60 protein-coding genes and 5 pseudogenes are annotated in these 54,388 nt (G+C 68.4%); 28 read left to right on the top strand and 37 right to left on the bottom strand.

Annotated features, from left to right (window positions below; all coding sequences use genetic code 11):
• Positions 1–97: 97 nt before the first annotated feature.
• The 5 genes from ITP53_RS17295 to ITP53_RS17315 all read right to left on the bottom strand — a co-directional run bounded on the left by ITP53_RS17295 (position 98) and on the right by ITP53_RS17315 (position 3,716).
• Entirely contained in the window at positions 98–544 is a 447-nt protein-coding gene (locus tag ITP53_RS17295) for a hypothetical protein (RefSeq protein ID WP_195896425.1), read from the bottom strand.
• Positions 545–581: 37 nt separating this feature from the next.
• Positions 582–2,057: a DUF3631 domain-containing protein gene (locus ITP53_RS17300; protein WP_207756058.1), complete on the bottom strand. Its 1,476-nt coding sequence runs from the start codon at positions 2,055–2,057 to the stop codon at positions 582–584.
• 170 nt (positions 2,058–2,227) lie between these two features.
• Positions 2,228–2,770 carry a hypothetical protein gene (locus tag ITP53_RS17305; RefSeq protein WP_195896426.1) on the bottom strand — a complete coding sequence of 181 codons (543 nt, stop codon included), beginning with the start codon at positions 2,768–2,770 and terminating at the stop codon, positions 2,228–2,230.
• Positions 2,767–3,336 carry a hypothetical protein gene (locus tag ITP53_RS17310; RefSeq protein ID WP_195896427.1) on the bottom strand — a complete coding sequence of 190 codons (570 nt, stop codon included), beginning with the start codon at positions 3,334–3,336 and terminating at the stop codon, positions 2,767–2,769. The genes ITP53_RS17305 and ITP53_RS17310 overlap by 4 nt, the downstream gene beginning before the upstream one ends.
• The gene (locus ITP53_RS17315; RefSeq protein WP_195896428.1) at positions 3,333–3,716 is read right to left on the bottom strand and encodes a hypothetical protein; all 384 of its coding nucleotides are present in this window, start codon (positions 3,714–3,716) and stop codon (positions 3,333–3,335) included. The genes ITP53_RS17310 and ITP53_RS17315 overlap by 4 nt, the downstream gene beginning before the upstream one ends.
• 705 nt (positions 3,717–4,421) lie before the next feature.
• On the opposite strand from ITP53_RS17315, the gene ITP53_RS17320 reads away from it, so the two are divergent.
• Positions 4,422–5,294 carry a hypothetical protein gene (locus ITP53_RS17320; RefSeq protein ID WP_195896429.1) on the top strand — a complete coding sequence of 291 codons (873 nt, stop codon included), beginning with the start codon at positions 4,422–4,424 and terminating at the stop codon, positions 5,292–5,294.
• Here ITP53_RS17320 and ITP53_RS59280 read toward each other — a convergent pair.
• The 3 genes from ITP53_RS59280 to ITP53_RS17335 form a co-directional block, all read right to left on the bottom strand.
• Positions 5,291–6,307: an NAD-dependent epimerase/dehydratase family protein gene (locus ITP53_RS59280; RefSeq protein WP_195896430.1), complete on the bottom strand. Its 1,017-nt coding sequence runs from the start codon at positions 6,305–6,307 to the stop codon at positions 5,291–5,293. The genes ITP53_RS17320 and ITP53_RS59280 overlap by 4 nt on opposite strands.
• Positions 6,304–6,537, bottom strand: a complete 234-nt coding sequence (locus ITP53_RS17330; RefSeq protein ID WP_195896431.1) for a winged helix-turn-helix domain-containing protein — start codon at positions 6,535–6,537, stop codon at positions 6,304–6,306. Before ITP53_RS17330 ends, ITP53_RS59280 begins: the two co-directional genes overlap by 4 nt.
• Before the next feature lie 169 nt (positions 6,538–6,706).
• Positions 6,707–6,871 (bottom strand): hypothetical protein, encoded by a 165-nt coding sequence (locus ITP53_RS17335; protein ID WP_195896432.1) that lies wholly within the window; start codon positions 6,869–6,871, stop codon positions 6,707–6,709.
• 920 nt (positions 6,872–7,791) lie between these two features.
• Here ITP53_RS17335 and ITP53_RS57550 point away from each other — a divergent pair.
• Both ITP53_RS57550 and ITP53_RS17340 read left to right on the top strand, forming a co-directional pair.
• A pseudogene (locus ITP53_RS57550) lies at positions 7,792–8,283 on the top strand (DUF4158 domain-containing protein); the annotation flags it as partial.
• A 43-nt stretch (positions 8,284–8,326) separates the two neighbouring features.
• Positions 8,327–10,818, top strand: a pseudogene (locus ITP53_RS17340) (Tn3 family transposase).
• A gap of 494 nt (positions 10,819–11,312) precedes the next feature.
• Here ITP53_RS17340 and ITP53_RS17345 read toward each other — a convergent pair.
• From ITP53_RS17345 to ITP53_RS17355, 3 genes are all read right to left on the bottom strand, one after another.
• Positions 11,313–12,050 carry an NAD(P)-dependent oxidoreductase gene (locus ITP53_RS17345; RefSeq protein WP_195896433.1) on the bottom strand — a complete coding sequence of 246 codons (738 nt, stop codon included), beginning with the start codon at positions 12,048–12,050 and terminating at the stop codon, positions 11,313–11,315.
• Between the two features lie 461 nt (positions 12,051–12,511).
• On the bottom strand, positions 12,512–13,213 hold the full coding sequence (locus tag ITP53_RS17350) for a hypothetical protein (RefSeq protein ID WP_195896434.1): 702 nt from the start codon (positions 13,211–13,213) through the stop codon (positions 12,512–12,514).
• Positions 13,214–13,434: 221 nt separating this feature from the next.
• On the bottom strand, positions 13,435–13,860 hold the full coding sequence (locus tag ITP53_RS17355; RefSeq protein ID WP_195896435.1) for a hypothetical protein: 426 nt from the start codon (positions 13,858–13,860) through the stop codon (positions 13,435–13,437).
• Positions 13,861–14,330: 470 nt separating this feature from the next.
• On the opposite strand from ITP53_RS17355, the gene ITP53_RS17360 reads away from it, so the two are divergent.
• The gene (locus tag ITP53_RS17360; RefSeq protein ID WP_328814813.1) at positions 14,331–15,299 is read left to right on the top strand and encodes a tyrosine-type recombinase/integrase; all 969 of its coding nucleotides are present in this window, start codon (positions 14,331–14,333) and stop codon (positions 15,297–15,299) included.
• Between the two features lie 267 nt (positions 15,300–15,566).
• On the opposite strand, the gene ITP53_RS17365 is transcribed toward ITP53_RS17360, so the two are convergent.
• From ITP53_RS17365 to ITP53_RS17375, 3 genes are all read right to left on the bottom strand, one after another.
• Positions 15,567–16,574 (bottom strand): WD40 repeat domain-containing protein, encoded by a 1,008-nt coding sequence (locus ITP53_RS17365; RefSeq protein WP_195896436.1) that lies wholly within the window; start codon positions 16,572–16,574, stop codon positions 15,567–15,569.
• A 424-nt stretch (positions 16,575–16,998) separates the two neighbouring features.
• Positions 16,999–17,208 (bottom strand): helix-turn-helix domain-containing protein, encoded by a 210-nt coding sequence (locus tag ITP53_RS17370; RefSeq protein WP_236050901.1) that lies wholly within the window; start codon positions 17,206–17,208, stop codon positions 16,999–17,001.
• A 5-nt stretch (positions 17,209–17,213) separates the two neighbouring features.
• Positions 17,214–17,354: a hypothetical protein gene (locus ITP53_RS17375; RefSeq protein ID WP_195896438.1), complete on the bottom strand. Its 141-nt coding sequence runs from the start codon at positions 17,352–17,354 to the stop codon at positions 17,214–17,216.
• Positions 17,355–17,423: 69 nt separating this feature from the next.
• Here ITP53_RS17375 and ITP53_RS17380 point away from each other — a divergent pair, with 69 nt between their 5' ends.
• Entirely contained in the window at positions 17,424–17,879 is a 456-nt protein-coding gene (locus tag ITP53_RS17380) for a hypothetical protein (protein WP_195896439.1), read from the top strand.
• 630 nt (positions 17,880–18,509) lie between these two features.
• A complete protein-coding gene (locus ITP53_RS17385) occupies positions 18,510–18,797 on the top strand; it encodes a hypothetical protein (protein WP_195896440.1) in 288 nt (95 codons plus the stop codon).
• 21 nt (positions 18,798–18,818) lie between these two features.
• Here ITP53_RS17385 and ITP53_RS17390 read toward each other — a convergent pair whose 3' ends face one another.
• The 3 genes and pseudogenes from ITP53_RS17390 to ITP53_RS17400 all read right to left on the bottom strand — a co-directional run.
• Positions 18,819–19,853 carry a cation diffusion facilitator family transporter gene (locus ITP53_RS17390; RefSeq protein ID WP_195896441.1) on the bottom strand — a complete coding sequence of 345 codons (1,035 nt, stop codon included), beginning with the start codon at positions 19,851–19,853 and terminating at the stop codon, positions 18,819–18,821.
• 144 nt (positions 19,854–19,997) lie between these two features.
• Positions 19,998–20,288 (bottom strand): hypothetical protein, encoded by a 291-nt coding sequence (locus tag ITP53_RS57555; RefSeq protein WP_236050902.1) that lies wholly within the window; start codon positions 20,286–20,288, stop codon positions 19,998–20,000.
• A 73-nt stretch (positions 20,289–20,361) separates the two neighbouring features.
• Positions 20,362–20,565 (bottom strand): annotated as a pseudogene (locus ITP53_RS17400) (GNAT family N-acetyltransferase); the annotation flags it as partial.
• A 125-nt stretch (positions 20,566–20,690) separates the two neighbouring features.
• On the opposite strand from ITP53_RS17400, the gene ITP53_RS17405 reads away from it, so the two are divergent.
• The 3 genes from ITP53_RS17405 (at position 20,691) to ITP53_RS17415 (ending at position 22,559) form a co-directional block, all read left to right on the top strand.
• Entirely contained in the window at positions 20,691–21,074 is a 384-nt protein-coding gene (locus ITP53_RS17405; RefSeq protein ID WP_195896443.1) for a hypothetical protein, read from the top strand.
• 110 nt (positions 21,075–21,184) lie between these two features.
• Positions 21,185–21,757 (top strand): MFS transporter, encoded by a 573-nt coding sequence (locus ITP53_RS17410; protein ID WP_195896444.1) that lies wholly within the window; start codon positions 21,185–21,187, stop codon positions 21,755–21,757.
• Positions 21,758–21,938: 181 nt separating this feature from the next.
• Complete coding sequence (locus tag ITP53_RS17415; RefSeq protein ID WP_195896445.1) at positions 21,939–22,559, top strand: copper resistance CopC family protein; 621 nt, start codon at positions 21,939–21,941, stop codon at positions 22,557–22,559.
• A gap of 373 nt (positions 22,560–22,932) precedes the next feature.
• Here the strand turns inward: ITP53_RS17415 and ITP53_RS17420 are convergent, their stop codons facing one another.
• The 3 genes from ITP53_RS17420 to ITP53_RS17430 are packed head-to-tail and all read right to left on the bottom strand — an operon-like array spanning position 22,933 to position 26,224.
• Positions 22,933–25,368 carry an ABC transporter permease gene (locus ITP53_RS17420; RefSeq protein WP_195896446.1) on the bottom strand — a complete coding sequence of 812 codons (2,436 nt, stop codon included), beginning with the start codon at positions 25,366–25,368 and terminating at the stop codon, positions 22,933–22,935.
• A complete protein-coding gene (locus ITP53_RS17425) occupies positions 25,365–26,051 on the bottom strand; it encodes an ABC transporter ATP-binding protein (protein ID WP_195896447.1) in 687 nt (228 codons plus the stop codon). The genes ITP53_RS17420 and ITP53_RS17425 overlap by 4 nt, the downstream gene beginning before the upstream one ends.
• Positions 26,048–26,224: a hypothetical protein gene (locus ITP53_RS17430; RefSeq protein ID WP_195896448.1), complete on the bottom strand. Its 177-nt coding sequence runs from the start codon at positions 26,222–26,224 to the stop codon at positions 26,048–26,050. Before ITP53_RS17430 ends, ITP53_RS17425 begins: the two co-directional genes overlap by 4 nt.
• Positions 26,225–26,391: 167 nt before the next feature.
• Between ITP53_RS17430 and ITP53_RS17435 the strand changes: the two genes are divergently transcribed.
• The 4 genes from ITP53_RS17435 (at position 26,392) to ITP53_RS17445 (ending at position 28,738) form a co-directional block, all read left to right on the top strand.
• Positions 26,392–27,570 carry a sensor histidine kinase gene (locus tag ITP53_RS17435; protein WP_195896449.1) on the top strand — a complete coding sequence of 393 codons (1,179 nt, stop codon included), beginning with the start codon at positions 26,392–26,394 and terminating at the stop codon, positions 27,568–27,570.
• A complete protein-coding gene (locus ITP53_RS17440; RefSeq protein ID WP_195896450.1) occupies positions 27,567–28,220 on the top strand; it encodes a response regulator in 654 nt (217 codons plus the stop codon). The genes ITP53_RS17435 and ITP53_RS17440 overlap by 4 nt, the downstream gene beginning before the upstream one ends.
• 65 nt (positions 28,221–28,285) lie before the next feature.
• Positions 28,286–28,417 carry a hypothetical protein gene (locus tag ITP53_RS59285; protein ID WP_268961060.1) on the top strand — a complete coding sequence of 44 codons (132 nt, stop codon included), beginning with the start codon at positions 28,286–28,288 and terminating at the stop codon, positions 28,415–28,417.
• Between the two features lie 171 nt (positions 28,418–28,588).
• Positions 28,589–28,738, top strand: coding sequence for a hypothetical protein (locus tag ITP53_RS17445; protein WP_195896451.1), 150 nt, complete (start codon positions 28,589–28,591; stop codon positions 28,736–28,738).
• Between the two features lie 124 nt (positions 28,739–28,862).
• Here the strand turns inward: ITP53_RS17445 and ITP53_RS59290 are convergent, their stop codons facing one another.
• On the bottom strand, positions 28,863–28,997 hold the full coding sequence (locus tag ITP53_RS59290; protein WP_268961061.1) for a hypothetical protein: 135 nt from the start codon (positions 28,995–28,997) through the stop codon (positions 28,863–28,865).
• Between the two features lie 192 nt (positions 28,998–29,189).
• Between ITP53_RS59290 and ITP53_RS17450 the strand changes: the two genes are divergently transcribed.
• From ITP53_RS17450 to ITP53_RS17465, 4 genes are all read left to right on the top strand, one after another.
• Positions 29,190–29,429, top strand: coding sequence for a hypothetical protein (locus ITP53_RS17450; RefSeq protein ID WP_195896452.1), 240 nt, complete (start codon positions 29,190–29,192; stop codon positions 29,427–29,429).
• A gap of 71 nt (positions 29,430–29,500) precedes the next feature.
• Entirely contained in the window at positions 29,501–30,538 is a 1,038-nt protein-coding gene (locus ITP53_RS17455; protein WP_195896453.1) for a PLP-dependent cysteine synthase family protein, read from the top strand.
• Positions 30,514–31,770, top strand: a complete 1,257-nt coding sequence (locus ITP53_RS17460; protein ID WP_328814824.1) for an MDR family MFS transporter — start codon at positions 30,514–30,516, stop codon at positions 31,768–31,770. Before ITP53_RS17455 ends, ITP53_RS17460 begins: the two co-directional genes overlap by 25 nt.
• 221 nt (positions 31,771–31,991) lie before the next feature.
• Positions 31,992–32,270: a hypothetical protein gene (locus tag ITP53_RS17465; RefSeq protein ID WP_195896454.1), complete on the top strand. Its 279-nt coding sequence runs from the start codon at positions 31,992–31,994 to the stop codon at positions 32,268–32,270.
• Positions 32,271–32,273: 3 nt separating this feature from the next.
• On the opposite strand, the gene chrA is transcribed toward ITP53_RS17465, so the two are convergent.
• From chrA to ITP53_RS17505, 8 genes are all read right to left on the bottom strand, one after another.
• Entirely contained in the window at positions 32,274–33,626 is a 1,353-nt protein-coding gene (chrA, locus tag ITP53_RS17470) for a chromate efflux transporter (protein WP_195896455.1), read from the bottom strand.
• Positions 33,623–33,823, bottom strand: coding sequence for a hypothetical protein (locus tag ITP53_RS17475; protein ID WP_195896456.1), 201 nt, complete (start codon positions 33,821–33,823; stop codon positions 33,623–33,625). Before ITP53_RS17475 ends, chrA begins: the two co-directional genes overlap by 4 nt.
• Before the next feature lie 8 nt (positions 33,824–33,831).
• Positions 33,832–34,263: a chromate resistance protein ChrB domain-containing protein gene (locus ITP53_RS17480; RefSeq protein WP_195896457.1), complete on the bottom strand. Its 432-nt coding sequence runs from the start codon at positions 34,261–34,263 to the stop codon at positions 33,832–33,834.
• Complete coding sequence (locus ITP53_RS17485) at positions 34,260–34,748, bottom strand: Chromate resistance protein ChrB (protein WP_195896458.1); 489 nt, start codon at positions 34,746–34,748, stop codon at positions 34,260–34,262. The genes ITP53_RS17480 and ITP53_RS17485 overlap by 4 nt, the downstream gene beginning before the upstream one ends.
• 300 nt (positions 34,749–35,048) lie before the next feature.
• A complete protein-coding gene (locus ITP53_RS17490) occupies positions 35,049–35,579 on the bottom strand; it encodes a hypothetical protein (RefSeq protein ID WP_195896459.1) in 531 nt (176 codons plus the stop codon).
• A 31-nt stretch (positions 35,580–35,610) separates the two neighbouring features.
• On the bottom strand, positions 35,611–35,883 hold the full coding sequence (locus ITP53_RS17495; protein ID WP_195896460.1) for an MFS transporter: 273 nt from the start codon (positions 35,881–35,883) through the stop codon (positions 35,611–35,613).
• Positions 35,864–36,241 carry a hypothetical protein gene (locus ITP53_RS17500; protein WP_195896461.1) on the bottom strand — a complete coding sequence of 126 codons (378 nt, stop codon included), beginning with the start codon at positions 36,239–36,241 and terminating at the stop codon, positions 35,864–35,866. Before ITP53_RS17500 ends, ITP53_RS17495 begins: the two co-directional genes overlap by 20 nt.
• A gap of 127 nt (positions 36,242–36,368) precedes the next feature.
• Positions 36,369–38,342 carry a heavy metal translocating P-type ATPase gene (locus ITP53_RS17505; RefSeq protein ID WP_328814829.1) on the bottom strand — a complete coding sequence of 658 codons (1,974 nt, stop codon included), beginning with the start codon at positions 38,340–38,342 and terminating at the stop codon, positions 36,369–36,371.
• A gap of 65 nt (positions 38,343–38,407) precedes the next feature.
• Between ITP53_RS17505 and ITP53_RS17510 the strand changes: the two genes are divergently transcribed.
• Together ITP53_RS17510 and hisG are read left to right on the top strand one after the other, a co-directional pair.
• Positions 38,408–38,782, top strand: coding sequence for an ArsR/SmtB family transcription factor (locus ITP53_RS17510; protein WP_195896462.1), 375 nt, complete (start codon positions 38,408–38,410; stop codon positions 38,780–38,782).
• A 262-nt stretch (positions 38,783–39,044) separates the two neighbouring features.
• Positions 39,045–39,890, top strand: a complete 846-nt coding sequence (gene hisG, locus ITP53_RS17515) for an ATP phosphoribosyltransferase (RefSeq protein WP_195896463.1) — start codon at positions 39,045–39,047, stop codon at positions 39,888–39,890.
• 14 nt (positions 39,891–39,904) lie between these two features.
• On the opposite strand, the gene ITP53_RS17520 is transcribed toward hisG, so the two are convergent.
• From ITP53_RS17520 to ITP53_RS17535, 4 genes are all read right to left on the bottom strand, one after another.
• Positions 39,905–40,615: an energy-coupling factor ABC transporter ATP-binding protein gene (locus ITP53_RS17520; protein WP_195896481.1), complete on the bottom strand. Its 711-nt coding sequence runs from the start codon at positions 40,613–40,615 to the stop codon at positions 39,905–39,907.
• Between the two features lie 23 nt (positions 40,616–40,638).
• On the bottom strand, positions 40,639–41,397 hold the full coding sequence (cbiQ, locus tag ITP53_RS17525) for a cobalt ECF transporter T component CbiQ (RefSeq protein WP_195896464.1): 759 nt from the start codon (positions 41,395–41,397) through the stop codon (positions 40,639–40,641).
• Positions 41,398–41,401: 4 nt separating this feature from the next.
• On the bottom strand, positions 41,402–42,466 hold the full coding sequence (locus ITP53_RS17530) for an energy-coupling factor ABC transporter permease (protein WP_195896465.1): 1,065 nt from the start codon (positions 42,464–42,466) through the stop codon (positions 41,402–41,404).
• Positions 42,467–42,775: 309 nt separating this feature from the next.
• Positions 42,776–43,123, bottom strand: coding sequence for an ArsR/SmtB family transcription factor (locus tag ITP53_RS17535; protein WP_195896466.1), 348 nt, complete (start codon positions 43,121–43,123; stop codon positions 42,776–42,778).
• 223 nt (positions 43,124–43,346) lie between these two features.
• Between ITP53_RS17535 and ITP53_RS57560 the strand changes: the two genes are divergently transcribed.
• The 5 genes and pseudogenes from ITP53_RS57560 to ITP53_RS17550 all read left to right on the top strand — a co-directional run bounded on the left by ITP53_RS57560 (position 43,347) and on the right by ITP53_RS17550 (position 45,166).
• On the top strand, positions 43,347–43,523 hold the full coding sequence (locus ITP53_RS57560; RefSeq protein WP_236050904.1) for a hypothetical protein: 177 nt from the start codon (positions 43,347–43,349) through the stop codon (positions 43,521–43,523).
• Positions 43,524–43,528: 5 nt separating this feature from the next.
• Positions 43,529–43,840 carry a cation diffusion facilitator family transporter gene (locus ITP53_RS57565; RefSeq protein WP_328814834.1) on the top strand — a complete coding sequence of 104 codons (312 nt, stop codon included), beginning with the start codon at positions 43,529–43,531 and terminating at the stop codon, positions 43,838–43,840.
• A gap of 127 nt (positions 43,841–43,967) precedes the next feature.
• A pseudogene (locus tag ITP53_RS57570) lies at positions 43,968–44,150 on the top strand (cation transporter dimerization domain-containing protein); the annotation flags it as partial.
• Positions 44,151–44,328: 178 nt separating this feature from the next.
• Positions 44,329–44,679, top strand: coding sequence for an ArsR/SmtB family transcription factor (locus ITP53_RS17545; protein ID WP_195896467.1), 351 nt, complete (start codon positions 44,329–44,331; stop codon positions 44,677–44,679).
• A 124-nt stretch (positions 44,680–44,803) separates the two neighbouring features.
• Complete coding sequence (locus ITP53_RS17550) at positions 44,804–45,166, top strand: hypothetical protein (RefSeq protein ID WP_195896468.1); 363 nt, start codon at positions 44,804–44,806, stop codon at positions 45,164–45,166.
• 121 nt (positions 45,167–45,287) lie between these two features.
• Here ITP53_RS17550 and ITP53_RS17555 read toward each other — a convergent pair whose 3' ends face one another.
• From ITP53_RS17555 to ITP53_RS17565, 3 genes are all read right to left on the bottom strand, one after another.
• The gene (locus ITP53_RS17555) at positions 45,288–45,485 is read right to left on the bottom strand and encodes a hypothetical protein (RefSeq protein WP_195896469.1); all 198 of its coding nucleotides are present in this window, start codon (positions 45,483–45,485) and stop codon (positions 45,288–45,290) included.
• 1,039 nt (positions 45,486–46,524) lie between these two features.
• The gene (locus ITP53_RS17560; RefSeq protein ID WP_195896470.1) at positions 46,525–47,304 is read right to left on the bottom strand and encodes an ABC transporter ATP-binding protein; all 780 of its coding nucleotides are present in this window, start codon (positions 47,302–47,304) and stop codon (positions 46,525–46,527) included.
• 3 nt (positions 47,305–47,307) lie between these two features.
• Complete coding sequence (locus ITP53_RS17565) at positions 47,308–47,784, bottom strand: FecCD family ABC transporter permease (protein ID WP_207756061.1); 477 nt, start codon at positions 47,782–47,784, stop codon at positions 47,308–47,310.
• Between the two features lie 35 nt (positions 47,785–47,819).
• Between ITP53_RS17565 and ITP53_RS56090 the strand changes: the two are divergent.
• Positions 47,820–48,110 (top strand): annotated as a pseudogene (locus ITP53_RS56090) (IS66 family transposase); the annotation flags it as partial.
• 24 nt (positions 48,111–48,134) lie between these two features.
• Here the strand turns inward: ITP53_RS56090 and ITP53_RS17575 are convergent.
• Entirely contained in the window at positions 48,135–48,698 is a 564-nt protein-coding gene (locus ITP53_RS17575) for a hypothetical protein (protein WP_195896483.1), read from the bottom strand.
• Between ITP53_RS17575 and ITP53_RS61115 the strand changes: the two genes are divergently transcribed.
• From ITP53_RS61115 to ITP53_RS57575, 3 genes are all read left to right on the top strand, one after another.
• Positions 48,604–48,924, top strand: a complete 321-nt coding sequence (locus ITP53_RS61115; protein WP_207756062.1) for an NPCBM/NEW2 domain-containing protein — start codon at positions 48,604–48,606, stop codon at positions 48,922–48,924. The genes ITP53_RS17575 and ITP53_RS61115 overlap by 95 nt on opposite strands.
• Positions 48,925–49,141: 217 nt before the next feature.
• A complete protein-coding gene (locus ITP53_RS17585; protein ID WP_195896472.1) occupies positions 49,142–52,015 on the top strand; it encodes a glycosyl hydrolase family 95 catalytic domain-containing protein in 2,874 nt (957 codons plus the stop codon).
• Entirely contained in the window at positions 52,012–54,249 is a 2,238-nt protein-coding gene (locus ITP53_RS57575) for a glycosyl hydrolase family 95 catalytic domain-containing protein (RefSeq protein ID WP_195896473.1), read from the top strand. The genes ITP53_RS17585 and ITP53_RS57575 overlap by 4 nt, the downstream gene beginning before the upstream one ends.
• Positions 54,250–54,388: the final 139 nt, after the last annotated feature.

Raw genomic sequence — 54,388 nt, forward strand, 5'->3', positions numbered from 1 at the left:
CCAGTGGGGGGCGCGACGTGTCGTGTCGTACTGGCGGCACGCGACGCATCCGGCGCCGTGGTGGTGCGCGACGGGTCGTTCGCCGGCCGGGGCGCGGTCATGGGGTGCCGCCGGGGTGGAGGTTGGCCAGGCCGGTACGACGGACGCAGTGGCGGCACAGGCCGTAGGCCAGCAGCAGGGGGCCGGTCTGGACGATGCCCGCGTACAGCTCGTTGGCGGGGCGGCGGCACCGGTCGCAGGTGCCGTCCTCAGCGTCGTCGGTGGGGCGCAGGTGGCCGACGCAGGCCGGGCAGACCAGCAGGCCCGGTGTCCACGCGGCGGCGTAGACCACGCTGGGCGATCCGGTGATGTGCGGGCACACCCGGGCCTGGCGGCTCGTAATCGCGGTGTGCAGGCGGCGGACCTGGTCGGCAAGCCATGGGTTGTCCGGGATGGCCAGCAGGGGCAGGTGCTCGCGATCGGCGATGCGGTGCTGATGGCGGGTGGCCTCGGCCACGGCGGCGGCCAGCTGGTCGGCGCGGGCGGTGTGCGCGGCGGTGCTCATGAGTGGTCGTCTCCAGAAAGATCATGGTGAGGGCGGGTCAGGCGGCGGATGCGGCGGCGGGTGGTCCCTGCGTCCCGTCCGAGAAATCCGGAACCTCCGGAACCTCCGGAACCTCGCAGGTCAGAGCGGGCGGGAAAGGTTCCGGAGACGCTCCAGGTTCCGGAACCCCGGCACCCGTAGCCGGAACCTGCGCGGTGAGGCACCCGGGATGAGCGAGCATCCCTGCCGTGGTGAGCGCGGGATCCATGGGCTGACCACACCGAGGGCACATCAGGTGGCCACTGTCTGGCCGGGGTTCCGTTTCGAGCGCACCGGGTTCCGGAACCCCGAACGTCTCCGGAACCCAAGTCGGTGCCTCTGACCTGCCCGGTTCCGCAGGTTCCGGAGGTTCCGGACTTCCGGCCGGGGCGGCGGGGGCGGGTAGGTAGCGCGCCCACGGGTCGGCCAGATCGTCGGCGCGGTAGCCCATCAGCGCCTTGCCGTTGATTTTGACCTTGGTCGGGGCCACCTCGTACTGGTCCAGCAGGCGGGCCAGGCCGCGCGCGTCGAGCGGCCTGCCGCGCAGGTCCGACCAGGGGGCGTTCTCCAGGTCCCACAGCGCGGTCAGGATGTCCTCAGTGAACAGGGCGCGGGCGCCGTCGAAGATGAACCGCAGGTCGGCCAGCAGCCGGATACCGAGGCTCACCCCCCGTTGGACGCCCTGGCGGGCCAGCTCCAGGCAGGCGGCGCGGGCGCGGTCGGGCCAGGTGCCCCCGGCGGCATCAGCGATGGCCAGCAGCGGCTCCCAGACGTCGGCGGGCCGGTCGGTGATGCCCTCGGGCATCTCGGGCCAGGCGTCGGCCAGAGCGTCGGCCACGGTCTTGGCCCAGTCGGCGCACGCGGTGCCGATCTTGCGGCCCTCGCGTCCATGGCGCCGTTCGCGGTAGGGCTCGATCTGTTCGCCGGGGGCGCGGCGGCGCATGTGGATGATGACCGATCGGGTGAGGATCGTGTCGGGCAGGTTGCCCAGTCCGCCCATGGCCACGGCGGCGTAGGCAGGGAAGGCCACGACAGCCTGGTTGGTGCCCTCGCCCACGCACCGGTAGGCGACACCGGAGCGCCGATGGCCGGCATTCAGTAGGCCGCGTAGCTCCTCGTTGTCCTTGGCCTTGGGGCCGAAGATGGTGTCGATCTCGTCGAACAGGACGGTGCGGCGCAGCGCGGGATCGGCCACGGAGCGAAACAGCGCGGCCGGGGTGGCGTTGACCGCCAGCATCGGATTGGGTACCAGCAGTTCCAGGATTTCCAGCGCGCGGGTCTTGCCTGATCCTGGCTCGGGAGACAGGAACGCCAGGCGCGGTGTGGACTCGAACGCGTCGATGAGGTGTGTGTGGGCCGCCCACAGCGTGACCGCGTCGTAGGCGGCCGGGCTGGGGAAGATGCAGAAGCGGCGGATGAAGGCCCGGATGTCGTCGAGCGTGTGAGCGCCGACGTTGGCGGGCGGCGGGTCGGTGGATGCGTCGAGGGTGGACAAGCGTTCGTCCTTCCTGAGCAGCGAACACGGACGGTCCGGCGGACGGTCGATCGACGGTCGGACCGGCGAACGGGGGCGGCGTCGATCGATCGAGGAACCGTTGGGGCGTCGATCGACGGTCGATCGATCCACGGTCGATTGATCGAGGCGTGTGCTCCCCGCGCGGCGGGTTAGGCGGACGGACCGCCGGACGGAGCGGCGGACGGACCGGCGGTCGGAGCGCTGCTGGTCTGAGCGGTCGGGACCGCACGCAGACCGCGGACGGGACGGCGCGGACGGTCCGTCTGTACCGGGGGTGTACCGGCCTTACGTACAGGGCGGACGCCGGGGTTGCCGTCCCCCTTACCGCCCCCCTTACCGTCGTGGGGTACAGGGCAAATGCCGTCCGCCATCGCGACCCCCTGTGCGCGGTCGCGCTGGGCGGCCAGGCACCGGGCGACCATGTCGCGGCACCAGCCGACCAAGGCGGCATCGGAATCGGAGGTGTGCTCCCAATCGGCCAGCTGCACCGCCTCGCGATCGATGGCGCGCATGCCGTGCGTCAGCACCAGGGCGGTCAGCTCAGCCCGGATCACACCGGGTGTCACGAGCTCTGCGACGCGCTGACCGGCTGCCGAGCTGAACAGGCCGGGCAGGCCCGCCAGTGCGGCCGTGGCCTGCTCAACGGTCAGGCTGATCCGTACGTCGATCTCCAGGCGGGGCGCCTCGCTCATGCCGCCGCCCCCGTTCCTGCCAGCTGGCGGACGGACCGGGCGGCGGCGCGGCGGAGGGGGCCGCACGATGGTGCCGTCACGACCTGGTGAGACTCCGCCAGGCGGGCGGCCATCTCGATGTCGCGCGCCGGGACCTTCACGGAGTAGACCTCTCCGCCCATCGGCAGCTCTACCTGCACGCTGGGGAAGCGCCGATCGTGACCGGCCTGCCTGAGCAGGTCGCAGACGACGTACGCCAGGCTCAGAGCGGAGTCCTCACGTCGCGGCTGGGGCCACAGAGCCCGGTACTCGGTGCGCTCCTGTGAGGTGGTCGCTCCCGCCTCGGACAGCCGGATGCCGAGCTGACGGCTCTGGAAGTCGAGCCACCAGACCTTGACCTCACCGCCGAGACGTTCGACGCCCCGAGCGACCCACGCCGCAACCTGCTCTAGCGCGATGTCACGAGCGGGAAGCCTGCGGGTCGGCATGTCTGAGGCGTACAGCGCCACAGCGAGCTCGCCGTAGGGCAGACGGAGGGTCAGGTCAAGAGCGGCGGTGTTCCTGGTGCTGATCACGGCGGTGGTCATCGAGCGGCCCCCGTTCCCGCCAGCTGGCGGCGGGTGGCGGTGCGACGGACGGGCACCAGGCGCCCAACGAGGCGACGGCACCAGGCCAGGAACGCCGTGTCGTCCGGGTCCGCCAGGTCGGCGGCATCGTTGGCGGCGGTGCGAACCTTGTGCATGGTCAGGTCGGTGATGACCCGCGTGAGCGTCTGTCGCAGCTGCGCCGGGGTCATCTCCGCGTCGTGGCTCTCGTCCAGGCCGATAGCGAAGCCGGTCAGCACGGCCGCCGCCTCTTCCTGCGTCAGCTCCAGGTGGAGACTGACCGCGATGCGAGGCGCGTCGGCGCCGGCCGGGCCGTGGACGGGCTTGCTCCGGTATTCCGGCGCGGTAGCGTGGATGTACATCGAAAGGCTCCAAACTGATCGATGTTCCGGCCCTGGCGGGGTGCCTCCCGCCGGGGCCTTCTTTGTGTGCCGGTGCGCCCCAGGCTCAACTGGTGCGCACCAGTAGTACACAACTGGTGCGCACCAGTGTCAAGGGCTCCGCCGTGATCCGTGGCGGCCGTGCACACTCTCAAGTGAACGCTGGCGGACGATTGAAGCCCATGCATTCGCCGTGCACTGGCGCTGCACTCGTGATGCACTGGTACTGCATGCGTAAGGGAAAGGCACCCGAAAAAGCGCAGGTTAGGCATGGTCGTCGATCTTTGGACAGGGCGTAGGGCCGGCGCGCTCCGCTCAGCGTGGCGCATGAGCATTGAGGCGTATGCGGGCCATCTGGGAGTTGCTGCCCGAACCGTCGCAAAATGGGACGCGGAGCCGGAACTTGTTCCGGTGCCAGCAATGCAGCAAATCCTTGACACTGCCCTTGAAAGAGCCCCAGATGCCGTGAAGGCGCGGTTTGCCATCCTGTTGGAGCGGCACGCGAGAGAACCGGTCCGAGACGGTGAACGTGATTCTCGCGAGGTGGTAATGGCGGCGGCCAACGAGTCGGCGGAAGACGTAGCCCTTAGAGCTTCCCAATGCCCCACGGAAAGCATTGCCGACCTGTACGACCGCACTGTATGCGTAGCTCGGGCGTACTCGTCACGCCCGCCCATGGTCGCGTTCGTGGATGCCAGGGCCGTCCGAGACCTGGCGCGCACTTTGGCACAGCGCACCTATCGGCCCTCGGATCTTTCAGACCTGTACGTGGTGCTCGGGCAAACCAACGCCCTTATGGGCTCGATCGCATTCGACCTAGGAAACTGGCAGGCGGCGGCCACCCTTGCTAAGTCAGCTACCACATACGCCGAGCTGGCGGGACATTCTTCACTTCAGGCGTGGGCGCTTGGACTTCAAGGAACTCTCGCCTTTTGGAGGCGTGAACCTGAGCAATCGCTGGCCTACTTGTCGCGCGGGCTAGCAATCGCCCCGGCGGGGGTTCCTCGCTATCGCCTGCTGTATATCGCTAGTCGAGCGTATGCAGTACAAGGCAACAAGCAGGCGATTGACGATGCGCTTGCGGAAGCTCGGGTGGACTTCGACGCACGCGACACGCGCCCGGATGAACTCAATGATTCAGTAAGAGGAGAGTTTACGTTCGACGACGCTCGTGCAGCTGCGTGTGCCGCCGCCGCGTGGCTCCACATTGGCGACGGGGAAAAGGCGGCTTCTTATGCCGAGAGGGCGCTAAGTTCCTACGCTTCACTGCCTGAGGAGCGGCGGCCATTCTCCCCGACCACAGGCGCGACCATCGACCTTGCAGCCGCATATCTAATTAGCGGAAATCATGATGCAGCTGAAGAGAAATTGGAAGTAGCGCTCTCGTTGCCTCAAGAAATGCGTAACGCATCTCTCGCCGGTAGGCTGGCTAAGGTGAAGGCCATGCTTGATGAGCGTGCCCGCGGTAAGGATGGCCGATCCAAGGTTCTGTCCTCACGCATCCATGGTTGGTTGAAGGACACGGCCGCAAAGCCTGACGTAGTGGACGAAGCTCTCTAAGTAAGTGCGGCCAGAATCTCGTTCTCCCTGGTTTTGCTAATTCCTATCTCGTTTGAGCGCTCATGCGTTGATAGGTTGTTGGTCGCCTTCAGCCATTCCCAGGTATCGCGCACAGTGTTCACGAGTGGCCGACACTCTAGGCCGCGAGCGTGAGCAAGGTCAGAGGAAACCTGCCAAACGCCAGCGTGTACACGCCACAATGGCATTTCAGACCACTGGCGCACTCCGGCCGCAAGCAAGACCTCATCACGCGCCCACACAAATTCCGCATCGGACTGCGTGACCGATGCGCAATTAGCCAGTAGACCGCCGAAGGTATCAAAGCCAATTGGGGCCGTTACGTTGAAGACGCCGGGCAGGGAGTGTTCTATCGCACGAACGGCGAAATTCGCCAAGTCGCGAACATCTACAGGCTGAATGCTGCGCGAAGGAGTTCCGGGCGACAGAACGCGACCTCCGTCAGAAACCCGCCTAAGCCACCATGGCAGTCTTCCGACGTACTCATGCGGCCCCAGTACGACACCAGGTCTAAGGACCGTGGTTCGATCTCTGCCCACCGTAATCTGGGCCGCTAGTTCACATCCGGACTTTTGGTAACCGTACTTGGTTGGGCCATCCTCCACATCTTCGCCGAAGTTCTCGTCTGCATCCGGTGGGCACTCTAGGACAGTAGAACTCTCTGTGAGCGGTTTAACTGGCCAATCGGCGTAGACACTCACGGTAGACATGAAGACGTACCGATTTACCACAGGTTCCAGAGCTTGTGCTGTGGCCAACACATTCCGTGGAACATATCCCGACGTATCTACGACCGCGTCCCACGGTCCGGCCGTGGCTAGCTTGGCGATATCCGCCGAGTTGTTCCGATCGCCATGGACAGTCTTTGTACCCTCGGGCGGTGAACCGGATATACCGCGATTGAATGCAGTCACATCCCATCCACGCTCAAGGGCGCTCGCAATAACGGCACGGCCGACAAAGGCGGTACCGCCTAGGACGAGAATCCTTGTCATTTCTTCTGGTCGCTTTCGGCTCTGTGAACGGCGAAGTAGCCGCGTCCATGCTCGCTACGGACCAGTCCTTCAGCCGCAAGCCGCATCAGAACGAGTCGAATCGTCGTGCGGCCGGCGCCCAGCTCCTGTGCCAGCGTTCGTTCAGAGGGCAGGCGGCCACCTGGTCCAAGTTCCCCCGACGTGATCAGATCGCGAATTGACTGTTCGACTCGCTCTGTCTTCTCGCCCACCAGGCGTTCCTTGTCCCTTGGATAGCTGAACAGTGGTGCGCACCAGTGTATGGCGGGGGATGCCGCTATGACAGCTCGAACTCGACATTGATGCGACGGCCCCCACCCCGCTCAGCCGCAGGCATCGAACGCGGCCGGGGGGGAGTGCTTGGCAGTGCTGGCCGATCTATCAGGTTGCGTCAGTGAAACCGGGACGGCACAGCTCGTCGATCACTACGCCGCCATGGGCGAGCACCAGCGTGTCCGTGTCCCAGTCGAGTTCCACGTCATCCAGACCACGAGACCGAATCAGGGCGTCGTAGTTCTTCAGGGCGGTGCGCGTCTCCTCCGTCATGCGCACGACGGTAACTCGGCATCACTCTGCTGTCTCGGCACTCACGGCAAGTAACTGCCTCTGGCGCGTGCGCTAGCAGGCATCGTCAGGGGCGCACTCTGTCGATTTGGCGGACCTTGGGGGTGAGTCCGGGTGACCTGCTAGCCGCTAGCCTGCTGGTCGCGGGCTAAAACGGGTGCTAGCGAGGGTGCTAGCGCTAGCAGGGTCAGGTGCTAGCGCTAGCACCTGACGGCGGCGCCCCAACCCGCGTGAGCGAGTACGCTCCGTAGTCCCGTACAGGAGTCAGGCGTACAGCCAAGCAGTACAGCAACCGCGACGGACTATCGCGCATCTCGGCGAACTCACGCGGACGATCGAAATCCCCTACCTGCGGTTCCCCTAGAACCTGGTAGGACGTCCATTTAATTCGGGACGAAGAGGTCGTGGGTTCAAATCCCGCCACCCCGACAGTGTAGTAGCAGGTCAAGGGCCTGATCGCTGGAGACAGCGATCAGGCCCTTGATCGTTCGTTAGCGTGGCGTTAGTGGTTTGAACCCGATCATGTGAACGCCGGCAACCCCAGACGACCCTAGAAAGCACCCGATCCCGCGTCTGATTGAACTCGGCAATTGGGTCGCCAACGGGCCGTTGACCCAATGTGGGGCGACGGTCTCGCTCCCACGACAGGTATCGGTCTACGGGATTCCAGCACAGAGATGGACAACCTTTCGGCTGCCGTACGAGGTGATGGGCTTGAGCTCTCGCCGGGCCACGCTGACATCACGGGGTCCCGGTAGCAATGAAGAAATTTCCAACGAAGTAGCCTCTGACCTGCATAAACGGAGAAGCTTGACCACCTGTGGCAGGTGATGATCACGGCCGCTACGTTCGTTCCGGTTTCATCCGGTACGGCAGGTAGAGGTGGTGCGTTGTCCGAGAAGATGTTCTCCGAGGAGCAGCTGGAGCAGCTGCGCTCGTACCCGGAGATCACCAGCGATGAGCTGATCAGGTATTTCACCCCGGCGGCGGCTGACGTGGCGTTCGTGAGTCCCGGTGGTCGGGGCCCAATTGATCGGCTGGGCATGCTGGTCCAGCTGTGCAGCCTGCCCTGGCTCGGGTTCGTGCCCGACGATGTGAGCGCGGCGCCGGCCGCGGCGGTGGCGCGGGTGGCCGAGCGGCTCGGGGTGACTCCGGCGGCGCTGCGGCTGTACGGCAAGCGCGATCAGACCCGCCCGGATCATCTGGGCCTGGTCGCCAAGTATCTGGAGTGGCAGACGGCCCCAGCTGGCAGCCAGGCGATAAAGGAGGTGGAGCAGTTCCTGCTGGACCGGGCGATGGAGCACGACTCGCCGACGCTGCTGTTCAACCTGGCGCGCGAGTATCTGATGGCGGCCAAGGTGATCCGGCCCGGCGTGCTCGTCTTGGCCAAGATGGTCGGCACGGCGCAAGGCGGCCTCCGATCTGACCTCGCAGCTGGTGGGGCACCTGTTGACGGAGGAGGTCCGCGCCGATCTGGAGCGGATGCTGCTGGTGGATGCGGGGCTGGGGATGACCCGGCTGGAGTGGCTGGTCAGCCCGGCCCGGGACGCGTCGGCGACGTCGGTGAAGGCCGCGATCGACAAGCTGACCTGGCTGCGCGCGATCGACGCGCACCAGATGGATGTGTCGGTGCTGCCGAACGAGCGGCGCCGGTTCCTGGCGCAGGTCGCACGCCGCTCGACCAACCAGGGGCTGGAGCGGCGCAAGGAGCGTAGGTTCCCGATCCTGCTGGCGTTCATCGCCCAGGCCGCGGTCGACCAGCTCGATGAGGTGGTGGCCCTGTTCGACCAGGCCGTCAGCGCGCGGGAGTCACGGGCCAAATCCAAGACGGACGAGGCGCTGGTCGAGCGGGCCAAGAAGGGCGAGGCCCGGCAGCTGCTGATGGACATGATCTTGCCGGTGCTGGCCGACCCGGCGATCCCCGACGATGAGGTGGGCGGGATGCTGCGCGAGCGGATCGGCATGCAGCGGCTGCGGGAGATCACCTCCGATGCGTGGAAGCCGCTGCCTCGCGACCATGGCCGGTTGTCGGAGCTGGACTCGTCCTACACCTACCTGCGCCAGTTCACCCCGAACGTGTTGGCCGCGATCGACTTCCAGGGCGGGCCGGGCACGGGCGAGCTGATGGAGGCGGTAGCGGTGTTGAAGGAGATGAACCGGCTCGGCGGCCGGAAGGTGCCCGCGACGGCGCCGACCGGCTTCGTGCCCGCCAAGTACGCCGACTACCTGGCCAAGGCCCGCAAGTCCGGAGAGGACACCGCCTATCGCCATTACTGGGAACTGTGCGTGATCTTGTGCCTGCGGGACGGGCTGCGCTCGGGGGACGTCTTCGTACCGGGCTCGCGCCGCTACGCCGATCCGGCCACCTACCTGTACACGCCCGAGCAGTGGGTGCCCCGGCGCGGCGAGTACTGCCGTCTGATGGGCAAGCCGCCGAACGCGGCGGACGCGCTGGAGCAGGGCAAGGAGGAACTGCACGCGGCCCTGGAAGAGCTGGAGACGACCCTGGCCAGTGCCGCTCCCGGCGACACCGGCATGGTCCGGCTGGATGAGGACGAGCACCTGGTGGTGCCGCCGCTGTCGGCCGAGGACGTACCGGCCGAGGCCAAGGCGCTCAAGGACGAGCTGGACGCGATGCTGCCGTTCGCGCCGATCGCCTCGCTGCTGATCGAACTGGACGCGCGCACGCACTTCCTGGACTGCTTCACCCACGCCGGCGGCCGCAAGCTGAGCACCTCGACCGAGACCAAGCGCAACATCCTGGCCGTACTCATCGCGATGGCCACAAACCTGGGCCTGGCCCGGATGTCGGAGGCCTGCGGGGTGTCCTACGACGTGCTGGCCTGGACCATGGAGTGGTACGTGCGGGAGGAGACGCTGCGCGAGGCCAACACGGCCATCGTCAACCACCACTACGGCCTGGAGCTGGCCAAGGTGTTCGGTGGCGGCACCATGAGCTCCTCCGACGGCCAGCGCTTCCCCGTCCGCGGCAAAACCCTGACCGGCCGGACCATGGTCATTCACGGCGGTCAGGTGCTGTCGACCTACACGCATGTCTCAACGGACCAATGGTCGACGTACGGCACGAAGATCATTGTGCCGACAGCGCGGGAGGCACACTACGTCCTGGACGACTTCCTTGGCAACGCCACCGACCTTCCGATCACCGAGCATGCAACGGATACGCACGGCGCCACGCTCATCAACTTTGCGTTGTTCGACCTGGTCGGCAAGGCGCTCACGCCGCGGATGCGGGATCTGACCCGGATCACCCTGGTCCGGGACGACACCCCGACCGAGATCTCCAAGCGCTACCCGCACGCCGGGCCACTGCTGGGCGCGCGCTGGAATGAGGACCTCATCGCCAGCTGCTGGCCGGACCTGCTGCGGATGGCCGGGTCGCTGAAGTACGGCCAGGCCACCGCCTCGCTGATCGTCGGCAAGTGGTCGGCCGCCTCGCGGCAGAACACCCTGGCCGCCGCGTTGAAGGAGTGGGGCATGCTCAGAAGGACCGTGCACCTGGCCAAGTACCTCTCGGACCCGGCCTTCAGGAGGAAGATCCGCGGCAGCTGAACAAGGGAGAGAGCCCGCACGCGCTGCGCCGTGACCTGCACTACGCCCAGCAGGGCACCATCACCCGGCCGCACCTGGAACAGCAGACCGAGCAGGCGTGGTGTCTGACCCTGCTGATCAACGCGGTGGTCGCGTGGACGACCGAATATTATTCTTGGGCGGTGCTGGAGCTGCGTTCGCAGGGCCGGGAGGTGAGCGACGAGATCTTGTCGCACATCTCGCCCGGGCACAGCGACAACATCAACTTCTTCGGGGTGATCAATGTCGACGTCGAGGCGGAGCTGGCCAAGCTCGACACCAGCGGCTGGCGGCCGCTGCGGCCCGCGCAACTGCGCCAGCTGGGGCTGTCGCCCTGACAAGTTCGCCGCCGCGCTCCCGGCTGTCGGCGCAGGCGGTTGATCGTAGGGATGGCCCCGCGCCGGGCGCGGGGCCACCTCCTACTGCTTATGGCACGCTCTGGGTGAGCGCGACGATGACGTGACAATGACTTGGAGCATGTCGTAGGCGGCCGCCATGGTCTCGGCGTCGACGGCGGCCTCGCTCGCCGGGCCTGCCGCCCACGCCCGGCCTGGGCGCAATTCGCGCATCTACGACCGTTCACGCGCCGCCACCGCCGCGGGCCGGTCGATCACTCACCGGCCCGCTCCCTTCGGCTCCCGGCGCCGGATCGGCTGAAGGACGCTGGGCCAGCTGCTCGGCCCGACGGCGGGCCGCCATTGCCCGCTCGCGCGCTGTCTGGCCCGTCGACGGTGGCCCGCGCGCGCTCTCGGGCGTCCTGCACGCTCGCCAGGAACTGATCCTGCCAGGCCGTCCCGCCGCTGGCCTGGGCGGCATGGTGCGAAGGGATCAATCACGGCCCCGGGGTGGCGGAGGCGTGGGCGAGGGCTGAGAGGGTCTGGCGGCCGACTATCGCCGGCGCCTCATGAACGAGGTCGTCGTTGCCGATGGCCTCGACCATGAACAACGCGAAGTCGATGCGGCGGGTGCGGTTGCTGTGGAGGATGGGGTCGCCGACGTGCCGGCTCCAGACGGGCAGGCCCTGGCTGTCGCCCTCCTCCAGGTCGCTGCCGCGGACGACGGTCCATCGTGTGCCGCTGGCGAACACCCGCCGGCAGGCTTCCACCTGGTCGTCGAGGTCGGCGAAGCGAGCCAGCCGCGCGAGCGGGCCGGCGACCTTGACCAGTGCCTTGATCTTCCACGAGTACACATCCCGGCCATCGAGGGTGATGTGCCAGCCGCAGGAGAACACCAGACGGGCCCCGGGCTGGGCGTGGTCGAGCACCGCCTGGGCGGTTCCTGTCGCGTAGCCGTGGACCCCGCGCGGGACCAGCACGGTCAGCACGGCATCGCAGCCGTCGACGGCTCTTTTGATGACTTCGCGATCGTCGGTCGCACCGGGGTGGAGGGTGATGCGTCCCCGGAACGCGTCGAGTTTGGGCACGCTTGTCTCCCGGCACACGCCGGCCACCTCGTAACCGCGGTCCAGCGCGTGCTGCACCATGTACTGCCCGAGCTTCCCCGAAGCCCCGACGATGCAGACCTTCTGCCGGGCAGGGCCACTGGCGCCATGGTCTTGTCCTTTTTCCATGTCTTCGCTTCCCGTCCTGTCTGGCAAGCCGGTAAGAATTGAGTCACACGCCCCAAACGAGCGACATCTCCGTAGGTCACTGCACGTGACCGGCGTCCCATCCTGAGGCTGCATTTCGGTCGGGACGTTCGGGCATGAGTCCGGCGGTCGCGTCCGTGAGAACGTTCTTCGGTGCGTTCTCCCAGGTCGCGTTGCTTGTTAAGTGTCTTTATGTCAAGCCGCGCCGCACCCTGGTAGCTCAGAGTCACCAACGCCGGATTCCGCTCGGAATCTCTCTGCGGACCGAGGCCCACTATGCGGGGGACGTCCCTGCTGATCCCCCCGGCAGGCGCCGGCGGACTAGGAGGTTCGGCACGACACGACCGTGCTCATACCCGACAACTTGGGTAGCCGCGCGCAGCAGGGCGGTGGGCAGCGGATCGTTTCCTGAGGGGGCGGCGGCCGGACCGCCCGACGACCCCTCAGGGCTTGCGCAGGGCGGCGAAGCCGTCGATGACGAAGTTCACCTTCTTCTTCAGCTCGTCGTTCAAGCGGCGATCATAGAGATCACACGCTGGCTCCATTGCGATGAGGGCCGGCCTCCAAAAAACGAAACCCTCCGCGACGGGGGAGTCGTAGCTGCAGCAGATGATAATATCCGGGCCCCAGAAATCCTTGTCGACGCTGACCATCTTTCCCAGCATGGTTCGCGTGTAGTCGTAACGACGCTCCATGGCCTCCTGTACGGCCTGGTCACGCTTGTCCGTTGGGAGGTGATGAAGAAACTGGTTCGGGCCGAACGCCTTGTCGCAGAAATTCATGTACTCGAAACTGAAATTCTGATGAGCATGCCAGAAGACGTCCAGGGACTTGGACAGCGAGTGCAAGTTCCGTCCGTCTATCACCTCCAACGAGTAGAACAGCTTCAAATTTGTGATGCCTCGCGCCAAGTAATCGATGTCGAAGAAGCGCTCATCGTGCGGGTTTTCCTGCTGCACCCTCCAGAGGATCTTGGCGTAGTCGTCCGACTCGTCAATACTCTTCAGTGCCTCCAGAATCCGATCGTCGACGATTTCGTATTCTTTCCTCCGGCCGTCGGCGAACTGTCTCCTAGACAGCTCCAGCGCCGGCAGAATTTCTTTATCGGTGAAGTACGGACGGATGGGTTGAGTAGTGTCGATCATTGCGAATCCTCCTCTTCGTTGCGTGCCGCAGACATTCTGCGGCACGCCTTTTGCTGAACGTATGACCAACTGCTCGAGTACGCCAGAGCCCCAGCAGCTGCAGTTCGTGGCCGAGTTCGGCCATTCTCCCGGGCGCAGCTCGCGGCATTGGCTGACCTGATCACCACGGAGCTCGCCGAGCTGCGGGAATCAGATGGAGAGCCGCCGAGCGCGGGCGGGTGTTACACCAGCAGGAATTGTTCGCTGCTCAGCATGGACACGATCTGGAAGTTGCTGTTGTACATGACGGCGTTGTAGTGGAGCAGGTGATTTTGCACGCCGGCCGCGGGGACGGGGATGCTGAAGGTCTGCACCAGTACGAAGTCCAGTCCCACGTTGGTGAAGGGCGGCGATGCGAACTTCTGGGCCGGGATCGCGGGGTCCAGCGCGGCCACGGCGGTACCGGCGGTGTCGTCCATACTGGTGATCAGAAGCGTGTAGGGCGCGTTGTCGATGACGTTGTTGCCCGCCTCGATCTCCACGACCAGGTCATAGGCGGTGGCCGGCGGCTTTCCTGCCACGTCGGGAGCGTTCGGTGTGGGGTCACCGACCTTGTTGCCGGTCTGGGTGGTGTAAATGCGCGCGATCCTGGCGTCCTGGGAGTTCATGAGCGGCCTCCACGGCCATGTCGAGGAACGAACGGGTGAGGCCCGATGGGCCCGCCCAAGGCCACAATCCGCCTCGGGCCGCCGTCGTACTCTCGCCGATACCTTCCAGCACCTGCGTCGCCCTGAGGAATCGAATGGGCACAGACGCGAGGTCCTGACGCCTGTGTCACCAGCGATCGCTGTGACACTCACCTCAGGAGTACACCCGTTCCGACAGCCGCACAACCCCGCCCAGTGGCACATTGTCATGCGGCCCCGTGCCAGCACGCGACGTCGTCCGTGGGACGACAGACCCGTACCATCCGATGACCAAGACGGTGCGCGCGACTCTGGCCACCTGTCTGTGACATAGAACTTGCATTATCTGTCACACTGGCCTCCGTCGGGTCATGTCCGCCCAGTTCGGAGCCCGTCGCCGCGACGGCGACTCGGCCACATTATGTGTCACATCGCCTGCCTGGAGGACGCCCGTGCCCGTCGTGGCCTTCCCCGGCCAGCCCGACCCGGCCAACGGCGCGACGACCGGCGGTATGACGACGATGGCCGCGGTCGAGCGCTTCCTCGACTCCATCACCGTGGCCACCACCCGCGCCGGCTACGCCGAGACCCTCGCCCGCCTGACCGCCATGGCCGGCCCGGCACATCCCGTCGCCGCCCTGGCCCCCGAGCACTACGCCGCGGTGATGGACCGCTGGAAGACCGCGGCCGCCGCCACCTGGAACCGGCACTTGTCCGCCCTGTGCTCCTTCACCACCTGGGCCCAGCGTCAGGAGCTGCTGGCCACCAATCCGGCCCGGCGCCTGGAGCGCCGCAAGCCCGCCCGCCGCGGTGACCGTGCCATTCCGCGCCCCCGGCTGGAGACGCTGTTCACCGACCCCGCGCACGCCCTACGGGAACGACTGCTGTGGAGGCTCCTCTACGACACAGCCGCCCGCGCCGAGGAAATCCTCACCCTCAACGTCGAGGACCTCGACCTGGAATTCCGCCGCGCCCGTGTCGTCTCCAAGGGCGGCGCCATCGAGTACGTGCACCGGGCCACCCCCACCGCCAGGCTGCTGCCCCGCCTGTTGACCGGCCGCACCACGGGACCGGTGTTCCTGGCCAACCGGCGCGCTCCCGCCTCCGGCACGCGCACGCCCGCGGCCGCCGACATCGACCCGACCACCGGGCGCGCGCGGCTGTCCTACCCGCGCGCCGAATACCTGTTCAAGACCGCCTCGGCCCGACTCGACCCGCACCGGCAGGGCTGGACGCTGCACCAGCTCCGCCACAGCGCACTTCAGCATCTGGCCCACGCCGGCCGCACCGCGCCGGAGCTGCAGGCCAAGAGCCGCCACCAGCACCTGGCCAGCCTCGGCCGCTACGTCCGGCTCGGTGAAGAGACCTCCGCCAGCGTCACCGCTGAAGCCGACCCCGTCCAACGCCGACGTGCCCGCTGAACTCAAGGATCGTCGTCGCTCATGATCCGCACCGTAAGCGAATCGAGACCTTAGCCGCAGAGTCCGGGGTCACCGCAGGTCAGACGCTACTTCGTTGGAAATTTCTTCGTTGCTACCGGGACCCCATCACGGCCAAGGTGCGAAGCACCTCGATCAGGCAACCCGAAGGATGGGGGAGGCGCAGCTTCTACCGGGCGCTGCCGGCCGGCATCATGGCCCAGTGAAGGGGCGCCTCGGGTGGGACAGCAGCCGACAGGTCCTTGCTTGTCACGGCACCGTCGCGGGCCCCAGTCCCCAGAGCCGCACGGTGCCGTCATTGCCGCCTGCGGAAATCGCGATCGTTTCACCACCTAGTCGCCCGACAGCCACCGAGCGGATTTCGCCGGTGTGGCCAGTGAGCGAACCACCCAGCTGCTTGCCCGCGGCCAGATCCCACACCCGCACCGTCCTGTCGTCACCTCCTGACACCGCGATCGTTTCACCACCGAGCTGCCCGACAGCCACCGAGAGGATTACGTCGGTGTGGCCGCAGAGCGGGGCGCCCAGCTGCTTGCCGGCAGCGAGATCCCATACCCGCACCGTCCTGTCGTCGCCTCCCGACACCGCGATCGTCCTACCGTCGAGCTGCCCGACAGCCACCGAGCGGACCGCGCCGATGTGGCCGACGAGCGGGGCGCCCAGTTGCTTGCCCGCGGCCAAGTCCCATACCCGAACGGTGCCGTCGTCGCCGCTGGACACCGCAATCGGCTTACCGTCCAGTTGCCCCAGCACCACCGAGTAGACGCTCCTCCGATGGCCGACGAGCAGGGTACCCGGCAGTCGTTCCGCAGCCACGTCCCACACCCCGATCCGGCCAAGCCGATCTCCGGAGACCGCGATCGTCTTGCCGTTCAGCTGCCCAAGGGCGATCGAATAGCCCACTCCGACGAAGTTGCCGAGCGGTTCGCCCGTGGGAAGATCCCACATCCGCACGAGAGCGCCGTCAGCATTGCTGACGACGATCGGCCTGCCGTTCAGCTGCCCGGCCGCCAGTACGGAGATCAGCCCGATGTCATCCCCGACGATCGACGTGCTGTGTCTCTTTCCAGCAGCCAGATCCCACACCTGCGCCTGATTGCCATGCGCCACCACGGCGACGGTTCGGCCGTCCAGTTCCGTAAGGACCGCATCTCCCGCCCACTTGACGTCGCCCACGATCGGCTTGCCTATTTGCCGGAAGGATGGAGCCGAATCCGGCAGCCATGTGAGCACGAAGAAACCCGCTGCGACGAGCACAACCGCAGCCGCTGTAACCAGCCCCCAGCGTCGTCGCCGTCCAGGCGCGTCAGGTGCCGATACGGGCGGATGCGGCGGCAGCGTCACGTCGCCGCGCGATAAGGAAGGGCGATCGCCCACTAAACCTCCAGAAGGTATCCGGCATCGCCATGCGAAGCGGGTACCACACCCTAGCGATCTTTCGTCGTGCGCCTCGATAGATGTCAAGGGTCCCGCCTGGGAAGACGAGTTTGATCAGGCGGAGAACACGTCGCGCCCCCGGGCGTAGGGCGTTTAGAACGCGCAGCCGATCGGCACGATATCGCCGCCCTGATCCACAGATGAGAAGGCAAGCTCCGCCGGCTCATGGGCATGGGCCGAAGCGTGCTCAAGATGTCCGTAGAGGTCGCGCCCGCGCCGGCAGGCATGGACGCGACCTCGACGTTCAGCTCACTCGCCCATCCGCGTCCGCCCCCAGGACCTTCATGAGGTCAGCGGTGCAGACCCGATAGAGATCGCCGATGCGGATGATCCGAACGGGGAACTCGCCGTCACGGGCCAGTTGGTACGCCTTGGATCGGCCGATTCCGAGAGCACGGGCAGCGGTCATCAGGTCGATCGTGGGTGGCAGGTCCTGCAGATCGCGAAAGGTCATCGACTTCATGCCATGCCTCCCGATACCGGGCTGGTGACGATGCAGTCCACCAAACCTGTAGGCATCCCGGTCAGCACCTTGCGGGCGTCCTCCTGGTAGATATCGGCCTGTCCGTCGTTCCAGTATGGCTGTCCCAATACGGTCATCGGCTACCTCCGACCGTCCGGGCCGCCCACAGCACCTCGGTCGCGCCTCGACGGCCGAAGGCGAGCGCTGTGATCGCCAACAGCGGGTTCGTCCTGCTGGCCACCATCGGGGCGATCACGGCGATGGGGCATGAGACGGTCCAGACCCGATACGCGGTCAAGGAGGTGCTGCCCCGCCTCTTGGCCGCCGCCCTGGCCGCCAACGCCAGCTTCATCATGTGCGGCAAGATCATCGAACTTGCCAACGCCTTGTCAGAGGCGCTACTCGGGCAGAACTTCGACGGCCGGCGCGCGTTGACGACGCTGCGATCCATGATCCTGCCACCAGCACAGGACGAGAGCTTCTACATCCTGCTCGCGCTGGTCGCGGTCATCCTGCTGATCCTGCTGCTGATCACCTTCATCATGCGTACCGCCCTGGTATTGCTGCTGGTCGTGGCCGCGCCGCTGGCGCTGGCCTGCCTGGCACTGCCCACACCGACGGACTGGCCCGCTTCTGGTGGCGCGCCTTCACCGGGCTGCTGATCGCTCAGGTGGCTCAGTCACTGACGCTGGTCATGACGGTACGGATCTTCTTCAACCAGGACGGCCGCCTCCTGCTCGGCCTCGTACCATCCGGCCAGCTCATCAACCTGGTCCTCGCCCTATGCCTGCTGATCATCCTGGTGCGCATCCCCCGCTGGATCTCGCGCCGGATCTTCGCCCAGACGGCGGGGCGCGGCTCGACGATCACACGGATCATCAAGTACGCCCTGGCCTACAAACTCACCGCACCCGTGCTCAACGCCCTGCACCTGGGCCGCGGCACACGCGGCCGAGCCACCGCCGGTATCCGGGGGGCTCGGGAGACGCAGGGCAGGGCTCTGCCACCGCGCCGTCCACCGGGGCCATCCGGCCCACCTGGTTCTGCCGGTTGGCGCGGCCCTCGCCCGCCCACCGGGCCGACTCCCCACGGCGGACCACGCCAGAGCAACCATCCGCCGACCGGCACCTGCTACCCGGCCCAGAACCGGAATCCAGCAATGATCGCGCGTGGCTCGTCCACCCGGCCGGTCCAGGGCGCATACACGATCGGGTCTCAGTCGTGGCACTCGCACGGGGCCATCGGCCCTGCGGCTCGGCTCGGTCGCCATCGGCCTGAGCGTCGTCGCGGTCATGAGCCCGGCAGCGGCACTCGCGACCCCCACACCTGCCCCGCCCAATACGCAGTGGACGGCGACCCCCATCACCCCCAGCGAGATCGTCGACGGCGCCAAGTCCCCGACAGGCAAGCTCACCAAGAGCGACCAGGCCAAGAAGGTTCCCGGGGCGGTGGTCGGCCAGCGGATCAGGACGGTCTACGGCGGCGTCGCGCTCCGGCTCCCGGGCGGCAAGGCGGCCGAGGTGCTGAAATTGCCCGGCGCGGTCGCCGTACAGGAGGACAAGCCGCAGCAGTTGCTGTGACGGTGGATCCTGTCGTCCGGATCAGCGATGCGTCAGCAGGGGGGCGTGGTGATCGGCCCCGTCGGGACCGTCGGGATCGGCGTGGACGGTGGCGGCCCTCAGCCGTGGCAGGTCATGAATCAGCCGGTGCTCGGCCTCCACGGCCAGGGCGTGCGCCTCAACCAGCGACAGCTCATGATCGACCTGGATGTCCACTTCGGCGCGCATCGAGTGACCGATCCAGCGCAGCCGTACCGAACCCACCCGCTTGATGCCCGGCACCTCGGCCAGGGCCTGCTCCGCCCGCTCGACCAGGGCGGGGTCGACGGCGTCCATCAGCCGGTGGTAGATCTCCCGGGCGGCGTCGCGCAGCACGAAGCAGATGGCCACGGTGATCAGCAGGCCCACGATCGGGTCGGCGATGGGGAAGCCGAGGGCGGCGCCGCCCGCGCCGAAGAGTACGGCGAGCGAGGTGAAGCCGTCGGTACGCGCGTGCAGGCCGTCGGCCACGAGGGCGGCCGAGCCGATCTCACGGCCGACCTTGATCCGATAGCGGGCCACAAGTTCGTTGCCCAGGAAGCCGACGAAGCCCGCGCCGGCCACCCAGCCGAGCGCCTCCACGTTCTGCGGGTCGATGAGCCGTTTGACCGCCTCGTAGCCCGCCAGCCCCGCCGACGCCGCGATGAGCAGCACGATGACGATGCCCGCCAGATCCTCTGCCCGGCCATAGCCGTAGGTGAAGCGGCGGGTGGCCACGCGTCTGCCGACCCAGAAAGCGATCGCCAGCGGGACCGCGGTGAGCGCATCGGCGAAGTTGTGCAAGGTGTCGCCCAGCAGCGCCACCGAGCCGGAATAGGCGAAGATGATCGCCTGTGCCACGGCGGTGACCATGAGCGCGGCGAAGGAGAGAGCCAGCACCCGCATGCCGCGACTACTGGATTCCAGCGCCGCGTCGGTCTTGTCCGCGCTGTCGTGGCTGTGCGGAGTGAGCAGGTGCTTGATCCCGCTTAATGCTCGCTTGATCCCACGGTCGTGACCGTGGCCATGGCCATGCCCGTGACCATGCTGATCCGACATATCCGACCCTCCTTGCCCGAATTGGACTGCGTGGGCAGTATATGTAGTCATGTGCGCACGCGACAACGAATCAGGTGCCACTGATATGCAGGAGCGCATGCCACGAATGTGCAGGTCAGAGCTATTCTCAGCGCCTTTCGCAGCTCAATGCCCACCATCCTCAGCTTCTGGTCCGCGTGAAGCCGCCCGAAGCGCGCCGCACATTTTCAGCAGGCGATCAGCCGGGCGCAGGAGTTGGGGATGGCGGAGCACGGTGTTCCGGGTGCCTCTGACGGGGGTCCGGATCAGCCAGTGCATTGCGGCTGCCGCCGTTGGGCGGGCCAGCCGGCCCTCGGCCACTTCCAGTTCGCCGTTCTTGAGCTTGTCCTTGTACTCCTTGTTGCCTCGGCCCATGTCGATGTTGCGGATCCCGCGATCTGAGGCCGCACCGATCATGGCGAAGTGCTGGATAGCGGGCGAAATCGGTGTCGTAGGCCGGGAACCAGCCCGCCAGGACGGTGTCGCTGCGCAGGCCGAAATGGGCGGCGACGGGCCGGTCGCCGACGTAGACGATGTCGAGCACTCCCGCGAAAGCCGGGGTGTCGATCTACAGCAGGTCGTCGACGAGCCGGGTGATCCACGGCTGGGCGAAGCGGTCGGTGCGGCCCTTACGGCGGTACTGGTCGCTCTTCCACGTCAGCAGCGTTCGCAGGGCGGCGTGGTCGCGCCGCACCTCACCGACGTCACGCCCAAGCTTGCGCTGCTTGTACGCGGTGCTCTTGTAGGTCTTGCCAGAGTTCTTCTTGACCGTCTCGATGTAGGCGTCCAGCCCGTGGCGCAGGTCGATGATCGGGATGGATGGCGGCTGGCGTGGTGGGCGGTGAACTGGTCGGACACGAGATGGCCGAACTCCCAGACGTCCAGATCGCCTGCTCTGAGCAGGGACGGCGCGTCGAGCCCGACCTCAGGGGCCAGGATGGCGCCTTGGGCGTCGGTGAGCCCCGTTCCGATCGGTTTGCCGACGCCGAGACCATGCCGTTCGAACGGGAAGCAGCCGACGATCCGGCCGCCGTCCTCGGCGACTGCCACGCGTGCCTGGCTGCAGTGCCGTCCGACCCCGATGATGAACTCCGGGCACAAGAACGGGCTGGCCAGAGCGGCCGGGTTCGTCTGCAGGCCGAACGCTCCTGGCCGGTGCTCACCACGCTCTCCCCGTCGTACCCTCCGATTCTGCCTGTCTGACAAGGACTTCTCGGGAGGCTCGCGCGTCCCGGCTGGAATGGTGCGGGCCCTTCGCCCCGGTCCGGGTGAAGGCGCGGATTGGCGAAGTACTGCTGTGCGATGATGCCGACATGCCAGCCGTCACCTCCGCCGCGACACCGCTGCGCGCCGCGCGCGCAGCGGTGTTCGCGGTGGTGGCGTTCACCCTGGGTGGTCTGGCTCATGTGTTCGCCGGTGGCGTGGTGCCGTTCGAGTCTGCGGTGACGGCCATCGCCGTGTGCTTCGTGCCGGCGTTTCTCCTTGCGGGTCGTGAGCGTTCCCTCCCCGTGATCGTGGTCACGTTGGCGGCCACGCAGGCGGCGCTGCACCTACTGTTCTCGGCCACGGACGTCATAGCGGAAGCGGCGGGACACGCGGAGCACCCGCACATCGGGCTCGTGCCCAGTCTCGGCATGCTCATCATGCATGGCTGGGCGATCGCGCTGACCGCGCTCTGGATGTCTCACGGTGAGACGCTGTTGTGGTCGCTACTGCGCCGGCTGGCCGTACGACTGCGCATCGTTCAGGTACTCTCCGCCGACCCGATCGCCCACGAGCCGGCCCGCGCGCCCTTCCGGGAGCCTGCGGTCCTGCGCTCGGCGCTGCTCGCGCACGAGCTGTGCAGGCGCGGCCCTCCCCACGCCACCCGCGCGCACGCCGTCTGACCCTCAGCAGTAGCGCGGCCGTTTCGCGTTCTCTTCTCACCCCTGTCACAGCGGGTGCCCGCTACCTGCGACCGGATGCTGTCGCGCCCGGTCGGCTTCGGCATGCTGCCGGCCAGCGGCTGAGCTGCGCGCCTTCAGGCATCGATCAACCTGACCCATGCTCCCGTTGAAGAGGTTCACCGTGACTCATCAGATCAGCCGTCTTCTCGCCCTTGTGGCGATCGTTCTCGCAGCCGTCGGAGCACTGGGGGCTCCGGCCTTCGCACATGCCGGGCTCAAGTCCAGCGATCCCAAGGACGGCTCGACCGTCAAGGAGCTCATCTCCAGCATCGAGTTGGTGTTTACCGAGGACATCAACGCCAGATACACCACCGTGGTCGTCACCGGTCCCGGCGGCGCCAAGGTGGCCGACGGCAAGCCCCAGGTCAAGGGCGACACCGTGACGCAGGAGCTGAAGCCCGATCTGGCCGACGGGCGCTACGCGATCGCGTTCCGGGTGATCTCGGCCGACGGCCATCCCGTGGCCGAGGAACTCCACTTCACGCTCAAGGTCCCCGCACCCGAGGCGACGCCGACTGCGGAGAACACGGCCGGCGCCAGCGCTTCGCCGGAACAGAGCATGGCCACGCCGCTGCCGTCGTCGGCGGACCCGGTTTCGGCCACCCCGGCCGCCGCCTCTTCCACCAGCGATGGCGGCGCAGCGATGCCGACCGTCTTGCTCGTAGTGGGTGCGCTCGTGCTCGTCGCCGGCGTGGCCGTCTTCGTGGCCGGCCGAAGGCGTCCCACTCGCCAGAAAGCCTGACGCCGGCTTCCTGACGGCAGGTCTCCGAGGTAAGGCCGGTTCGGCCCGGAGACATGGCCGTCCGGGCTGACGATGCCTGCGGTGGTGCCGTCGTCGGCGCGGATGAGGGCGATCTGGCTGCGGGCGGCACGCAGCTGGGCAACTGTGCCCGCGACGACTGCGCCGGCCTTGCAGCCCGCTCCTGTCGTCTTCGCCTCTGCGGCGGCTGGGTAGCAGAGCGGCCAGGGCATCCCAGGCCGGCTGTGGGCGGTGGTCGCCGTTCTGGCCGGGAGGCATCTGGTACCAGGCCAGGCGTAAGGGGCGCGCCCGCGGACCAGGCCACATAGTGCGCGGCCGGGACGGCTCGCGTTCGAGCCGTCCCGGTCCAGCCGTCTCACAGGTAGGTGAGTGCTTCTCGGACGGTGATGCGCGAGGCGCGGGAGGCGGCGGCCTCGGTGGCGAGCATCGCGCCCAGAACGGACAGGACGACCCAGATGCCGACCGCGGGCAGCGAGACGCGGAACGGCAGCGGCGCCTTGGTGAACAGGTTGCCCAGCCCGACGCCGAGGACGGCGGTGAGCCCGAGCGCGGGGAGGATCGCGACCACGCATCCGGCCAGGGCGAGGAGGACTCCTTCCGCGACGACGATCCGGCGCACGGTCTTGGGGCGGGCGCCGATCGCGTGCATGACGCCGAACTCGCGGGTGCGGTCGAGGATGTTGGCGCTCATCGTCGAGGCCAGCCCGATGGCGCCGACCACGCCCAGCGGCAGGGCCACGCCCAGCAGGACCAGCAGCACAGGCCCCATGTGCCCGGCGGAGGCGGCGTTGGTGCGGCTGACCGAAGCGGCGACGCCCACGTCCATCCCCGCGCCGGTGAGCGCCCGCTCGACGGCGGCGGCCACGCTCTGGCGGGTCTGCTCGTCGTGGGCCGTGGTCATGACGCGGACCTGGTTGACGAGCGGTGGCTGCCCGCTGGCGGCGGCGAGGCCCGCGGCGGTGGTGTACGCGTCACCGCCGCCGCCCTCCCGTTCTTCGACGATGCCGGCGATGCGCCAGGTGCTGGGCTTGCCGTCGATGAACAGTCGCACGGTGTCCCCTGCTCCCAGTCCGGGGACGGTGTTGTCGCGGACGATCTGGCTGAGCACGACCGCGCCGGTCTCTCCCGGCTGCAGCCAGCGGCCTTGCAGCATGGTGGGCGGCGCGGGCAACGGGCCTTCGGGCACGGTGTTGACGGACACGCTGCCGTGTCCCTGGTCGGGGTAGGTGCGGGTGAAGGGCAGCGCATCGGGCCCGGCGATGCCGATCTTCGCTCGCTTCCACGCCTCGACCCGCTCGACGCCCGGCACCGTGCGCACCGCCTCGGCAACCGCGGCGGCTCGGGCGGGGGCGTCAAGTTGCGCGTCGACGTCCCAGTAGCGCTGCTGCCGGCGCTGTTCCTCGACGGCCTGGGTGCCGGAGTTGAGCGACATGCTGGCGACGAACACCGCGCCGGCGCTGGCCAGCATGCCAACGGAGAGCCAGAACCGGGCAGGCCGCCGGACGGTGTTGCGCAGCGCCATGAGCAGCCCGCGGTCGAGGCCGTGCAGGCGGCTCAGGCGGGCGATGGCGCCACTCGGTTTCGAACTGCCGCCGTGGTGGTCGATGGCCGCGCGCACTGTGATGCGGCTGGCCCTGACCAGCGGGCGCAGCGCCATCAGCGGCGGCAGGCCGAGCCCGACGGCGACGATCACCGCGTACGCCCACCAGGGCGCGGCGACGTTCGTGGCCTGGATGCCGAGAGTCCCCAGTAACCTCCCGAGCAGGTAGCGGCCGATCAAGGTGGCGGGGACGAGGGCGAGCAGGGTCGCCGCGGCGGACACCAGGAGGACCATCGCGAGGTAGAGACGCGCGATGCGACCCGAGTTCGCGCCTACGGCCTTCATGATGCCGATCTGCGGGATCTGCTGCGTGAACAGGTTGTTGAGCATGTTCGCGACGAGGATCGTGCTGAGCAGCAGCGCCGCCGCGCCGCCGGCCATGAGTGACAGCAGCAGCACGTCGGCCTGCCATTGGTGGGGGTGGGCGTACGGGGCAGGCACCTGGATCTCGGCGATCGCCAGGCCCTTGTCCCGCTGTAGCCAGGCGCCGACCTCGCCCGCGACCTTCACCACGGTGTCGCGGTCCCTGCTGGGGATGCGCTGCCCCGGCTCGGCGACCTGGATCTTGAGCTGGTCGAGCACGGCCGGTTGGAGCGAGGCGGCGGACAGGTAGGCGTGACCACGCTGTTCCTGGGGTGACGGGGCCAGGCTGGGGTCGTACACGGTGCCGGAGACGCGCAGCCGCAGCGGCGGCGCGCCCGGAGGCGTGACGGTGAGGCCGTCACCGGGCGCCACGCCGAGCAGGCCCAGCGAGTCGCCGCCGATCAGGATCTCGCCGGGCGGCGGGGGCCAGGTTCCTTCCTGCCGCAGGTCGAATTGGGCCATCCGCATCGGGTCGTCCGGCGCCGCCACGAACACCTGGAGCGGTACGGCCCGCTGCTGCCCGTTGACCGCGACCGCGGCGTCGAACTGCGTGCGCCCTGTCGCCTCCGACACGCCCGGCCTCTTGCGAGCCTCGGCGGCCAGCGCCGCCATGCTCGCCGGATCGAGGCCCCGGTCGAGCACGATGGTGGCCGAGGCGGGCTCGGTGCTCATGTACGCGCCGCTGGTCTCCCTGCCGATCGAGGTCCAGGCCGCCAGCAGCCCGCCGAACACGGTCAGGCTGACGGCGATCGCGATCACCATGAGGACGAACCTGGACCAGGAGATTCGCAGGTCCCTGCGGAGCTTGACCGCCATGAGGCCGTTCATGTGGTCACCACGTCGTCGTCGGTGATGATGCGGCCGTCGGCCAGGACGATCTCGCGCCCGACGATGGAGCGGATGTCACGTTCGTGGGTGACCACGACGATGGTGCGCCCCTCGGTGTTCAGGTCGGCGAACACCTCCAGCACGGCGTCGGCGGTGTGGGAGTCGAGGTTGCCCGTGGGTTCGTCGGCCAGCAGCAGCGGCGGGTCGTTGGCCAGGGCGCGGGCGATGGCCGCGCGTTGCTGCTGGCCGCCCGACAGCATGGCAGGCAGTTTGCCGGCCTGGTCGGCGATGCCCACCCGCGCCAGCAACTCAAGAGCGCGGTCACGGCGCCGGACGGCCGGGATCTTGGCGGCGAAGTCCATCGGCAGCATGACGTTCTCCGCCACGGTCAACGTGGGCAGGAGCTGGAAGAACTGGAAGACCAGCCCGACGTTGCGGCCCCGCCACTCGGCCAGCCCGGACTCCGACAATGCGCCGAGATCGGCCCCCGCCGCCCGCACGATCCCGGACGTCGGCCGGTCGATCCCGGCAAGCAGGTTCAGCAGCGTCGTCTTGCCGCTCCCCGAACGCCCCACGATCGCGACGAACTCACCCGCCTCGACTGTCAGGCTGAGATGGTCGACCGCGACCACCTCGCCCTCACCCAGCGGATAGCTCTTCACCACATCACTGATCTCGATCATTCAAAGCCTCCAGTGCTCGGCGCGCTGCTCGCGTTGTCACCGTGGCTGGGAATCTGGTGCCCCATCCCGCCTCCGCCGACGAGCATCATCGCCACGACGAACAGGACCACGACGGCCGCGACGATCGCCGCGACCTTCACCCAGCGGGGAACGCCCTCACCGGTTCCGGCCATATGCGCGCCCCTTCCGTGCGCCGTCATTGTTGACGGCCAAGTTACGAACGCCGCATCCCGCGCCGAAACGCCCCGCGAGCGGGTCTTTCACGTCCTCATTTCGTGGAGGCGGATCCCCCTGCGGGGCGACTCGCGCCAAGGACCTCGGGCGTTACTCTGACCGTGCCATGTCATCACCGGCCACAGCCCGTTCGCGGGCGCTCCTCGACACCGCTCTCGCGGCTGCCGTGTTCGTCGTCTCGCTGGCGCTGCTCGTACACGGCGGCCCCACACCGGTCCGTGCGGGTGCCCGCGGGCTCGACGCGCTCGGCGTGCTGCTCGTGGCCTGTTCGGCGGTGCCGTTCGTGCTCTGGCGGCGCTTTCCGCTGGCCGTCTTCACGGTGGCGGCGGGGGTCAGCGTGCTGCTGGCGGGGTTCGGCTATCCGGCCGATCTGGTGCTCGGGCCCATCGCCGCCCTCTACCTGCTCGCCGCCAACGTCCCGTGGACGGTACGCAATGCCGCCGTGGCGGCTGGGCTGCTCATCGCGTACCTGGGCGCTGCCGCGTACGCGCAGGAGGCCTTCCCCGGTGTCGGGCTCGTACACACCGCTCTGCCCTGGGCGGCGGCGTGGTTCGCCGGGGAGCGGACCCGGCTCCGGCGCGAGCAGGTGACCGAGTTGCGGCAGCGAGCCGTGGATGCCGAACGCGCGGCCGAACGCGAACGCCTGCGCGCAGTGAATGAGGCCGAGAGGGAGCGGCGGCTCGCCGTCGCGGAGGAGCGCGCCCGGATCGCCCGGGACCTGCACGATTCGGCGGGCCACGCGATCAGCCTGATCGCCGTCCGCGCCGGCGCGGCCAGGCTGCGCCGTCACCAGGACGGGGCATTGCGGTCCCTGGAGGCGATCGAGGAACTGGCCAGGCAGACTGTGGCGGAGATCGACCAGCTCGTCGGCTCCTTACGCGAAGGCGACCCGGAGCCGGCCGCACCGCTCGGGCTGGCCTCGCTCGACACCCTGATCGCCCACCACTCCGCCGCGGGACTACACGTAGAACTCGACCTCGCAGGTACGGTACGGCCGCTCGGCGGCACCGCCGACCAGGCCGCCTACCGCATCCTCCAGCAGGCGCTCGCCAACGCCGCCCGCCACGGCACCGGGCACGCCCGGATCGAACTCGACTTCACCGGCGAGGACTTCACGCTCACCGTCACGAACCCGGTGCGCGGAACACCGCCACGGGCGAACGGGCACGGAGTGATCGGCATGCGCGAGCGAGCCACCCTGGCCGGCGGCAGCCTCGACGCCACCAGACTGGAGAACACCTACCGCCTCCGTGCCCGGCTCCCCTACGGAGGGCACCAGCCATGACCCGAGTGCTCATCGCCGATGACGATCACCTGATGCGGGCCGGCCTGATCGAGCTGCTCACCGCCGACCCCGGCATCGAGATCGCCGGACAGGCCGCCACGGGTCACGAGGCCGTCGAGAGAGCCATCCGGCTTGCGCCGGACGTCGTCCTCATGGACGTGCGGATGCCCGACCTGGATGGCATCGCCGCCACCAGCCGGCTCTCCCGGACGACACCGGACGTGAAGATCCTCATCCTCACCACCTTCGAGCAGGACGACTACATCTTCGGTGCCCTGCGCGCCGGTGCCTCGGGATTCCTGCTCAAGCGGGCCCGGCCGGAAGAGCTGATCGCGGCGGTGCACACCGTCGCGGCGGGGGATTCGCTGCTGTCCCCGTCTGTCACCCGGCGCGTGATCGACCGCCTCTCCCGGCAGCCCGTCCCCGACCTCGCCGATCAGACCCGGCTCGACACGCTGACCCCACGAGAGCGCGAAACGCTCGAACTGGTCACCAGGGGGTTGTCCAACCGCGAGATCGCCGCCGCGCTGGTCGTCGAGGAATCGACCATCAGGAGCCATGTGAAGCGCATCCTGATGAAGCTCGGCCTCCGTGACCGCGTACAGGCCGTGATCTTCGCCTACGAAACCGGCATCAACCGCCCACGCTAGCTACTCGGTCGCGTCGGAACCCGGGCCGTCGGGACGGCTGGGCTGGCCGTGGCCATGGTGGGGCGGTGTCGCTGGCCGCCGTCTCCGACGAGAACGGCTATCTGTGGCCGTTCCTGCCCGGTCTGGTCCTGCTCTCGTTCGGGCTCGGCCTGTCCATGGTTTCGCTGACTCTGCCGGCCACTTCCGGAGTGCCGTGACGCTCATTCGACGGCGCCATCTGCCTGTGTTCTCTTCAGAGGAGTGATCCTCTTCGGGACAGCAGGAATAGGCGGCCGCCCAGCTCCCCTCAACGCATCGGTGCGCACTTTGTGCGCATGTCCGTCACTGTCTGCACCGATCGTTTACGTGTGCAGTGTTAGCGTCGGCTCATGGTGCCGCAGCCAGCCGACGACAACACGCCCAAGCGGCCTACGAGGGCGCGTCGCGTACTGGTGATCGCAGGCATGATTCTGCTGATCCTCGTCTCCCTTCTGCTGGGGGCCGTCACGTTCCTCATGGTCACCGCAGAGCTGGACTAATTGGTCTCGCCGGACGGAGCCGCGCAGCCGGTTGTGGAGGTACACCGGTGAAACGGCACCTGGTCGAGCTACGCCTGGCCGGCCTCATCGAGGCGCTCCATCACCTGACGTCCGGTATGCCTCATCACAGGTAGTTCACCAAATAACTTGCCGCCCAGATGAGCACTGCCGCGCCGAGCGCATAGAGCAGCACCAACGCAGCGATCTTCATCCAAGGCTTCACCTGGTCATCGTCCAGCGGCGGGCGCGTGACGAGCAAGGGGGCGGGTGCATAAGCACAAATCTTGCTTGTTACTGTACGTAGTCAATCATGTGCGGATTGTTGAGACCATCGTCGCGGCCACGCAAGTACGCGTGGTTCGTGGTCGTGCTCGGACTGCTCACGATCGCGCATATGTGGTCCCACGCGGCACATGTCGCCGATCACGTGGCGTCAGATTCGCTCACGGCCATGAGCCACAGCCAACACGAGCATGACCACGACGACCATGGTGAGCAGGCGCACTCGCATCCCTTCGTCGCATCCGACCTGAGCGATGCTCAGATGGGACAGGGCGAGTGGCCGGCGGTGGTGATCCTGCCCCGGGACGCCGAGCGGGATCTGGCCCCGGTCCCGATGGGACGGGCGCCGCCCCGTAACCACCGTGGACGAGCCGCGCTCACCCAGACGCTCGAGGTGTGCCGCTGCTGATGCGGACGTGTACGTCACCGTCCTCAACAGTCAGCGACCTGGCGCGACATGCGCCGAAACGAGTGTTCACCATGTCTTCATCCACCACCGAACTCACCACGACACACCTGGTGGGACGCACACCTCTTTGCTGGATCGGGGAGCCGTTCGCCTCCGGCGGTCGGGGTTTTTGGGCCAAGCTCGAAGGCGCCAACCCCGGCGGGCTGAAAGACCGGGCCGCCCTGCACATCGTCAAGCAGGCCAAGGCGCGCAGGGAACTGGCTCCCCGCGCGATGATCGTCGAGTCCAGCTCCGGGACGTTCGGGCTCGGGCTGGCGCTGGCCGGCATCGTGTACGGCCATCCGGTCACCGTCGTGTCCGACCCCGGCATGGAAGCGATCATCGAAAACCTGCTCGTCTCCTACGGAGTGCACGTGGAGACCGTCATGCAGGCCCACCCATGCGGCGGCTGGCAGCAAGCGCGCCTGGACCGCGTGGCCCAGCTGATGACCGGCCACCCCGGCTCCTACTGCCCTGACCAGTACAACAACCCGGACAACGTCGAGGCCTACGCAGGCCTGGCCGACGAACTCGCCGCCCGACTCGGCCGGGTCGACGTGCTGGTGTGCAGCGTGGGCACCGGCGGGCATTCGGCGGGGATCGCCAGGCGCCTGCGCCTTCGTCACCCCGCGTTGCGCCTGGTCGGAGTGGACTCGGTCGGCTCAACCATCTTCGGACAGCCGGCGCGGCCCCGCCTGATGCGCGGGCTGGGCAGCAGCATCCATCCGCGCAATGTCGCCCACGATGCCTTCGACGAGGTGCACTGGGTGGCCCCGCAGGAGGCGGTGTGGGCCAGCCGCACGCTCGCCCGGACGCACTACGCGACCGGCGGGTGGAGCGTGGGGGCCGTCACCGTCGTGGCCTCCTGGTACGCCAGGACCCGGCCGTCCGGCACCCGCATCGCCGCGGTCTTTCCCGATGGCCCGGCCCGCTACTACACGACCGTGTTCGACGACGCCTACTGCGCCGAGCACGACCTTCTCGACCGCCCACCGGCCGACGAACCCGACGAGATCAAGGACTCCGGCGAGGCCGAGGTGACCCGGTGGACCCGGATGGTGATGCGCTGATGTGGCGCCGCTTCCGTTCCTTCGACCGCAGCGTCCAGTTGCTCATGGTGAACCAGTTCGCCATCAACGTCGGTTTCTACATGCTGATGCCCTACCTCGCCGGGCACCTGTCCGACAGGTTGTTCATGGCGGCCTGGGCCGTGGGGCTGGTGCTCGGCATGCGCAGCCTCAGCCAGCAGGGCCTGTTCCTGCTGGGCGGGACACTCGCCGACCGTCTCGGCTACCGGCCCGTCATCATCGCCGGCTGCCTGCTGCGGACGGTGGGCTTCGGTCTGCTGGGGTTCGTGGACACGCTGCCCGCCCTGCTCGTCGCCTCGGCGCTGACCGGATTCGCCGGGGCGCTGTTCAACCCGGCGGTGCGCGCGTACGTCGCGCACGGCGCGGGCGAGCGCAGGGTGGAGGCGTTCGCCCTGTTCAATGTCTTCTACCAGGCGGGAATCCTGCTGGGCCCGCTGATCGGCGTGGCCCTGCTCGCGGTCGACTTCCGGCTGGTCTGCATGGTGGCGGCCGGGGTGTTCGCGGCCCTCACCCTGCTGCAGCTGTCCGCCTTGCCGCCGTGCCACAACGAGAAGCCGCAGCGTGGCAGCGTGCTGGCGGACTGGCGGGATGTCGCGGCGAACCGGCCGTTCCGGATGTTCGCGCTGGCCATGGTCGGCTCGTACGTGCTGTCGTTCCAGATCTACCTGGCACTGCCGCTGGCGCTGGGTGACGACGACGCCGTCAGCGCGTTGTTCGTCGTGTCGGCGCTGGTGGCCTTGCTCGGGCAGATGCACGTCACCGACTGGGCACGCAGACGATGGACGGCCTCACAGGCCATCGCCCGCGGGCTGGCCCTGATGGGGCTCGCCTTCGTGCCGCTGATCCCGTATGGGGTCGCGGGTGCACCGGTGCCCGTGGCCGCCGCGTTGGCCTGCACGGTGCTGCTCACGCTGGGCACGGTGCTGGCGTACCCGTTCGAGATGGACACCGTCGTGGCGCTGTCGGGCGGGCACCGGGTGGCCACCCACTACGGCTTCTACAACACGGTGGCCGGCATCGGCGTCGCCACGGGGAATTTCGCGGTGGGCCGGCTGCTCGACCTCGGGTCGGCCTGGGCCTGGACCGGGCTCGCCTTCACGGGGGCGGCGGGCGCGGTGGCCGTGCGACGGCTCGAGTGGGACCGCGGCACCGCCGGTAGGTACCGGCTTTGGGGACGTCCGCGCCGTACCTCGTCCACGGATACACGGTTGTGAACGCAATCTTCCAAGCGTCGTCCTGACCTCGGCCTCCGCTGGCGAGACCCAAGCGCACGCCAGCGTCCATCGCCGGCGGAGGCCTCCACCACGAGTACGTTCATGTCGCCGTTCTCGACGACCTCCTCGGTTCGCAGAAGCACTCAACGACGGTACGAGCGTCGCCGGATGATGGCCGTGCGACCTCCCGCGAATGGAGGCCCCATGACCGGTCGCCAGATGTGGATCCATGGTGGGACGGCGCCGGCGACTGCCGTACTCGTACTGGTGGTGACGCTCCGGCTCGGGGGCGGCGGCCCGCAACCGCAGATCGCGCGACTGCCCTCGCCGGGTCCGGTGCCACCCCGCCCGGCACCCTCGGCGGAGCCGGACACGACCTCGACGCCTGCATCGGCCGGCTGGCCACGCTGCCGCGCGGTTCATGGCCGATGCGCCCGGTCCTGGCCGTTGCCCTGACGGTGGTGAGCGCCCCGCTCAGCCTGTTCCTGCTCCCGCTGTGAAAGTCACAGCAGCACGGTGGCCAGGCCGAGCAGGCCGCAAATACCAAGGATGCGGAGCATCGGCCATTTCAGGACGAAGGTCATGAGCAGCGCGGCCACGGTGATCACGAGGGCGGCGGGGCTGATCGTGCCCGTCTCGGGGAGCTGGATGCTGAACGGGCCCCAGTCCCAGGGGACGGTGCGGGAGAACAGGGTGTGCTCGGCGAAGTAGAGGGCCAGGTTGGCGATGACGCCGACGACGGCGGCGGTGATACCCGTCAGGGCGGCGCTGATGGCGGTGTTGTGACGCAGCCGCTCGACGTAGGGGGCGCCGAGGAAGATGAACAGGAAACACGGCACGAACGTGACCCAGGTGGTCAGCAGGGCGCCGAGCAGCGCGCCCGCCCACGGGGTAAGCGCACCGGGATCGCGGTAGGCGCCGAGGAAGGCGACGAACTGCACGACCATGATGAGCGGCCCAGGCGTGGTCTCGGCCAGGGCCAGGCCGCGGACCATCTCGCCGGGCGTGAGCCAGGCGTAGGTCTCCACGGCGCGCTGGGCGACGAAGGCGAGCACCGCGTACGCCCCGCCGAAGGTGACCAGGGCGGTGCCGGAGAAGAACAGGCCCTGGGTGGTGAAGACGCTGTCGGTGCCGAGCAGCAGCGCGACCGCGGCTACCGGCAGCCACCAGGCGACCAACCCCACAGCCAGGATCTTGCCTGCGGAGCGAAGGCTGGGCTGTGCGTGATGCAGGGCGTCGTCGGGGATCAACGGGGCCGGCCCGCCATCCCCGCCGTGCCCGTTGCCCTTTGCGAGAGCGTGCGGGGCCACCTTGGACACCGTCCAGCCGATGAGGGCGGCGACGGCGATCACGATCGGGAACGGCACGCCGAACAGCGCCAGCGCGAGGAAGGCGGCCACCGCGACGGCGACGAACACCGGATGCGTCAGCGAGCGCTTGGCGACCCGGATGACGGCCTGGGCGACGATGGCCAGCACCGCCGGAGCGATCCCGGCGAACAGCGCGGTCACCACGGTGGTGTCCTGCCACAGGACGTAGACGACCGACAGCGCCAGCAGCGCGAGCATGCCGGGCAGGACGAACAGGGTGCCGGCGACCAGCCCGCCCCGGGTGCCGTTGAGCAGCCAGCCCACGTAGATGGCCAACTGCTGCGCCTCCGGGCCGGGGAGCAGCATGCAGTAATTCAGCGCGTGGTTGAAGCGCTGCTGGCCGATCCAGCGTTTCTCCTCCACCAGGCTGCGCTGCATGACGGCGATCTGCCCGGCCGGACCACCGAAGGTCTGCAACGAGATCAGGAACCAGGCTCGTACGGCCTGCCGGAAGGGGATCACGTCTTCGGTTGTCTGCTGGGTCATGGCGACCTCCGTGGTCGGGGACAGGGGGTGTCGTCACGCTTCTCGTCCGGCAGCCGGACCGGCTGGAACAGCCGCCAAAGCGCCAGGACGAGGCCGATCACGAGGCTCCCCGCAACGGTCCTCGTCGGCAGCAGCCCGTCGAGACTCAGGATGCCGCCCAGTTGGACGGCGGCCACGCCGCACCCCAAATCACGCACGGCCCCGTTCATGCCGGTTCTCGCCCCAGCAGCAGGCCGCGCCGGTAGAACTCGTACAGGCCGTCGAAGACCGCCCCGGCGATCTCCAGCACGCGCTGGTCGTCGCAGGTCATCGACAGGCCGCGCAGGATCGCGTCGAGCCCGGGCGCTTCGGGGGCGTCAAAGCGCTCGTCGTCGATGTCGGCCTCGTGGACGATCTCGGCGATCTTCCACAGCACCGGATCGGCCAGCTCGTAGCGGTGCAGGATCGTCTCGAACGAGCAGTCTCCGCCGTGATGGGACAGCTCCACGCCGCGCATGTCGAAGGGCGTGGCGTCCTCGGGCACCTCGGCAGGGTCGCCGACGAACACGAATTCCGCGTCGGGGTCGAGATGGCGGCGGATCAGCCAGGCGCAGGCCGCCCGGTCGATGTGCACCCCGCGACGGGTTGCCCACTTCACCGCGACTCCTCCTTCACGGCGGCGCTCTCCTTCGCCAGGATTCGTACGGCGAGGCGCGCCTCGTCCCGCTCATCCGGCGGAAAGTAGTCGCGGCGGCCGATCCGCCGCAGCTCGGCCTGCAACCGCTTGACCGCCCTGGCCCGCTCCCCCGGCCGGGCCTGCGCCGCGCTGTGCGCCTGCGCGATCACCGCCTGATATTCGTCCGCCCTCGCCCGGCGCATCTCCGCCGCGATCGCCTGCTCCTGCCCCTGACTGCCAGGCGCGGCCAGCCAGAGCGTCGACGTGCCGCCCATCTCGCCGATCTCCTCGGCAATCCACTCCAGTTGCTCACGCGTACGCGCGTCGGCGGGCAGCGCGACCAGCCCATCGCCGAGCCGCGCCACGCCTAGCCGGTCGAGCTTGCGCCAGATCGTGATCCGCAGCGTGGACGGCTGCCTGGGTATCCGGTACGCCAGCAGCACCCACTGCCCAATCGCCCCCGTCACGGCCAACCTCGCTCGCTTGCCATCAGAGTATTGAAACCATAGATACTGTAACCATGGTTACACTCCATTTGGGAAGTCCTGCCTGAGACAGGCCTCCTGGGAGGATCGGACCGAATCTTGGCGTCAGCCACCGCCCGAGATCTGAAACGCGCACTTCGGACCGCTGATCACCGCGTTCGCGGTAGGGCTTCGAAGCGGGCACGTCCTTTCCGCACGGCGGTGAGGCCGGGAGTGCAGGCGGTACTGACCCAGGCCTGACGGGTGCGGCCCCACCTCGCCAGAACTGTCGGGACAAAGCCGTCAGGCCGTGAGGTAGTGAGCGCGGCGCAGCACGAAAGGCACCACCAGGAACGCCACGCCCGCAGCCAGGAAAGCGCCCGCCCCGACGGCGCCGACGGCCCCGGCGGCCCGCGCGGCCAGAGGTGGGACGGCGGGCTGTGCCAGACCCCACGATCCCTGGAAGGCGAACCAGCGCGGCCGATCGGACTCCGGCGCGGCATCGGCGACGACTGACTTCCAGCGGCCGAGCAGCACGCTGTTGACCGCGGTGCAGGCCAGGTAGACGGCAATGGTGAGCGGCGGGCTGCTGGTCAGAGCCATGACCAGCGCCAACGCTCCCAGCAGCACCGTGCCGCCGCCGAGGATGACCCCGTGCGCGCGTCCAGCCAGCAACCGCCGGGTCGCCCACAAGGCCAGCGGAGCCATCACGGCCGCACCCGCCAGCGTCAGACCGGGCACCCACGCGGCCACGCCGCGCTCCAACAGCGCCAGCGGCAGGTACATCATCACCGCCAGGGAGCCGACCGCGAACGCGGTGCCTGCCACGGTCAACCGCAGAAGCACAGCCGGTGGACGCCATCGCTCAGCCGCTCCGGCGCGGCGCGCGCCCGCGCCCGTCCTCTTCGCGGGGCAGGAACGCCATCGCCACGGCGGCCGCCGCCAGGCAGGTGAGCGCGTCAGCGGCCACCAGCCAGCGCACTCCCAGCGGTAGCAACACTGCGGCCAGCAGCCCTGCGACCGCTCCGGCTGCCGACAAACCCACGCCCATCACCGCATACGTCGTATGGCGCTGCTCGCCCGAACTCGCCCGCGCCAGCAGTTCCTGGGCCGCCGGCTCATACAGCTCGAAGGCCAAGTCCGACCAGTGCGATCGCGATCAGGACCTGTGCCGGACCGTGTGCCAGCGCCAACCCGATCAGCGCCGCGCCGGTCGCGGCCAGCCCGGCGGCCAGCACGCCGCGGGGCGAGCAGCGATCCAGCAGGAACGCCCCAGCCCAGCGCGAGGCCAACGCCGTCACCCCGAACAGGGCCAGCGCCGCCGCGACCAGATCCGGCCAAGGCCGCTCCTGGTGGGCGAGCACGACGGCGTGGTGATCGGCCCCGGCCGGACCATCGGGGGCGTTGACGGTGGCCGCCGAGCGCCGCCCCCACTGCTCAATGAACCAGGCAGCGATCCGATCGCCGGCACGGCTGTTCCGCCGTTCCTCAACCACGTCATCGCAGTCGAAGATCCAGATGGCCCGCTTCGACGCGAGCGGGGACGACCCCGTCCGTGATCAGCGTGGTTCCATCTCCACGACCGCACCCAGCGCTGCTTGAGCCTGTGGTCGTGGGGGGAGATCAGCTTTCTGTACGGGTGGCGCGTCGCCAGGCGGCGTTGCGCAGCAGGCGCAGCCCGTTGAGGCCGACGATGACGGTGGAGCCCTCGTGCCCGGCCACGCCCAGCGGCAACGGCAGGTCGCCGAACAGGTCCCACGCCACCAGCACGGTGATGAAGGTGGCGGCGATGACGAGGTTGGCCACCACCAGGCGGCGGGCCCGGCGAGCCAGGGCGATCACGGCCGGGATGGTGGCCAGCTCGTCGCGGGTGATGACCGCGTCTGCGGTGTCCAGGGCCAGGTCGGATCCGCCGCGGCCCATCGCGATGCCGACGTGCGCGGACGCGAGCGCGGGGGCGTCGTTGACGCCATCGCCGACCAGGGCCACCTTCCGACCGGCGGCTTGCAGATCGTGCACCGCGCTCACCTTGTCGGCAGGCAGCAGGTCCGCGCGGACCTCGCTGATGTGCGCATGCGCGGCGAGCCGGGCCGCCGCACGGGCGTTGTCTCCGGTCAGCAGCACCGGTGCGAGGCCGGTCAACGCCTTCAGGCGATCCACCGTCTCGGCGGCGCCAGGCCGCATCCGGTCGGCCAGGGCGAGCACTCCGACCACCGCACTGTCCACCCGCACCACCACGGCTGTCTGCCCGCCGTCCTGCAGGCCGGCCACCATTTCAACTGCGCTGCGGTCGCTACCGTCGAGCAGATAGGCCGGACTGGCGACCTCGACCACGCTGCCGTGGATCCGGGCACGCACGCCGCGCCCGGGCTCGGAGCTGAAATCGTCCGCGGCCTCCAGCGCCACTCCGCTCTCGCGGGCGGCCTGCACCACGGCGCGGCCCAGCGGATGCTCCGACCCCTGCTCGGCCGCGGCCGCCTGCGCCAGCAGCCGATCTTCCGACAGCCCGGCACCGGCGAGCACGTGCACGCCCGTCAGCTGCGGGCGACCCTCGGTCAGCGTGCCGGTCTTGTCGAAGGCCACCTGATCGGCGGTGCCGAGCTGTTCCATCGCCACAGCAGATTTCACCAGCACGCCGTGCCGTCCGGCGGTGGCGATGGCGGCCAGCAGCGGCGGCATGGTGGCCAGCACCACCGCGCACGGCGAGGCCACGATCATGAACGTCATCGCGCGCAGCAGACTGTCCTGCACGGTCACGCCCCACACCAGCGGCAACGCGAACAGCACGAGGGTGGCGGCGACCATCACGACGGAGTAGCGCCGCTCGATCTTCTCGATGAACAGCTGGGTGCGCGCCTTGGTGGCGCTGGCCTGCTCTACCATGGCCACGATCCGGGCGATCACCGTCTCGCCGGAAGGCCGCGTCACCTGCACCCGCAACACGCCGGTGCCGTTCAGCGTGCCGGCGAACACCTCATCGCCGGCCTGCTTGTCCACCGGCAGGCTTTCACCGGTGATGGACGCCTGGTCGACGGCGCCGGCACCAGCCAGCACCTGCCCGTCCGCGCCGATGCGTTCCCCCGGCCGGACCAGCATCACGTCGCCGACCTGCAGGGCCGCGGCCTCGACCACCTCCTCGGCGCCCTCGGCGTCCAGCCGGGCGGCCTGCTCGGGCGCCAAGTCCAGCAGGCTCCGCACCGAGTCCTCGGTGCGCTTGGTGGCCAGCGCCTCCAGCGCGCCGGAAGTGGCGAAGATGACGATCAGCAAAGCGCCGTCGAAGACCTGCCCGATCGCAGCCGCCCCGATCGCCGCGACGACCATCAGCAGGTCCACATCCAGTGTCCGCTCGCGCAGCGCCTTGAGACCCGCCAGACCGGGCTCCCACCCACCGGCCGCATAGCACCCCAGATACAGGGCCCACCACAGCCACGATGGTGCCCCGGCCAACTGGCTGACGCCGCCGACGGCGAACAACACGGTCGCGGCAGCCGCCCAGCGCACCTCCGGCAGCGACCACATCCCGGACCACCGCGACGAGACGGCCCTGGCAGATGTGGTGACCTGGCCGGTGGCTGGAGCTCTCAGTTCTGCTGTCACCACGTCATCGTATATGCGTACTCACGCAGATACGCAAACAGGCAGATACAGGGTAGGCTGAGGCCATGCACACGTCGCTGCCGGACTTCGACATGCCGAATGAAGAACAGGTGCACCTGGCCGCCGAGTCGTTCCGGCTACTGTCCGACCCCACCCGCATCAAAATCCTTTGGGCGTTGCTGCAGGGCGAGTCCAACGTCGCCTGTCTGGCCGAACTCGCCGACGCCGCACCCACCGCGGTCAGCCAGCACCTGGCCAAACTCCGCCTGGCCGGCCTGGTGAAGGGCCGCCGCGAGGGCACCTTCGTCTACTACAGCGCCGCCGACGAACACGTGCGCCGCCTGCTGACCCAGGGCCTGTACCACGCCGACCACATCGACAGCGATGATGTGGATCATTCCTCCGGCATCGCCACTCCCGCGGCCGACTGTAACCGCTGACGGCCCGAACTTCTCTGGCCGGCCACGCCAGGTGGCGGCCAGGTCGGAGTGTGAGTTGCCCGCCACGGTGCGCCGGGCTTGCTCGCGCGATGGCAAAGGACAGGAGTGCCTTCGGTCAGACACGGGCTCCTGGCTTGCGGGGAATGAACCTGCTGGCGGGACAAACGTATGTATGTATGCACGTGACAACGGTTCGGGTGCCGGCCGACGGCGGGAGCTACCGGCCGCGCCGGTAGACGCCGCCCAGAGCGGGTCGTAAGCCATGCTGCGACTCGACGTCCCCAACAAGGGTGAGCTCACTGACCGCGCCCAGCTGATGCTGGCGGAGGCCGGCTACGGCCGGCGAAGGGACAGCAAGGAACTGCTGGTCGTCGATCCAGACAACGCCTGCGAGCTGTTCTTCCTGCGTCCACGAGACATTGCCGTCTATGTCGGTGAGGGCATGCTGGATGCCGGGATCACCGGCCGCGACATGCTCGTCGACTCCGGGGCGCGGGCTGAGGAGATCACGGGGCTCGGTTTCGGTCGTTCAGCCCTGTACTTCGCCGCCCCGCCGGGCTGCTGCCGCACCGCAGAGGACCTGAACGGCCTTCGCGTGGCCACCTCCTATGCGGGGCTGGTCGAGAAGCACCTGGCCGACATCGGGGTCGATGCCCGAATCATCAAGCTGGACGGTTCGGTCGAGACCGCGATCCGGCTGGACGTCGCCGACGCAGTGGCCGACGTCGTCGAGAGCGGGACTCGTCTTCGCGAGGTCGGGCTGGAGGCCATCGGTCCGCCTGTCCTGCGGTCGGAGGCGGTGCTGATCAAGCGGCTCGGGGCACCTGCGGAGAACGGGCTACGGCAGCTCATCGGGCGGCTCAGCGGTGTCCAGGTCGCGCGTGACTTCGTGACCATGGACTACGACATCGCCCATGAGCGTGTCGGGGAAGCGATCGCGATCACGTCCGGCATGGAGGCGCCCACCGTGTCGGAGCTGAGCAGGGACGGCTGGGTGGCGGTCAGTGTCATGGTCCCCCGCGAGGGCCACCAGCGGATCATGGACCGGCTGTGGGAGGCCGGTGCCCACGCCATCCTGGTCACCGACATCTACGTCTGCCGCATCTGAGCAGAATCACCGGCTCACATGGGCGTTTCAACCGAGAAGCCGTACGGGAGTTCCAGGCGATGCCGGCCCAGGAGTTCGGGGTCGGCGAGGATCGCGGCCGTCGGGCCGTCCGCGACGATGGTCCCGCCGGACAGGATGAGGGACCGCTCACACAGTTCGAGGGCGTACGGCAGGTCGTGGGTGACCATGAGGATGGTGACATCGAGCCCGCGCAGGATGTCGGCCAGTTCCCGGCGCGCGGCCGGGTCCAGGTTCGACGAGGGCTCGTCGAGCACCAGGATCTCAGGTTCCATGGCCAGCACGGTCGCGACGGCGACGCGGCGGCGCTGGCCGCCGGACAGATGGTGCGGTGGCCGCTCGATCATGTTGAGCATCCCGACCCGCTCCAGCGCCTCGCAGATCCGCCGTTCCAGCTCTTCGCCTCGGATGCCGAGGTTGGCGGGGCCGAAGGCGACGTCCTCGCGGACCGTCGGCATGAACAGCTGGTCGTCGGGATCCTGGAAGACCAGGCCGACGCGGCGCCGGATCTCCTTGAGGTTGTCGCGGGCTACGGGCAGCCTGCCGACGGAGACCGTGCCCAGGCTGGGCGTGAGGATGCCGTTGAGGTGCATGACCAGGGTGGTCTTGCCTGCGCCGTTGGGGCCTAGCAGCGCGACCCGTTCTCCCCGGTCGATCGACAGGTCCACGCCGAACAGGGCCTGGGTGCCGTCGGGGTAGGCGTACATCAGCCCTTCGACCAGCAGAGAGTTCACAACAGTCCTCCGATGAGTATCGTGATCGCGGCGGCGGGCAGGGTGGCGGCCAGCGCCCACTCCGAGGCGGAGCCGCGCACGTCGTGGATGATGGGCATGGTTCCGGTGTAGCCGCGGCTGAGCATGGCCAGGTGCACGCGTTCGCCGCGCTCGTAGGAGCGGATGAACAGGGCTCCCGCCGAACGTGCCACGACGGGCAGGTGCCGGATGTCGCGTGCCACGAACGCGCGGGACTCCCGCGCTATGCGCATCCGGCGCATCTCGTCGAGGATCACTTCGACGTAGCGCAGCATGAAGGAGGCGATCTGGACCAGCAGCTGCGGAAGCCGCAGCCGCTGTGCGCCGAGCAGCAGGGTCCTCGGCTCGGTGGTGGCGGCCAGCAGGATGGAGGCGATCACACCGAGGGTCGCCTTGGCCACGATGTTCCACGCGTCGAGCAACCCGTCGGCGCTCATCGACAGGCCGAGGACGGTCATGCGCTCCCCCTCGGACAGGAACGGCAGTGCGACCGCGAAGATCACGAACGGCACCTCGACGACCATCCGCCGCAACAGCATCCTCAAGGGGATGCGAGCCGCCACAGCCACCGCGCCGAGCAGCAAGAAGTAGAGGGCGAACGCCCAGAACCGTTCCCGATCGGTGGCCACGACGATCAGGACGAACGCGATCAGCGACAGGAGCTTGCACTGCGGCGGGAGCCGGTGCACGGGCGTGTCGGCATGGAGATACAGGTGGTGGCTGCGTCCGGCGGCCATGGAGTCACGATTCCGGGGTCAGTGGCTCGGCGATGGTCGCGGCGCCCGACCGGCGGCGGGCCCTGCGTCGCAGCGACCAAGTCACAACGGCGCCCACCCCCAGCGAGATCCCCACCCCAATCGCGCCGGCCAGTCCTACGGACAACCGTTCGTCACCGACACCCTTGACGCCGTAGTCGGCGAACACCGAGTCACCCAGCGGATTGTCCTGAGCCTGAGACAGGAATCCGTAGTCGGCTGCCACCCGCTCAAGGCCGTCAGGGTTCGCCGAGGCGTAGAAACTCACCAGTCCCGCGAGCACGACGGCGGCGGCGACTCCGCCGAGGAGAAACGGCCGAAGCCGCGGAGCCGCGCGATGGCCTCCCTCCGCCTGCCGAGCCTGAACCAGTTCACCGGAGGCGGTACGCAGCATCGAGGGCCTGACCAGGCTGCGCGCGCCGTAGACCAGGTCGGGCCGCACGGCCAGCACGGTACTGACGGTCAACGCCGTGATCGCGCCTTCACCCAGGCCGATGACCACGTGCACTCCACCCATGGCCGCGGCGACCGTGACGGGATCGATCGAGGAGGTCCCGCCGATGGCGTACAGCCCCGTGAACGCCAGGGCGGACATCGGGACCGACACCATGGCTCCGACGAAGGATGCGATGACGACGCCGGTACGGTTGCGTGGCGCCAGCTTGCCGACTCCGCGGAAGATCCCGTATCCAGTCAGGACGGTCACCAGCCCCATCAGGCAGATGTTGACACCCAGGGCCGTCAGTCCTCCGTCTGCGAAGAACAAGGCCTGCACCGTGACCACCACGGCGATGCACAGGACTCCTGTATATGGTCCGACGAGGATCGCTGCCAGAGCGCCTCCCAGCAGGTGGCCGCTTGTTCCGGCACCGACGGGAAAGTTCAGCATCTGGACGGCGAAGACGAAGGCGGCCACCAGCCCGGCCAGCGGAGCCATCCGGTCGTCCAGTTCATCTCTCGCCCTGCGCAGGGAGTAGGCGACGCCACTGGCAGCCACGGCGCCCGCGGCAAGAGACATCGGAACGGTGAAGAAGCCGTCAGGTACGTGCACGAGATCCTCCGGGATTGCTTCCCAAGCGATTGGCTTCGCAACGGTCACTCGTCGCCGCCGTAGCGGCGCTGGTTTCGGGCCGAGCTCACCGGGGGGCAGTGATCACCGGAACTGTGGAGGGTCAGCGCCGCTGGCGGGCCGACCCGTAAAGATGTATGCACTCGCGAATATGTCATCCATGCGATGGCCGCGAACCCGTTTCACGGCCGACCACGCCGAATCCGAGTGTCGGCTTGGGAGTGTCTTTGACGATCGACGCGGCACCCACCGGTCAGAGCGGCCTGTCGATGCGTCTGGGGCCCGGCGGGATCACTCGTGCCGCGGGATCCTCAACACCTCATGATCGGCATGGTGAACCGCCTCGGCGATCAGCGCTCGAATGTGGGAGTCGCGGGCACGGTAGAGAACCCGCCTCCCCTCCCGGCGACAGGCCACCAGCCCAGCCAGCCGCAGCTTGGCCAGATGCTGGGACACGGCAGGCCGTGCCGCTCCCACCACCGTGACGAGGTTGCCCACGTCGTGCTCACCGTGAGCCAGGGCCCACAGCAAGCGCAATCTGGTGGCGTCGGAGAGCATCCGAAACGCCGCGACCGCGACCTCCACCTGCGCGTCGGTCGGCGGAGCGTCGGTCGGCGGGCCGCCGTTGTGCTGTTGCATGGTCAACGCACCTAACATGTGCTTGCGTGCGCATACGAATACATATCAGAGGGATAACCGTACTGTCACCCGTGCTCCATGACAGGACGAGGAGCAGCAGATGAGCGCGCACAGCCGCCCGGAACCCTCCCACGAGCAAGACCACGGCCACGGACACGGACATGGCCACGGACATGGCCACGGATCCCCCAGCCGCACCCTAGGGGAACGGCTCCGTCATGTCGTGACGCCACACAGTCACGACGCGGCAGCCGAACCGATCGCGCACTGGAGACCAGCCGCCGTGGCGATCTCCTTCGCCGTGCTCACCGTCACCGCTCTCGGCCAAGTAGCGATCTTCATGATGTCGGGGTCGGTGGCCCTGCTCGGTGACACCTGCACAACTTCGCCGATGCCCTGACCGCGGTGCCGCTGGCGATCGCCTTCACGGTGGGTCGGCGGATGGCTTCGCGCCGGTTCACCTACGGATACGGACAAGCCGAGGACTTGGCCGGCATCATCATCGTGCTGATCGCCGCCGCCTCGGCGGGACTGGCCGGATACGAGGCCGTCAAGCGCCTGATCAACCCCCAAGACGTGGAGGCGCTCGGCTGGGTCGCCGCCGTGGGAGTGATCGGCTTCCTGGTGGCCCGCTACCGGATCAGAGTCGGCCGCGAGATCGGCTCCGCGGCGCTGGTCGCCGACGGCCTGCACGCCCGTACCGACGGCTTCACGTAACTGGCCGTGCTGCTGGGAGCAGCCGGATGCCGGCTGGCGTACGCCGACCCCGATCATCGGCCTGCTCATCACCGTCGCGATCCTCTACGTGCTGCGCGACGCCGCCCGCGAGGTCTACCACCGGCTGATGGACGCCGTCGACCCCGCACTGATCGTCAAGGCCGAGCGGATCGTCGCCGAAACCCCCGGCGTTCGAGGCGTCCGCTCTCTGCGGATGCGCTGGATCGGCTACTCCCTTCGCGCCGAGGTCGACATCGTGGTAGGCCATGAGCTCTCCCCGATCGAGGCGCACGCCGTATCAGTGGAGGCCGAGCATCGGCTCATCCACGACCTGCCGCGCCCGCAAGCCGCCACAGTGCACGCCGACCCCGACGGACCGGCAGGCACCGACCACCACGCCGTCCTGGTCGGCCACCGATCGCCGCGACGCCTTCGACCACTCCGTGCGCTGCAGCCGCCGGGCGCCGCCGCGGCTCTACGATGTGGTCATGAGCATGAGCGCGGCCCACGCAGATGCGCTGACCTCCCAGCAGAGGGGCAAGCGGTTCGAAGTCGCCGCGTCCGTTCTGGCCCTCCTCGCCGATCGCACACGATTGGCGCTGCTGAACCAGCTGAGTCTCGGCGAAGCCGATGTCACCACCCTTACCGAGGCCATCGGGGCCTCTCGTCCCTCTGTCAGCCAGCACCTGGCCAAGCTCCGGCTCGCCGGCCTGGTGGCCGCCCGCAAGGACGGGCGTCACGTCGTGTACTCCCTCCACCATGGCCACCTCCGCCGACTGGTCGAAGAGTCGCTGAACGTCGCCGACCACCGGATCGGGTCACTGCCGCCGCACGACTGAGCGGCACCTCAACGCCATGGCCGAAGGGGCACGACGTCGAGATCGTCAGCGTGGTGCGACGCCGCGACGAACCGCAGTTCCCCACCGACCAGGGCGTCGCGCTGTCCACGCTTGGCGGACCAGCGTGTCGGCATTGCGGCCCGACTCCTTGGCGCGCAAGGTGTGGCAGCGCGCCGGCGGTAAAATCGTCCCGTACGGTGAGTTCGCCGCCTGGTACTTCACCGAACGGGTCGAGGCGGCGGTCATCGACTACGTCTCCGATCTGCGCGACGCCATCCTGGTCACCACCCGCCCGGCGCTCAACCTGATCTCGGCTCGCCGCGGTTCCTCCAGCGTGATCGGCGTCGCCCAGGAGCACGTGAACCTGGCCTCCTACCGCGAGGCGGTACGCGAGCAAATCATCCGCACGCGGCCGTCGGACGAGGCCGATCATGGGGCCGATACGGACGCACGGTCGGTGCCCGCCCACTCACCCCCATCACGCTAGGCCGTGAAGGAGCACACCGCCCCCGTCCGGCGTGGTCCAGCGGGGGCGGCGTCATGATCGGGCGGTGCCGGGCAGTGGTGAGCGGTCCCGAGGCCTTCGCCCTTGTCAGGTGGTTGAGACTTCAGTGGTCGTCGTCTGCGTGGGCTCCGTGGTCGTCGTCTGCGTGGGCTCCGGTGAGCGGGCTGAGGATCTTGCCGCCTGGATTCTGAGTGCTGCTGTGAGCTGTGTTGTGCTGGACGTCAGATGAGGCGGGGTTGGCGAAGGCGAGTAGGCCACCTGCCATGACGGCGATGATGAACGGCCAGGTGATGTGACGCATGATGATCGAGTTTCCTTTCGTGACTGATGTGGTCAAGAAGATGGTTCCGCGCTAGGAGAGTTACTGACAGTAGCAATATCGATACTTAGAGCTACCGAAGGATCCCGATCGGCCATTCGCACGAGACCGCGTGGGCGCACGGCCGATCCTCGGCCCAGCCTCCCCGTCGCGCTCGAGCCCATGAAATGACGTGCTTGCGGGACGAGCCCCGACCAACCGGTTCGGACAGACGGTCGCCCTCGGCGGCGCGATCGCGCAGAGGCGACCAGGCACAACGACGCCTCCCTCATCGTGGTCACGCACGACCCGAACGTGGCCGGCTGGTGCGACCGCACGGTCTCCGCGACGGGCAACTCCTGGCGGGCGTCGGCGGGGTGCGCGCGTGAGCCTCGACCTGGCCTGGCGGCTGCTCAAGGGCATGCGCCTTCGGCGGCTTGGCGAAGGTGCGGTTGGCCGCGTCCCCAGACGGCGCCCAGCTGGAAGGGGCGATTCCAGCTTGCTTTGTTGCAGTTCTCGATGGGCGGATGAGCCGAGACGAGGCGGACCGGTGGGCAGCCCACTGGTCTCTCGATGATGATCTCGTCTGGGACGACGTGGAGTGGTGGGCGTTGAGTCGCTTGTACGGGATTGATCTGGCCCACGGGCCCAATGGGGACTTTCTGCATAGCGACGAGCAGGTGCGCCAGTGGCTTGAGGAACTACGGCATCGTCGCGCTGCCTGACGTGTCTTCCGGTCGCTGCGTCGGACAGCACGCCGCCGGTGCCCGCCTATGAGAGATCCTCAACAGGGCGAACGTTGCCTGATGCGGCACTGATTACTGGTAGCGGGAAGCGTAGAGAGACGCTCGGCGAGGGTTTCCCAGCCGAGCGTCTCTCTGGGTCGGGCGTTGAGTTCAGCGGCGACGGCGACGGCGGCGCGAACGTCCAGCAGCGTCATCCGGGTACACAGGATCAGGCGCCGACGGGCTTATCATGCCAAAATAGTACAAAACGGACATGGTGTTCTCCGTGGCATTCCTAGCGTCAACAGGGACGGATATTAGCCCCCACTCTCCATGGCTAAAACACACCAAATGCCCCGACCCTGCCCGCTCAGAGGACCGCTGACCTGGATTTTTACCAACCGTGCCCATACCGCGTAGCTCCCCAGGCGGCCACTGCCGCGAGCTGGGCCAGCACTCGGCCATGTCCCCTCGCGGTGCGCGAGTCCCCGCACGAGTCCCAGAATCCCCATGCACACCAAAGCGCCCCGACCCCTGGAAGAAAGGCCCTGTGGCGCTCGGAGCAGTTCGAACTGGTGCCGGACGTCGAGGTGGTTGGTGGGCTCGTCGAGCACCAGGACGGGTGCCTGCTGGGCGAGGGCGCGGGCGCGCAGCACGCGCTGTTTCTCGCCGCCGGAGAGGGTGGTGTAGTGGCGGTGGGCGAGATGGGCGACTCCGGCGTGGGTGAGGGCGTCGGCGACGATTGTGGTGTCCTCGGCGGTGTCGGGGGCGAAGGGGCGCTTGTGCGGGGTGCGTCCCATCGCGGCCATCTCCCAGGCTGTGACGTCGAAGTCGGAGCGGGTCTCCTGGGGGAGCGCGGCGACCAGTTGGGCGGCTCGGCGCGGGGTGAGCCGCCACAGGTCCTCGCCGTCGACGGTGATGGTCCCCTGGGCGAGGGGAAGGTGCCGGTACACGGCCCGCAACAGGGTGCTCTTGCCGCTGCCGTTCGGGCCGATGATCCCGACGCGCCGACCGGACGGCGCGGTGAGGTCGACGCCGGTGATGATCGGGGTTCCGGCGATGGTGACGTGCACGTCGTGCAGGTTCAGGGTCGTCATGGGTCAGAGTCCGGTGGTGTCGCGGGCGCGGGTGTGCACGAGCCAGAGGAACAGCGGGGCGCCGATGACGCTGGTGACGACCCCGACCGGCAGTTCCTGCGGGTGCAGGGCGGTGCGGGCGGCGATGTCGACGAGGACGAGGAAGCCGGCGCCGGCGAGGGTCGCCACGGGGAGCAGGCGACGGTGGTCGCTGCCGACGAGCAGCCGGGCGGCGTGCGGGATGATCAGGCCGATGAAGCCCATGCCCCCGGCGAGGGCGACCATCACCCCGGTGAGCAGGGCGATGAGCAGGAACAGGTGACGGCGCAGCCGGGCGGCGGGGATGCCGAGGCTGGCGGCGGGCTCGTCACCGAGCAGCAGGGTGTTGAGGGGTCTGGCCTGGGCGAGCAGGGCGATCATCGTCGCGGCGAGCACGGCGGCGGGCAGTCCGAGCGCGGCCCAGTTCGCCTCGGCGAGGCTGCCGAAGAGCCAGAACAGCACTGTGGCCGGCGCAGATCCGGTGGGCGCTGGCCGAGTTGAACGAGCAGGCCGTCAAGGCCCGCGAGAAGGGGCTGGCCGAGATCCCGCCCGAGCGGGCGCGGATCTACCTCGAATCCTTCCATCACGGGATCGCGGTCGGGCTGTCGCTGCATCCCCGCGCCCCTGGGCGGAAACAGTCCCCGGCCCGTAACCTGCTGGAACGCCTGCGGGACCGGGCTGATGAGGTGCTGTGCTTCGCCGACTTCCCCGGCTGGGTGCCGTTCACGAACAACACCGGGGAGCGCGCGCTGCGCCCGGTCAAGACGCAGGTGAAGATCTCCGGCTGTCGATGTGATCTCAACCGCCCGCAACTAGGCCGTCGAGGTAGTGGCGGAACTCCTCGGCCTCCGGCTCGCTAGATGGGAGCTTCCTGCGAACGCACGTAGCTGGTCGACCACGCGGTTGGAGCCGATACGGGCCACCAGTTCGGCGGCGCGGCGGGCGGTGTCCAGCGCTCCGTCGAGATTCTTGTGGCCAAGCTGCGCGTCGGCGATGGCGGCCATGCCGAGCGCGGTGTCGCGGACGTAGTCCTCGGTGCGCTCGACCATGCCCTCTTCCAGCATCTGCACGGCGGTGGCGGGCTGGCCGATTTCGACCAAGGCCATGCCCACCTCGATCGTGGTGGATGGGCGGCGCATCCAGTAGATCCAGGCGGGGTCTTCGTCGGGGTCGCGGTGTTCCCAGTGCAGATCGGCGCGTGAGAGCAGGCGGAGCGCCTGGTGGGATTCGCCGGCGACTGCGTGGGCGCGGACCTGCCAGGCGTCCAGCATGGCGTGCACGATGGGACGCGACAAGAACATCGGTGGCAACCCCATCAAGATCGCCGGCAGGACGTACGCGAAGGGCCTGGCGCCGCACGCGGCCTCCGAGGTCACCTATTACCTCGGCCGGTCCTGCACCCGGTTCACCACGGACGTCGGCATCGACGACGCCAGACGGGACAGAGCCGGTCACGGGTGTGACGCTCCAGCCGCGCTCCCCAGGGCTGGGTCGTACAGGGGGCTCCTGCCGAGGCGGCCGAGCTCTCGCCGGGCGCCATACTGGAGGGATCCTGGCAGGTCACGTCCTTCGCCGTGCCCGCGACCAGCGCCCTCGACGTGACCCTTCGCGCCGGGCGTGAACGACATGAGGTTCTTCAACGACACGGCCTACGGCCCGGACCTCGACCGCATCGTGATCGCCGCCACCAGCTGAAGGGGACGGCTCACCTGCGGCGCAGTCAGGAGGTGAAACTGGGGGCTTGACAGAGTCGGTCATCGGATTAGATCTTCTTATTCATCAGATGTATCTCTCCGTAAGCCCCCCACTCGGAGGAATTATGTCGGAAATAGCCGCGTCTCGACGCTCATTCCTCGGAGGTCTTGCCTTGGGGGGTGCCGCTGCCGCGCTCACCCCCGTGTCCCCCGCCGCCGCCTCCACCACTACCGATGCCACCGAGATGTTCGAGCGGACCGGGCTCCTGCCGATCCGTGATGAGATGCGCAGCGACGGCCAGTGGGCGACGTTCCTCAAGGGCCAGGACCTGGTGTGGGAGCGCATCCCCCGCCAGTGGGACGAGGGCCCGTTCCTCGGCAACGGCCTGCTGGCCTCCAGCATCTACGTCCCTCAGGGCCAGAACGGGGTCCGCTTCGACGTCCAGCACAGCGAGGTGCAGGATTACCGCCTCGACATCGACGCCAAGTACGGTCTGTGCCGCCTGCCCATCGGCTACCTGACGCTCCAGCCCAAGGGCACGATCACCGGTGTCGACTGGCGCCTGGACCTGTGGAACGCCGAGCTCACCGGCACCATCACCACGGACCTGGGCAAGATCGAATTCACCGCGTTCGTGCACGGCGACCGCGACGTCATGCTCATTCGCGTCAAGCCGGACCAGGCCGAGCGGGAGGCGTCCTGGGCGTTCACCCCGCTGCCGTCGATCAGCCCGCGTCAGGTCACCAACCCCGATCCCGATTACCAGCCGAACCCGCCCAGCACCCTGAGGAAGGACGGCGACGTCAACCTCTGCCTCCAGCCCCTGCTGGCCGGCGGTCACTACGTCACCGCCTACCAGGAGGTGACCAGGGACGACGAACGCTTCCTGTACGTGACCGTGGCGCACTCCCATCCGGAGGAAACGGCCGAGGCCCCGGCCGTAAAGGCGATCAGGAGCGCTCGGAGCAGGCGGCCGGGCCAGCTGGAGAAGACGCATCGCGCCTGGTGGCACGCGTTCTACCCCAAGAGCTTCGTCTCGCTGCCCGACCAGCGGCTGCAGAGCTTCTACTGGATCCAGCTCTACAAGATCGCCTCGGCCACCCGCGAGCATGCCCCCGTCATGGCCACCACCGGGCCGTGGCTGCAGCCCACCGGCTGGCCGAACATCTGGTGGAACCTCAACGTCCAGCTCGAATACTGGATGATCAACGGCTCCAACCACCTCGAACTCGACGCGCTCACCAGGACGCTGGACGAGAACCGGCAGGTCCTCATCGATCACGTGCCGGAGCAGTACCGGTCCGATTCGGCCGGCGTCTCGCGCAGCTCCGACATGTACGCCCGCGGCGCCCGGCTCGGCATCCCCGGCCAGGGCGAGCCCGAGCTCGGCAACCTCACCTGGGCCCTGCACAACGTCTGGTTGTCCTACCGGCACACCATGGACACCGATGTGCTGCGCGACGTCCTGTTCCCGCTGCTGCGCCGTTCGGTCAACTACTACCTGCACTTCCTCACGCCTGGCGCGGACGGCAGGCTGCACCTGCCCACCACCTTCTCACCCGAGTACGGCGGCGCTCCCGACTGCACCTTCGACCTGGCCCTGATCCGATGGGGTTGCCGGACGCTGCTGGAATCGGCGGACACGCTGAAGATCGACGACCCGCTCAAGGGCCGCTGGCGGCAGGTCCTCGACACGCTGGTGGACTATCAGGTCGACGAGAACGGCTACATGATCGGGGCCGGGGTCCCGTTCGCCAAGTCGCACCGCCACTATTCGCACCTGCTGCAGATCTACCCCCTCAACGAGATCACCTGGGAGCAGCCGGACAAGCGTGACCTCATCGAGAAGTCCTTGCAGCACTGGATCGGCTTCACCGGCGCGCTGCAGGGCTACAGCTTCACCGGCGCCGCCTCGATCGCCGCCCAGCAGGGCAAGGGCGACAACAGCCTGTACTACCTGCGCGAGTTGATGCAGCAGGGCTTCATCAAGCCCAACACCATGTACCGCGAGAGCGGGGGCCCCGTCATCGAGACGCCGTTGTCCGCCGCCCAGTCGCTGCACGACATGCTGGTGCAGAGCTGGGGTGGACTGATCCGGATATTTCCCGCCGCACCGGACGCCTGGCCCGATCTCACGGTGCACAACTTCCGCACCGAAGGCGCCTTCCTCGTCTCAGCCGTACGGCAGGCGGGCGCGACCCGCTGGGTCAGAGTACGCAGCCTGGCCGGGCAGCCGTGCAGGCTCCGGCACGGCATCGCCGGTCGCTGCACCGTGCTGGGCGCCCGCTGGAAGGAGCTCGACGACGGCGTCATCGAGCTGGACCTGCGCAAGGACCACGAGGCCCTGGTGTACGCCCACGGCGTCAAGGACTTCACCGTCGCCCCCGTCACGATCACCCAACCCGGCGAGCCGTGGGGCCTGCCGCCGATCCCGCCGCCCGGCCCCACCACGCCCGTCGACCTGTCGTCGCAGCTGGACAACGACGGCGTCTCCGGCCACGAAACCATGGCGGACGGCGACTACGACGGCGCCGGCTACACCTACCCGGCCGAGGAACTGCCGGCCCCGGGGGCGTACACCCTGCAGGGGTTGACCTTCGCCTTCCCGGCCTACGGGGACGGCGTCAAGAACAACGTGACCGCTCAAGGGCAGACGATCGACGTGCCTGCGGGCGGCTATGCCCGGCTCTGGCTGCTCGGTTCTGCCACCTTCGGGGACGTCTCGGGAACGTTGACCGCCACCTACGCGGACGGCTCGACGGAGCAGGTGCCGTTCACCATGCCGAACTGGACCGGCCAGCCGCCCGCGGGCGGGATCGAGGCCCTGAGGTGCACGCACCGGCACGGCCGCGCGGGCGCCAGCACGTCGAAGGTCGCGCTCTTCGCCGTGCCCGTCACCGTGGACCCGTCGAAGGAGCTGCGTTCCGTGACCCTGCCGACACTCACCCGGCCCCAGCTCCACCTGTTCGCGCTCTCCGTGGAAGGGCCGACCCGATGACCGGGCTCTCGCGCCGCGCGTTCGTCGCCGGCACCGGAGCCTCTGCCGTCGTCGCCACCTCCCCCGCCGCGTGGGCGCGTGCCGAACCGGAGGCGGCCGACGTGTACGGGAACGTCCTGCGTGACGCCGCCATGGTCTGGAAGCGGCTGCCCAGCGGGTGGCAGAACGGGCCGTTCCTGGGCAACGGGCTGCTCGGCGTGCACGTCTACAACAAGGGCGGCGAGGGGAACGTCCTGCGCTTCATGGTGAACCACTCCCTCGTACAGGACCAGCGCGGACAGTGGGAGGCGGCGATCGGATATTCCCGGCTGCCGATCGGCTACCTGACGCTGACCTTCGCGGGGACCATCACGGGCGTGGACTGGCGGCTGGACCTGGAGCGAGCCGAGCTGACCGGCACCGTCACAACCACACAGGGCGGCGTCCGGTTCAGCGCGCTCGTCCTCAACCAGCGCAGCGTGCTGCTGGTGTCCACGACGCCGAGCGCGGGAGAAGAAGGGGTGGCGTGGGGGTTCACGCCGCTGTCCTCCCATACGACCAGGACGATCCGGCTCCCAGCCGAGTACACCGGCAACCCCGCCCCCGTGGTGGCCGACGGGCACGTGGAACAGCCCATGCACGCCGGAGGCGGGTACACCACGGCCTGGCGCGAGGTGCGGAACGGGACTGATCGGGTGCTCGCGGCCACCGTCGCCTATGGATACCCCGACTCGACGGGTGCCGAAGAGGCGGTGCGGGCCGTGCGCCGGGTGCTCGACGGGAACCCGGAGGCGCAGGTAAAGGCACACCGGCTCTGGTGGCAGCGGTTCTACCGGCGCAGCCTGGTATCGGTCCCGGACAAGCTGCTGCAGCGGTTCTACTGGATCCAGCTCTACAAGATGGCCTCAGCCACCCGGGACGACGCCCCCGTGGTGACGGAATGGGGGCCGTGGTTCCCTGAGGCGGGCAACAGCTGGACCAACATCTGGTGGAACCTGAACGTCCAGGTCTCGTATCCGATGATCAACGCCTCGAACCATCCGGAGTTGGACGCGGTGACGACCACATTCCGGAAATATCGCGAAAATCTGGAGCTTAACGTGAATCCGGATTATCGCGATGGGAAGTCGTACGCGCTGTGCCACCCGGGCGACCGCATGCTCAGGCCGGGACCGCGATACGTCGGCGTGCCCGGCGTGAGCCCGAACGACCACACCGGCAACCTCACCTGGGGCATGCACAACGTGTGGCTCGCCTACCGCCACCACATGGACGACCGCGTGCTGCGCGACGTTCTGCACCCGATCCTCACCGGAGCGATCAACTACTACGACCGCTTCCTGGTCGAAGGCTCGGACGGGAAACTGCACCTGCCCGAGACCCGCTCCCCCGAGTACGCGAACGCCTCCGACGCCACCTACGACCTCTCGCTCATCCGCTGGGGCTGCCGCACCCTCCTCGACAACGTCGCCCGCCTGCGCCTCGACGACCCGCACGAGGCCAGGTGGCGGGAGATCCTCGCCCGGCTGGTGCCCTACCACCGCGACGAGCAAGGGGTGATGATCGGGGCGAACGTGCCACTGGCGGAGTCGCACCGCCACTACTCGCACCTGCTCTGGATGTACCCGCTGCAGGAGTCCCTCGACAGACCCAGCTTCGAGCACTGGGCGAGCATGCGCGAACGCTGGCACGGCTACAGCTTCGCGGCGGCCTCCTCCCTGGAGACACTGTTCGGCAACCCGGAGGAGGCCCTGTCCTACCTGCGCTTCTTCATCGACGGCAACGTCGTGGACAACTGCGCCATCACCCCCAACACCATGTACAGGGAGGGCAGCAACCTGGCCATCGAGAGCCCGCTGGCCGCCGCCCAGTCGCTGCTCGACATGCTGATCCAGAGCCACGGCGGCGTGGTCAAGGTCTTCCCCGCAGTCTCCGCCACGTGGGCCGACGCCTCGATCGAGGGCCTGCGCGCGCAGGGGGCGTTCCTGGTGGACGCCTCACGCAGCGGGGGGCGTACCGACTGGATCAAGATCCGCAGCGAGGCCGGCGAGCCGCTGCGGCTCCGGCACGGCATCACGGGTCCGATCGAGGTACGGGACGAGCACGGCAAACGCCTCCCCTACCGGGGCACGGACACGATCGAGATCCCGCTGCGTCGCGGCCGGACGGCGATCATCACCGGTCAAGGCCGCAAGCCGACCCCACCCCGGGACGTCCCCTCCAACGGCACGGCACCCGCCTGGGGCCTGCCGTAGCCGAGCGGAGGGCACGCCCGGCAGGTGCCTCACCGGACGGGCATCAAGCGGGGCCTCGGCAAGCGGCATGGCGGAGGTCGCCAGGACGATCAGTCCGACGTATACCGTCAGAAGCGCAAGAGCGCGAACCGCCTGCTCG

This window comes from Nonomuraea cypriaca (assembly GCF_015645445.1).
GTDB lineage: Bacteria > Actinomycetota > Actinomycetes > Streptosporangiales > Streptosporangiaceae > Nonomuraea > Nonomuraea cypriaca.

What these genes read in the sequence shown, in the direction of transcription:
- ITP53_RS17295 (WP_195896425.1), bottom strand. Translation starts at nt 544, where the DNA reads ATGAGCACCGCCGCGCACACCGCCCGCGCCGACCAGCTGGCCGCCGCC.
- ITP53_RS17305 (WP_195896426.1), bottom strand. Translation starts at nt 2,770, where the DNA reads ATGAGCGAGGCGCCCCGCCTGGAGATCGACGTACGGATCAGCCTGACC.
- ITP53_RS17310 (WP_195896427.1), bottom strand. Translation starts at nt 3,336, where the DNA reads ATGACCACCGCCGTGATCAGCACCAGGAACACCGCCGCTCTTGACCTG.
- ITP53_RS17315 (WP_195896428.1), bottom strand. Translation starts at nt 3,716, where the DNA reads ATGTACATCCACGCTACCGCGCCGGAATACCGGAGCAAGCCCGTCCAC.
- ITP53_RS59280 (WP_195896430.1), bottom strand. Translation starts at nt 6,307, where the DNA reads ATGACAAGGATTCTCGTCCTAGGCGGTACCGCCTTTGTCGGCCGTGCC.
- ITP53_RS17335 (WP_195896432.1), bottom strand. Translation starts at nt 6,871, where the DNA reads ATGACGGAGGAGACGCGCACCGCCCTGAAGAACTACGACGCCCTGATT.
- ITP53_RS17345 (WP_195896433.1), bottom strand. Translation starts at nt 12,050, where the DNA reads ATGGAAAAAGGACAAGACCATGGCGCCAGTGGCCCTGCCCGGCAGAAG.
- ITP53_RS17350 (WP_195896434.1), bottom strand. Translation starts at nt 13,213, where the DNA reads ATGATCGACACTACTCAACCCATCCGTCCGTACTTCACCGATAAAGAA.
- ITP53_RS17355 (WP_195896435.1), bottom strand. Translation starts at nt 13,860, where the DNA reads ATGAACTCCCAGGACGCCAGGATCGCGCGCATTTACACCACCCAGACC.
- ITP53_RS17370 (WP_236050901.1), bottom strand. Translation starts at nt 17,208, where the DNA reads ATGACCTTTCGCGATCTGCAGGACCTGCCACCCACGATCGACCTGATG.
- ITP53_RS17375 (WP_195896438.1), bottom strand. Translation starts at nt 17,354, where the DNA reads ATGACCGTATTGGGACAGCCATACTGGAACGACGGACAGGCCGATATC.
- ITP53_RS17385 (WP_195896440.1), top strand. Translation starts at nt 18,510, where the DNA reads ATGAGCCCGGCAGCGGCACTCGCGACCCCCACACCTGCCCCGCCCAAT.
- ITP53_RS17390 (WP_195896441.1), bottom strand. Translation starts at nt 19,853, where the DNA reads ATGTCGGATCAGCATGGTCACGGGCATGGCCATGGCCACGGTCACGAC.
- ITP53_RS57555 (WP_236050902.1), bottom strand. Translation starts at nt 20,288, where the DNA reads ATGATCGGTGCGGCCTCAGATCGCGGGATCCGCAACATCGACATGGGC.
- ITP53_RS17405 (WP_195896443.1), top strand. Translation starts at nt 20,691, where the DNA reads ATGGCGGCTGGCGTGGTGGGCGGTGAACTGGTCGGACACGAGATGGCC.
- ITP53_RS17410 (WP_195896444.1), top strand. Translation starts at nt 21,185, where the DNA reads ATGCCAGCCGTCACCTCCGCCGCGACACCGCTGCGCGCCGCGCGCGCA.
- ITP53_RS17420 (WP_195896446.1), bottom strand. Translation starts at nt 25,368, where the DNA reads ATGAACGGCCTCATGGCGGTCAAGCTCCGCAGGGACCTGCGAATCTCC.
- ITP53_RS17425 (WP_195896447.1), bottom strand. Translation starts at nt 26,051, where the DNA reads ATGATCGAGATCAGTGATGTGGTGAAGAGCTATCCGCTGGGTGAGGGC.
- ITP53_RS17430 (WP_195896448.1), bottom strand. Translation starts at nt 26,224, where the DNA reads ATGGCCGGAACCGGTGAGGGCGTTCCCCGCTGGGTGAAGGTCGCGGCG.
- ITP53_RS17435 (WP_195896449.1), top strand. Translation starts at nt 26,392, where the DNA reads ATGTCATCACCGGCCACAGCCCGTTCGCGGGCGCTCCTCGACACCGCT.
- ITP53_RS17440 (WP_195896450.1), top strand. Translation starts at nt 27,567, where the DNA reads ATGACCCGAGTGCTCATCGCCGATGACGATCACCTGATGCGGGCCGGC.
- ITP53_RS17445 (WP_195896451.1), top strand. Translation starts at nt 28,589, where the DNA reads ATGGTGCCGCAGCCAGCCGACGACAACACGCCCAAGCGGCCTACGAGG.
- ITP53_RS17450 (WP_195896452.1), top strand. Translation starts at nt 29,190, where the DNA reads ATGAGCCACAGCCAACACGAGCATGACCACGACGACCATGGTGAGCAG.
- ITP53_RS17455 (WP_195896453.1), top strand. Translation starts at nt 29,501, where the DNA reads ATGTCTTCATCCACCACCGAACTCACCACGACACACCTGGTGGGACGC.
- chrA (WP_195896455.1), bottom strand. Translation starts at nt 33,626, where the DNA reads ATGACCCAGCAGACAACCGAAGACGTGATCCCCTTCCGGCAGGCCGTA.
- ITP53_RS17510 (WP_195896462.1), top strand. Translation starts at nt 38,408, where the DNA reads ATGCACACGTCGCTGCCGGACTTCGACATGCCGAATGAAGAACAGGTG.
- hisG (WP_195896463.1), top strand. Translation starts at nt 39,045, where the DNA reads ATGCTGCGACTCGACGTCCCCAACAAGGGTGAGCTCACTGACCGCGCC.
- ITP53_RS17520 (WP_195896481.1), bottom strand. Translation starts at nt 40,615, where the DNA reads ATGTACGCCTACCCCGACGGCACCCAGGCCCTGTTCGGCGTGGACCTG.
- cbiQ (WP_195896464.1), bottom strand. Translation starts at nt 41,397, where the DNA reads ATGGCCGCCGGACGCAGCCACCACCTGTATCTCCATGCCGACACGCCC.
- ITP53_RS17535 (WP_195896466.1), bottom strand. Translation starts at nt 43,123, where the DNA reads ATGCAACAGCACAACGGCGGCCCGCCGACCGACGCTCCGCCGACCGAC.
- ITP53_RS17545 (WP_195896467.1), top strand. Translation starts at nt 44,329, where the DNA reads ATGAGCATGAGCGCGGCCCACGCAGATGCGCTGACCTCCCAGCAGAGG.
- ITP53_RS17555 (WP_195896469.1), bottom strand. Translation starts at nt 45,485, where the DNA reads ATGCGTCACATCACCTGGCCGTTCATCATCGCCGTCATGGCAGGTGGC.
- ITP53_RS17560 (WP_195896470.1), bottom strand. Translation starts at nt 47,304, where the DNA reads ATGACGACCCTGAACCTGCACGACGTGCACGTCACCATCGCCGGAACC.
- ITP53_RS61115 (WP_207756062.1), top strand. Translation starts at nt 48,604, where the DNA reads ATGGGACGCGACAAGAACATCGGTGGCAACCCCATCAAGATCGCCGGC.
- ITP53_RS17585 (WP_195896472.1), top strand. Translation starts at nt 49,142, where the DNA reads ATGTCGGAAATAGCCGCGTCTCGACGCTCATTCCTCGGAGGTCTTGCC.
- ITP53_RS57575 (WP_195896473.1), top strand. Translation starts at nt 52,012, where the DNA reads ATGACCGGGCTCTCGCGCCGCGCGTTCGTCGCCGGCACCGGAGCCTCT.